Source organism: Saccharothrix sabaoui, assembly GCF_051756985.1.
Classification (GTDB): domain Bacteria; phylum Actinomycetota; class Actinomycetes; order Mycobacteriales; family Pseudonocardiaceae; genus Actinosynnema.
The window spans coordinates 1-57,313 of sequence record NZ_JBPKJK010000044.1; the positions used below are offsets into that span (position 1 = coordinate 1).

General features: G+C 73.4%; 54 protein-coding genes, 2 tRNA genes and 3 pseudogenes (1 of these 59 cut by a window edge). 38 read left to right on the plus strand and 21 right to left on the minus strand.

From position 1 onward, the window contains the following. Positions 1–21 precede the first annotated feature (21 nt). A complete protein-coding gene (locus ACR807_RS15905) occupies positions 22–777 on the minus strand; it encodes a M23 family metallopeptidase (protein ID WP_438922089.1) in 756 nt (251 codons plus the stop codon). Between the two features lie 782 nt (positions 778–1,559). Here ACR807_RS15905 and ACR807_RS15910 point away from each other — a divergent pair. From ACR807_RS15910 to purH, 7 genes are all read left to right on the plus strand, one after another. After that, the gene (locus tag ACR807_RS15910; protein ID WP_438922090.1) at positions 1,560–3,188 is read left to right on the plus strand and encodes a hypothetical protein; all 1,629 of its coding nucleotides are present in this window, start codon (positions 1,560–1,562) and stop codon (positions 3,186–3,188) included. 263 nt (positions 3,189–3,451) lie between these two features. Further along, positions 3,452–4,621, plus strand: a complete 1,170-nt coding sequence (sucC, locus tag ACR807_RS15915; protein WP_438922091.1) for an ADP-forming succinate--CoA ligase subunit beta — start codon at positions 3,452–3,454, stop codon at positions 4,619–4,621. Between the two features lie 2 nt (positions 4,622–4,623). After that, positions 4,624–5,514: a succinate--CoA ligase subunit alpha gene (gene sucD / locus ACR807_RS15920; protein WP_438922092.1), complete on the plus strand. Its 891-nt coding sequence runs from the start codon at positions 4,624–4,626 to the stop codon at positions 5,512–5,514. A gap of 186 nt (positions 5,515–5,700) precedes the next feature. Then, on the plus strand, positions 5,701–6,372 hold the full coding sequence (locus tag ACR807_RS15925; protein WP_438922093.1) for a DUF5336 domain-containing protein: 672 nt from the start codon (positions 5,701–5,703) through the stop codon (positions 6,370–6,372). 135 nt (positions 6,373–6,507) lie between these two features. Beyond that, the gene (locus ACR807_RS15930) at positions 6,508–8,115 is read left to right on the plus strand and encodes a cell division protein PerM (protein ID WP_438922094.1); all 1,608 of its coding nucleotides are present in this window, start codon (positions 6,508–6,510) and stop codon (positions 8,113–8,115) included. Positions 8,116–8,170: 55 nt separating this feature from the next. Next, positions 8,171–8,806 carry a phosphoribosylglycinamide formyltransferase gene (purN, locus tag ACR807_RS15935; RefSeq protein WP_371320613.1) on the plus strand — a complete coding sequence of 212 codons (636 nt, stop codon included), beginning with the start codon at positions 8,171–8,173 and terminating at the stop codon, positions 8,804–8,806. Beyond that, positions 8,803–10,386: a bifunctional phosphoribosylaminoimidazolecarboxamide formyltransferase/IMP cyclohydrolase gene (gene purH / locus ACR807_RS15940; RefSeq protein ID WP_438922095.1), complete on the plus strand. Its 1,584-nt coding sequence runs from the start codon at positions 8,803–8,805 to the stop codon at positions 10,384–10,386. Before purN ends, purH begins: the two co-directional genes overlap by 4 nt. Positions 10,387–10,441: 55 nt before the next feature. Here purH and ACR807_RS15945 read toward each other — a convergent pair whose 3' ends face one another. Beyond that, positions 10,442–11,056 (minus strand): hypothetical protein, encoded by a 615-nt coding sequence (locus tag ACR807_RS15945; RefSeq protein ID WP_438922096.1) that lies wholly within the window; start codon positions 11,054–11,056, stop codon positions 10,442–10,444. A gap of 138 nt (positions 11,057–11,194) precedes the next feature. On the opposite strand from ACR807_RS15945, the gene ACR807_RS15950 reads away from it, so the two are divergent. The 5 genes and pseudogenes from ACR807_RS15950 to ACR807_RS15970 form a co-directional block, all read left to right on the plus strand. Beyond that, entirely contained in the window at positions 11,195–11,374 is a 180-nt protein-coding gene (locus ACR807_RS15950) for a hypothetical protein (protein WP_438922097.1), read from the plus strand. A gap of 346 nt (positions 11,375–11,720) precedes the next feature. Continuing rightward, positions 11,721–12,434, plus strand: coding sequence for a DnaE2-dependent mutagenesis accessory factor ImuA' (gene imuA', locus ACR807_RS15955; RefSeq protein ID WP_438922098.1), 714 nt, complete (start codon positions 11,721–11,723; stop codon positions 12,432–12,434). 104 nt (positions 12,435–12,538) lie between these two features. Continuing rightward, entirely contained in the window at positions 12,539–13,915 is a 1,377-nt protein-coding gene (locus ACR807_RS15960; protein WP_438922099.1) for a Y-family DNA polymerase, read from the plus strand. A 639-nt stretch (positions 13,916–14,554) separates the two neighbouring features. Next, positions 14,555–15,052, plus strand: a pseudogene (locus tag ACR807_RS15965) (PHP domain-containing protein); the annotation flags it as partial. Between the two features lies 1 nt (position 15,053). Next, positions 15,054–15,928 (plus strand): annotated as a pseudogene (locus tag ACR807_RS15970) (helix-hairpin-helix domain-containing protein); the annotation flags it as partial. Positions 15,929–16,036: 108 nt separating this feature from the next. Here ACR807_RS15970 and ACR807_RS15975 read toward each other — a convergent pair. Next, positions 16,037–16,603 (minus strand): dihydrofolate reductase family protein, encoded by a 567-nt coding sequence (locus ACR807_RS15975; protein ID WP_438922100.1) that lies wholly within the window; start codon positions 16,601–16,603, stop codon positions 16,037–16,039. A gap of 75 nt (positions 16,604–16,678) precedes the next feature. On the opposite strand from ACR807_RS15975, the gene ACR807_RS15980 reads away from it, so the two are divergent. Continuing rightward, positions 16,679–17,242 (plus strand): TetR/AcrR family transcriptional regulator, encoded by a 564-nt coding sequence (locus ACR807_RS15980; protein ID WP_438922101.1) that lies wholly within the window; start codon positions 16,679–16,681, stop codon positions 17,240–17,242. Between the two features lie 285 nt (positions 17,243–17,527). On the opposite strand, the gene ACR807_RS15985 is transcribed toward ACR807_RS15980, so the two are convergent. From ACR807_RS15985 to ACR807_RS16000, 4 genes are read right to left on the minus strand one after another with little or no spacing between them, the layout of a single operon-like run. Continuing rightward, positions 17,528–17,821, minus strand: coding sequence for a DUF3017 domain-containing protein (locus ACR807_RS15985; protein WP_438922143.1), 294 nt, complete (start codon positions 17,819–17,821; stop codon positions 17,528–17,530). A 19-nt stretch (positions 17,822–17,840) separates the two neighbouring features. After that, a complete protein-coding gene (locus ACR807_RS15990) occupies positions 17,841–18,698 on the minus strand; it encodes a bifunctional methylenetetrahydrofolate dehydrogenase/methenyltetrahydrofolate cyclohydrolase (protein ID WP_438922102.1) in 858 nt (285 codons plus the stop codon). Positions 18,699–18,714: 16 nt separating this feature from the next. Then, a complete protein-coding gene (locus ACR807_RS15995) occupies positions 18,715–19,644 on the minus strand; it encodes a DMT family transporter (protein ID WP_438922103.1) in 930 nt (309 codons plus the stop codon). Continuing rightward, positions 19,637–20,845 carry an MFS transporter gene (locus ACR807_RS16000; protein WP_438922104.1) on the minus strand — a complete coding sequence of 403 codons (1,209 nt, stop codon included), beginning with the start codon at positions 20,843–20,845 and terminating at the stop codon, positions 19,637–19,639. The genes ACR807_RS15995 and ACR807_RS16000 overlap by 8 nt, the downstream gene beginning before the upstream one ends. Positions 20,846–21,013: 168 nt before the next feature. On the opposite strand from ACR807_RS16000, the gene ACR807_RS16005 reads away from it, so the two are divergent. The 8 genes and pseudogenes from ACR807_RS16005 (at position 21,014) to ACR807_RS16040 (ending at position 32,803) form a co-directional block, all read left to right on the plus strand. Beyond that, complete coding sequence (locus ACR807_RS16005) at positions 21,014–21,514, plus strand: YbaB/EbfC family nucleoid-associated protein (protein WP_438922105.1); 501 nt, start codon at positions 21,014–21,016, stop codon at positions 21,512–21,514. Then, complete coding sequence (locus tag ACR807_RS16010; RefSeq protein ID WP_438922106.1) at positions 21,511–21,822, plus strand: WXG100 family type VII secretion target; 312 nt, start codon at positions 21,511–21,513, stop codon at positions 21,820–21,822. The genes ACR807_RS16005 and ACR807_RS16010 overlap by 4 nt, the downstream gene beginning before the upstream one ends. Before the next feature lie 56 nt (positions 21,823–21,878). Further along, positions 21,879–22,223: pseudogene (locus ACR807_RS41680) on the plus strand (WXG100 family type VII secretion target); the annotation flags it as partial. Positions 22,224–23,595: 1,372 nt separating this feature from the next. Next, the gene (locus tag ACR807_RS16020; RefSeq protein ID WP_438922108.1) at positions 23,596–24,072 is read left to right on the plus strand and encodes a hypothetical protein; all 477 of its coding nucleotides are present in this window, start codon (positions 23,596–23,598) and stop codon (positions 24,070–24,072) included. Positions 24,073–24,377: 305 nt separating this feature from the next. Then, positions 24,378–27,875 (plus strand): TNT domain-containing protein, encoded by a 3,498-nt coding sequence (locus ACR807_RS16025; protein ID WP_438922109.1) that lies wholly within the window; start codon positions 24,378–24,380, stop codon positions 27,873–27,875. After that, on the plus strand, positions 27,838–28,314 hold the full coding sequence (locus ACR807_RS16030; RefSeq protein WP_438922110.1) for a hypothetical protein: 477 nt from the start codon (positions 27,838–27,840) through the stop codon (positions 28,312–28,314). The genes ACR807_RS16025 and ACR807_RS16030 overlap by 38 nt, the downstream gene beginning before the upstream one ends. Beyond that, positions 28,311–29,834, plus strand: a complete 1,524-nt coding sequence (locus tag ACR807_RS16035) for a TNT domain-containing protein (RefSeq protein ID WP_438922111.1) — start codon at positions 28,311–28,313, stop codon at positions 29,832–29,834. The genes ACR807_RS16030 and ACR807_RS16035 overlap by 4 nt, the downstream gene beginning before the upstream one ends. Before the next feature lie 77 nt (positions 29,835–29,911). Continuing rightward, on the plus strand, positions 29,912–32,803 hold the full coding sequence (locus ACR807_RS16040; protein ID WP_438922112.1) for a glycohydrolase toxin TNT-related protein: 2,892 nt from the start codon (positions 29,912–29,914) through the stop codon (positions 32,801–32,803). A 16-nt stretch (positions 32,804–32,819) separates the two neighbouring features. On the opposite strand, the gene ACR807_RS16045 is transcribed toward ACR807_RS16040, so the two are convergent. Next, positions 32,820–33,419 carry a pentapeptide repeat-containing protein gene (locus ACR807_RS16045; protein ID WP_438922113.1) on the minus strand — a complete coding sequence of 200 codons (600 nt, stop codon included), beginning with the start codon at positions 33,417–33,419 and terminating at the stop codon, positions 32,820–32,822. A 156-nt stretch (positions 33,420–33,575) separates the two neighbouring features. Between ACR807_RS16045 and ACR807_RS16050 the strand changes: the two genes are divergently transcribed. Continuing rightward, positions 33,576–34,565, plus strand: coding sequence for a malate dehydrogenase (locus ACR807_RS16050; RefSeq protein WP_438922114.1), 990 nt, complete (start codon positions 33,576–33,578; stop codon positions 34,563–34,565). Positions 34,566–34,665: 100 nt separating this feature from the next. After that, a complete protein-coding gene (locus ACR807_RS16055) occupies positions 34,666–35,481 on the plus strand; it encodes an inositol monophosphatase family protein (protein ID WP_438922115.1) in 816 nt (271 codons plus the stop codon). 48 nt (positions 35,482–35,529) lie between these two features. Here the strand turns inward: ACR807_RS16055 and ACR807_RS16060 are convergent, their stop codons facing one another. Further along, positions 35,530–35,874 (minus strand): Rossmann-fold NAD(P)-binding domain-containing protein, encoded by a 345-nt coding sequence (locus tag ACR807_RS16060; protein ID WP_438922116.1) that lies wholly within the window; start codon positions 35,872–35,874, stop codon positions 35,530–35,532. A gap of 65 nt (positions 35,875–35,939) precedes the next feature. Between ACR807_RS16060 and ACR807_RS16065 the strand changes: the two genes are divergently transcribed. Further along, positions 35,940–36,467, plus strand: a complete 528-nt coding sequence (locus ACR807_RS16065) for a TetR/AcrR family transcriptional regulator (RefSeq protein ID WP_438922144.1) — start codon at positions 35,940–35,942, stop codon at positions 36,465–36,467. Here ACR807_RS16065 and ACR807_RS16070 read toward each other — a convergent pair. The 8 genes from ACR807_RS16070 to ACR807_RS16105 all read right to left on the minus strand — a co-directional run bounded on the left by ACR807_RS16070 (position 36,389) and on the right by ACR807_RS16105 (position 42,293). Then, a complete protein-coding gene (locus tag ACR807_RS16070) occupies positions 36,389–36,613 on the minus strand; it encodes a DUF1918 domain-containing protein (RefSeq protein WP_438922117.1) in 225 nt (74 codons plus the stop codon). The two genes, ACR807_RS16065 and ACR807_RS16070, sit on opposite strands and share 79 nt — an antisense overlap. A 109-nt stretch (positions 36,614–36,722) precedes the next feature. After that, the gene (locus tag ACR807_RS16075; protein WP_438922118.1) at positions 36,723–37,703 is read right to left on the minus strand and encodes a bacteriophage spanin2 family protein; all 981 of its coding nucleotides are present in this window, start codon (positions 37,701–37,703) and stop codon (positions 36,723–36,725) included. After that, positions 37,700–38,401 (minus strand): ABC transporter permease, encoded by a 702-nt coding sequence (locus ACR807_RS16080; protein ID WP_438922119.1) that lies wholly within the window; start codon positions 38,399–38,401, stop codon positions 37,700–37,702. Before ACR807_RS16080 ends, ACR807_RS16075 begins: the two co-directional genes overlap by 4 nt. An 88-nt stretch (positions 38,402–38,489) precedes the next feature. Further along, entirely contained in the window at positions 38,490–39,293 is an 804-nt protein-coding gene (locus ACR807_RS16085; protein ID WP_438922120.1) for an ABC transporter permease, read from the minus strand. Between the two features lie 26 nt (positions 39,294–39,319). Further along, the gene (locus ACR807_RS16090; protein ID WP_438922121.1) at positions 39,320–39,745 is read right to left on the minus strand and encodes a hypothetical protein; all 426 of its coding nucleotides are present in this window, start codon (positions 39,743–39,745) and stop codon (positions 39,320–39,322) included. Continuing rightward, on the minus strand, positions 39,742–40,050 hold the full coding sequence (locus ACR807_RS16095) for an ArsR/SmtB family transcription factor (RefSeq protein WP_438922122.1): 309 nt from the start codon (positions 40,048–40,050) through the stop codon (positions 39,742–39,744). Before ACR807_RS16095 ends, ACR807_RS16090 begins: the two co-directional genes overlap by 4 nt. Before the next feature lie 140 nt (positions 40,051–40,190). Beyond that, positions 40,191–41,717: a serine/threonine-protein kinase gene (locus ACR807_RS16100; RefSeq protein ID WP_438922123.1), complete on the minus strand. Its 1,527-nt coding sequence runs from the start codon at positions 41,715–41,717 to the stop codon at positions 40,191–40,193. Between the two features lie 9 nt (positions 41,718–41,726). After that, positions 41,727–42,293, minus strand: coding sequence for an HhH-GPD-type base excision DNA repair protein (locus ACR807_RS16105; RefSeq protein ID WP_438922124.1), 567 nt, complete (start codon positions 42,291–42,293; stop codon positions 41,727–41,729). A 140-nt stretch (positions 42,294–42,433) separates the two neighbouring features. On the opposite strand from ACR807_RS16105, the gene ACR807_RS16110 reads away from it, so the two are divergent. Together ACR807_RS16110 and ACR807_RS16115 are read left to right on the plus strand one after the other, a co-directional pair. Further along, entirely contained in the window at positions 42,434–42,697 is a 264-nt protein-coding gene (locus ACR807_RS16110; RefSeq protein WP_438922125.1) for a hypothetical protein, read from the plus strand. Further along, complete coding sequence (locus ACR807_RS16115) at positions 42,697–43,458, plus strand: hypothetical protein (RefSeq protein WP_438922126.1); 762 nt, start codon at positions 42,697–42,699, stop codon at positions 43,456–43,458. The genes ACR807_RS16110 and ACR807_RS16115 overlap by 1 nt, the downstream gene beginning before the upstream one ends. A 327-nt stretch (positions 43,459–43,785) precedes the next feature. Here ACR807_RS16115 and ACR807_RS16120 read toward each other — a convergent pair whose 3' ends face one another. Together ACR807_RS16120 and ACR807_RS16125 are read right to left on the minus strand one after the other, a co-directional pair. Continuing rightward, positions 43,786–44,358, minus strand: a complete 573-nt coding sequence (locus ACR807_RS16120; RefSeq protein ID WP_438922127.1) for a hypothetical protein — start codon at positions 44,356–44,358, stop codon at positions 43,786–43,788. 191 nt (positions 44,359–44,549) lie between these two features. Beyond that, on the minus strand, positions 44,550–45,662 hold the full coding sequence (locus ACR807_RS16125) for a J domain-containing protein (protein ID WP_438922128.1): 1,113 nt from the start codon (positions 45,660–45,662) through the stop codon (positions 44,550–44,552). 59 nt (positions 45,663–45,721) lie between these two features. Here ACR807_RS16125 and ACR807_RS16130 point away from each other — a divergent pair. From ACR807_RS16130 to ACR807_RS16140, 3 genes are all read left to right on the plus strand, one after another. After that, a tRNA-Phe gene (locus ACR807_RS16130) sits at positions 45,722–45,795 on the plus strand. Further along, positions 45,796–45,869: transfer RNA gene (locus tag ACR807_RS16135), tRNA-Pro, on the plus strand. It abuts the tRNA gene before it with no gap. 109 nt (positions 45,870–45,978) lie between these two features. Beyond that, positions 45,979–46,236 (plus strand): metallothionein, encoded by a 258-nt coding sequence (locus ACR807_RS16140; RefSeq protein WP_438922129.1) that lies wholly within the window; start codon positions 45,979–45,981, stop codon positions 46,234–46,236. Here the strand turns inward: ACR807_RS16140 and ACR807_RS16145 are convergent. Together ACR807_RS16145 and ACR807_RS16150 are read right to left on the minus strand one after the other, a co-directional pair. Continuing rightward, the gene (locus ACR807_RS16145) at positions 46,205–46,738 is read right to left on the minus strand and encodes a hypothetical protein (protein WP_438922130.1); all 534 of its coding nucleotides are present in this window, start codon (positions 46,736–46,738) and stop codon (positions 46,205–46,207) included. The two genes, ACR807_RS16140 and ACR807_RS16145, sit on opposite strands and share 32 nt — an antisense overlap. A 137-nt stretch (positions 46,739–46,875) precedes the next feature. After that, positions 46,876–47,682, minus strand: coding sequence for a metal-dependent hydrolase (locus ACR807_RS16150; RefSeq protein WP_438922131.1), 807 nt, complete (start codon positions 47,680–47,682; stop codon positions 46,876–46,878). Positions 47,683–47,950: 268 nt separating this feature from the next. Here ACR807_RS16150 and ACR807_RS16155 point away from each other — a divergent pair, with 268 nt between their 5' ends. The 9 genes from ACR807_RS16155 to yhjD form a co-directional block, all read left to right on the plus strand. After that, entirely contained in the window at positions 47,951–49,171 is a 1,221-nt protein-coding gene (locus ACR807_RS16155; RefSeq protein WP_438922132.1) for an NADP-dependent isocitrate dehydrogenase, read from the plus strand. A 238-nt stretch (positions 49,172–49,409) separates the two neighbouring features. Next, positions 49,410–49,724, plus strand: a complete 315-nt coding sequence (locus ACR807_RS16160; RefSeq protein ID WP_438922133.1) for an SH3 domain-containing protein — start codon at positions 49,410–49,412, stop codon at positions 49,722–49,724. A 16-nt stretch (positions 49,725–49,740) separates the two neighbouring features. Then, the gene (locus ACR807_RS16165) at positions 49,741–49,959 is read left to right on the plus strand and encodes a hypothetical protein (RefSeq protein ID WP_438922134.1); all 219 of its coding nucleotides are present in this window, start codon (positions 49,741–49,743) and stop codon (positions 49,957–49,959) included. 9 nt (positions 49,960–49,968) lie between these two features. After that, the gene (locus ACR807_RS16170) at positions 49,969–50,775 is read left to right on the plus strand and encodes an exodeoxyribonuclease III (RefSeq protein ID WP_438922135.1); all 807 of its coding nucleotides are present in this window, start codon (positions 49,969–49,971) and stop codon (positions 50,773–50,775) included. A gap of 109 nt (positions 50,776–50,884) precedes the next feature. Then, positions 50,885–52,573 (plus strand): TIGR03767 family metallophosphoesterase, encoded by a 1,689-nt coding sequence (locus ACR807_RS16175; RefSeq protein ID WP_438922136.1) that lies wholly within the window; start codon positions 50,885–50,887, stop codon positions 52,571–52,573. 76 nt (positions 52,574–52,649) lie between these two features. Further along, positions 52,650–55,205: a bifunctional FO biosynthesis protein CofGH gene (locus tag ACR807_RS16180; protein ID WP_438922137.1), complete on the plus strand. Its 2,556-nt coding sequence runs from the start codon at positions 52,650–52,652 to the stop codon at positions 55,203–55,205. Between the two features lie 125 nt (positions 55,206–55,330). Next, positions 55,331–55,591, plus strand: a complete 261-nt coding sequence (locus ACR807_RS16185; protein ID WP_438922138.1) for a hypothetical protein — start codon at positions 55,331–55,333, stop codon at positions 55,589–55,591. A gap of 108 nt (positions 55,592–55,699) precedes the next feature. Next, positions 55,700–56,680, plus strand: a complete 981-nt coding sequence (gene trpS, locus ACR807_RS16190) for a tryptophan--tRNA ligase (protein ID WP_438922145.1) — start codon at positions 55,700–55,702, stop codon at positions 56,678–56,680. Positions 56,681–56,731: 51 nt separating this feature from the next. Further along, on the plus strand, positions 56,732–57,313 hold the 5' portion of the coding sequence (gene yhjD, locus ACR807_RS16195) for an inner membrane protein YhjD (RefSeq protein ID WP_438922139.1). It continues 429 nt past the right edge of the window; only the first 582 of its 1,011 coding nucleotides appear in the window; the start codon lies at positions 56,732–56,734; the stop codon falls past the right edge of the window.

The window sequence follows — 57,313 nt, forward strand, 5'->3', positions numbered from 1 at the left end:
CACGGGCCCCGCGGGGCCGGGTCAGACGCTGATGCCCTTGGAGTTCAACCAGCTCAGCGGGTTGATCTTCATGCCCTCCGCGTTCCACACCTCGAAGTGCAGGTGCGGACCGGTGGAGAAGCCGCGGTTGCCCATGCGGGCGATCTGCTCGCCCGCCGCGACCCGCTGGCCCTTGCTGACGGAGTAGGTGTCCACGTGGCCGTAGACCGTCGTGGAGCCGTCGGGGTGCTCGACCTTGACCCAGAGGCCAAAACCGCTTGCGGGACCTGCCTCGACCACGACACCATCTGCGGCGGCCAGGATCGGCGTGCCGATCGGGCCCGCGATGTCGATGCCGTAGTGCATCTCGCCCCAGCGACCGCCGTAACCGGAGGTGAAGGAGCCGGCGGCGGGACGCGCGTACTTGGGGCGCTGCGCCTCGGCCTCGGCGGCCTCGCGGTTCTCGGTGATCTGCTGGCTCTTGACGAGCTTCTGGGCCTCGGCTGCCGTGTCGACGGTCTTCGCGACGGGCAGGACCTGCGGTGACGCGGGTCCGCTGCCGCCGACGCCGAACGCGGCGGCGCCTTCGGCGGCGTTCGCGAGGGGCGTGACCTCGTCGGCGGAGGAGGGGGAGTCGGAGCCGAGCGCGTGGAGCGTCTGGCCTGCGCCGGCGGCGGCGAAAGCGCCTACGGCGACGGCTGCGACCACGATCCGGCCGCGCAGCGCCGAGGGCGGCGGCGGGAGCCGGTGGGTGCTGACCGCACGCGTCGAGGCGGATTCGACCGCTTCGTCGAGCACAGCAGAACTCGTATGGCCGCCGGGGGAGCGGTGTCGGGACAAAACCTGGCCTTCCGTCTTCGGGGAGTCCGGTCGGACACCGGGCGGGGGATCCCGGTCGAGCCGGTCGGGGTAACCGACTCGCTGTCCTGCTTGTGACCAGACCGTGACAACGGACCGGGGGAAGATAACGGGGCGAGACCCTTAAGGGCAATCCCCTGGGTCGATGTCCACCGCTTAGCGGCGCAGGGGTCCCGGAGAACTGTCAACTGTGACTATGAGTCATCGACCCGTCGGGAAACCCGGTGCGTACAGGCATGATGGGGTGGTCTACACCATCACCTGATCGTGTGGCCGGGGTCACTACTGCGCGTTGCGCGACGCGGGCAACCGATACTCAAAGGTGACCTGAATCACGTATCCGCCGGCCCCGCGCAGGCGTCCGGGACGCCCTGGACGGGCGTCGCGGACGAGCGTCGTGACGACCTCGCCGCCGCGGTGCCCCGACCGCACCGCGGAGGCGGATCGCACTCCTCCGACCCGTGAACCGGCTGTCCCGTGACCGGCTACCCCGTGGGTCGGCGCACTTCGGGTGCCCGGCGTTCCCGACCCCGAAACGGCCGGACCCCACCGACCGCCCCAGACCACCCGTACGAGTGAAGGTAGCCGGCACCCCCGACAACGGGCGGGCTCGCGCGCGTATTCCCGCATATGCGCCCTTCGACCCACCCGCCCCCGACCCCTCCACCTCCGGCCGACCGCGCGCCGCGACCACCCCTCCCGCCTTTGCTAGCGTCCGACCGGTGATCCGAACCGCGGACCCGGTCCCATCGACGCCCACGAGGCTGCGCGCGGCGGTCGGGCTGGGCCTCGCCGGCTCGCTGCTCGGCGCGACCGCACCCCTGGTCGGGGTGGTCGACGCGGGCGCGCCCCCGGCGTTCACCGCGTGGCCGCTGCTGGCCGTCCTCGCCTTCGCGCCCACCGCCCTGGCCGCGGTCCTCCTCGCGCGCGGGCACGGGGCCGGTGCCGCCGCCTCCCTCCTCGCGCCCGCCGCCTTCGCCGTCGGCCGGCTGCTCGTGGACCTCCAGGTCCTCGTCGGCCCCCTCGACGCCGCGCGCCCCGAGCTGTTCCGCCCGCCCGCCCTCGACCCGCCCGCCCCCGCCGCCGGGGCGTGGCTGCTGATCGCGGGCCACGTGCTGCTGGTCGCCGCGGGCGCGCTGGCGGCGGCGGCCCCCGCCGAGCCGGACGCGCGCGGCGGGCGCGCCGGCTTCGTCCTCCCCGCGGTCGCGGGCCTGCTGGCGGGCGCCGGCCTGGTCGCCGCCCCGTTCACCTCCTCCGACGCGCTGGTCCCGGCGGGCGGCGCGCTCGACTCGCCCGCCCTGCCGATGCTCGGCGGCCTGCTGCTCGTCGTGGCCGCGCCGGCCCTCGCCGTGCTCGCCGCCGGCGCCCCCACCCCCGAGGTCCGCCGGGGCGGCCTGCTCGGCCTGGCCGCGACCCTGGTCACCGTCGCGCTCCCGCCGATCGCCGCCGGCCTGGCCGTCGACCGCCTCGACCCCGCGCCCGGCCCGTTCCTGGTGCTCGCCGCCGCCGTGCTGCTCGCGTGGCCGGGGCGGGCCCGCGAGCGGAACGCCGACCGCGCCGACCCCGAGCTGCCCGGCCTGCGCCGCCTGCACGCCGCGGCGGGCGTCCTCGGCCTCGTCGCCGCGGCCTGCGCCGTCGGGGGCGCGCTGGCCGACCAGCTCGTGCTCCCGGCCGGCCTGCCCGCGCCCACCGCCTACGCCGCCCGGCTCCTCTGGCCCGCCGCGGTCGCCACCGCCGCCCTCGGCGCGGCCCTGCTCGTCAGGGGCGCGGTCCGCCCGGCGTTCGCCGTGGCCACCGCCGCCGTCCCGCTCGCCGCCGGGGGCGCCCTCGACGCCGTGTTCGCCGCCACGCGCGTCGATGCGGTCCAGCCCGGCCCCGGCACGTGGTTCACCGCCGCCGCCGTGGTGGCCGCGCTCGCCGCCGCCGCCACCGCCGCCCTGGCCGGCGCGGTGGAGCGGGACGAGGCGGGCGTCGAGCGCGCGGAGGCGCCGCTGCCGCTGGTCGCGGGCGCCCTCATCGCCGCCCTGCTCGCCGTCGGCGCGTTCGCGCTGCCCGTGGTGGAGGCTCCGGACCACGCGCCGATCACCGCGTTCGGCCTGCGCGTCGGCTCCTGGGGGCTCCTGGTCGCCCTGGTGGCCGTGCTCGGCGCCGCCGCCGTCGCCCTCGGGGCCCGGCCGGGCCGCGGGGCGGCGCTGCTGCTCGGCGCCGCCGCGGTCACCGGCACCAGGGCGCTGGAGTACCCGCTCACCGCCGCCCGCGCCGCCGGCGCCGAGCCCGGACCGGGTCTGTGGCTGGCGGTCGCCGCCACCGCCGCCCTCCTGCTCACCGCGGCCGTCCGGACCGCCCGCTGACCGCGCCCCGCCCGTCCCCTGGATCGGTGTGGTGATCGACCTCACCACCTCTATGACGGACTTCACGGGCGTGGGGTGCGGCGGACTCCGAGCAGGTCGATAGTGTTCTGCGCAGCCGCGTCGAGCCGGTCCCCCCACGGCTATGCCGGCGTTCCAGGTGATGCCTGGTACGTGAGGGCACCAGGCGCCAGCCTGGAGCGCCGGACCATCGAGGACCGCACGAAGAGGCGCGGTGTCCGACACCGACGTCGCAGGAGACCCGAGTGGACCTGTACGAGTACCAGGCGAAGGACCTCTTCGCCGCCCACGACGTCCCGGTACTTCCGGGCGACGTGGCGACCACCCCCGCCGAGGCCAAGGCCATCGCCGAGCGCTTCGGCCAGACCGTCGTGGTGAAGGCCCAGGTCAAGACGGGCGGCCGCGGCAAGGCGGGTGGCGTCAAGCTCGCCGAGAACCCGGACGAGACCCAGGCGAAGGCCGAGGCCATCCTCGGCCTCGACATCAAGGGCCACACCGTGCACCGCGTGCTGGTGACCCCCGCGTCCGACATCGCGGAGGAGTACTACTTCTCCTTCCTGCTCGACCGCGCCAACCGCACCTTCCTGGCCATGGCCAGCGTCGAGGGCGGCATGGACATCGAGGAGGTCGCCGCGACCAAGCCCGAGGCCCTGGCCAAGGTGCCCGTCGACGCGATCAAGGGCGTCGACCGCGCGAAGGCGGACGAGATCGTCGCCGCCGCGAAGTTCCCGGCCGAGGTGGCCGACCAGGTGGCCGACGTCATCGTGAAGCTCTGGGAGACCTTCGTCTCCGAGGACGCCACGCTGGTCGAGGTCAACCCGCTGGTCCGCGACCCCGAGGGCAGGATCGTCGCCCTCGACGGCAAGGTCACGCTCGACGAGAACGCCTCCTTCCGCCACCCCGCCCACGAGGAGCTGGTGGACAAGCAGGCGGAGGACCCGCTGGAGGCCAAGGCCAAGGCGAAGGGCCTCAACTACGTCAAGCTGGACGGCCAGGTCGGCATCATCGGCAACGGCGCCGGCCTCGTGATGTCCACCCTCGACGTGGTCGCCTACGCGGGTGAGAAGCACGGCGGCGTGAAGCCCGCCAACTTCCTCGACATCGGCGGCGGCGCGTCCGCCGAGGTCATGGCCAACGGCCTGGACATCATCCTGAACGACCCGGACGTGCGTTCGGTGTTCGTGAACGTCTTCGGCGGCATCACCGCGTGCGACGCGGTCGCCAACGGCATCGTGGCCGCGCTGGGCATCCTCGGCGACGAGGCCGCCAAGCCGCTCGTGGTCCGCCTCGACGGCAACAACGTGGAGGAGGGCCGCGCCATCCTGGCCGAGGCCAACCACCCGCTGGTCACCGTGGTGGACACTATGGACAACGCGGCCGACAAGGCCGCCGAGCTCGCGGCTGCGGGGGTCTGACGATGGCTATCTTCATCACCAAGGACAGCAAGGTCATCGTCCAGGGCATGACCGGCGCCGAGGGCACCAAGCACACCAAGCGGATGCTGGCCTCCGGCACGAACATCGTCGGCGGCGTGAACCCGCGCAAGGCCGGCGAGAAGGTCGACTTCGACGGCAACGTGCTCCCGGTGTTCGGCGGCGTCGCCGAGGCCATGGAGGCCACCGGCGCGAACGTCACCGTGATCTTCGTGCCGCCGGCGTTCGCCAAGGCCGCCGTCATCGAGGCGATCGACGCGGGCATCGAGCTGGCCGTCGTCATCACCGAGGGCATCCCGGTGCACGACACCGCCGCGTTCTGGGCGCACGCCGTCGCCACCGGCAACAAGACCCGGATCATCGGCCCGAACTGCCCCGGCCTGATCAGCCCCGGGCAGTCGAACGCGGGCATCATCCCGGCCAACATCTCCGGCGCGGGCAAGATCGGCCTGGTGTCGAAGTCCGGCACGCTGACGTACCAGATGATGTACGAGCTGCGCGACTTCGGCTTCTCCACCGCCATCGGCATCGGCGGCGACCCGATCATCGGCACCACGCACATCGACGCCCTGGCGGCCTTCGAGGCCGACCCGGAGACCGCGGCGATCGTGATGATCGGCGAGATCGGCGGCGACGCCGAGGAGCGGGCCGCGGCCTACGTGAAGGAGAACGTCACCAAGCCGGTCGTCGGCTACGTGGCGGGCTTCACCGCGCCCGAGGGCAAGACCATGGGCCACGCGGGCGCGATCGTGTCCGGCTCGGCCGGCACCGCGCAGGCGAAGAAGGAGGCCCTGGAGGCCGCCGGCGTGAAGGTCGGCAAGACGCCGTCCGAGACCGCCGCCCTCATGCGGGAGATCATGCAGTCGATCGGCTGACAATCACCCGTTCGTGGAACACACTGAAGGCCACCTCCCACCCGGAGGTGGCCTTCAGCACACCCCGACCAGGTTGATCGGGCGGCCCCGCGGGGAACCACGGGAGTCCGGTCGTCGTCGGAGAGTGCGCATCGGCTAGCGTTCTGTCGTCCCGATCAGTACCCCGCAGGTGGAGGAGACCGCACCATGTCCCAGCCGTACGGCGCCCCTCAGCAGCAGCCGGGACCGGCGCAGCCGGCGGTGGGCGTGAACCTGAACCTGATCCTGCCGCTGGTCGCGGCCGGTTTGGCGTTGATCGCGTTCCTGCTCGCGTTCGCCGACGACGTGCCGTCCTCGGGCGGTATCGAGTACCTGTACGCGGCGGGCATCCTCGCCGGCCTGTCCGTCCTGCCGAAGGCGCCCCGCGGCCTGCTCTACGCGGCCGTGCCGTTCGCGCTGATCCCCACGCTCCAGCTGCTCCAGGCCCTGATCAAGACCGAGGCCGACGTGCAGGGCATGCAGGTCGTGCTGCTGATCGTGGCGCTGCTGCTCGCCGCCGCCGTGGTGCTCAGCCTGCTCCTGGAGACCGGGGTCGTGAAGTTCACCCCGAAGCCCGCGAACCCCTACGGCCAGCAGCCCGGTGGCTGGAACCCGCAGTCCGGCGCGTTCCCGCAGCAGGGCCAGCCGCAGCAGTACGGCCCGCCGTCCGGCCAGTTCCAGCAGCAGCAGCCGCCGGTGCCGCCGCAGCCCGGCCAGCAGCCCGGCCAGCCGCAGCCGACCTCGTACATGCCGCAGCCGGGCCAGTTCGGCCAGCCCGGCCAGCAGCCCGGCCAGGGCACCCCGCCCGCCGGGTTCGGCGGTCCCCAGCAGCAGGGCTGACGCACGTCGTGGAGGGGTGGCACCGGTGCGCCGGTGCCACCCCTCTTCGCGTGCGCGGCGTGCCTCACCCGAACGGCCCATCGTGACTGGGATGGTGGACAGATGTCGGTGCTGCAAACGACTTCCCACGGTGCCGTGACGGACTCCGTGCGCCCACCCGAGTTCTCCCGCGCGGAACGCGTGCGGGTGCTCACCACGACCGCCGCCGGCTCCGTCGTCGTCGGGTACGCGGCCGTCGCGGCGCTGCTCGCGCTGATCTCGTCGACCGCCGCGCACGCGTCGTTCTCGACCACCGGCGTGCTGACCGCCGCCGCACCCGGCTGGCTGGTCGCGCACCACGTGCCGATCCGGTTCGACGGGGGGCAGCTCGGGATGCTCCCGCTGCTGCCGACGGCGCTGGTGATGCTGCTGGTGTACCGGGCCGCGGCGAGCGCGGCCGACCGGCTCGGCCTGTTCGAGCCGCTGCAGGCCAGGTCCGTGGTGTTCAGCATCTCCGGCACGCACGCCGTGGTCGGCGGCGTGATCACGTTCCTGATGGGCGACGACGGCGTGGTGCGCGCGACGCCCGCCGTGGCGTTCTTCGGGTGCGCCGCGGTGTCCGCCGTGGCGGCCGTGGCGGGGGTCGCCCAGCGCTGCGGCCTCGTGGAGGTCGTGTTCGAGCGCATCGACCCGGTGGCGCGGCGCGGTCTGCGGGCCGGCGCGCTGGCGCTGTTCGCGCTGACCGCCGCGGGGGCCCTCGTGCTGGCCCTCGGCCTGCTGTTCTCCTGGTCCACGACCGCCGTGCTGTTCGACCAGACCGGCGGCACCATCGGCACCGGCCTCGGCATCTGGCTGCTGTGCCTGGCCTACCTGCCGAACGCGGTCGTCGGCGCGCTGTCGTACGTCGTGGGTGCCGGGTTCTCCCTCGGCTCGGTCGTGGTGCGCCCGCTGGAGTTCGTCGGCGGCCCGGTGCCCGCCGTGCCGCTGCTGGCCGCCCTGCCCGAGCAGCAGGCGGGCTACCTGCCCCTGGTGCTCGTGCTGCCGGGCGCGCTCGGCGTGCTGGTCGGGTTCGCGCTGCGCAACGCCGCCGGGACGCCCCGGGCGAGGGTGCGCGCGGTGCTGGTCGCGGCGGTCACCGCGGCCGTCGGCCTGCTCGTGCTGGCCGCCGTCTCGGGGGGTGCGCTGGGCAGCGGCGCGTTCAACCCGGTCACCATCCCCGCCGGGCTGCTGGCCGTGCTCACGCTGGCGTGGATCGGCGTGCCCGGCGCGATCGTGGCCTGGTTCTCCGGCCCGCGCCCGGTCCGTGCCCCGGCGCCCGCGCCCGAACCGGTGACCGAGGCCGTCGAGGCGGAGCCCGGCACCGCCGAGGAGGCGGACGACGAGTACGACGACGAGGAATACGACGACGAGAACGAGGACGACTACGAGGAAGAGGACGACCTCGACGACGTCACCGACGATCTCGACGATCCCGAAGACCTCGACGCCGACGACCCCGAGGATGCCGCCGACTTCCAGGACGCCGAGGACGACGAGGATGCCGACGACTTCGAGGACGCCGACGACCTCGACGGCTCCGAGGACGACCCGGACGACCTGGACGACGACCTGGACGACGACCCGGACGACGACGCGGACGACCCGGACACCGAGCCGGACGACGACGCGGACACCGAGCCGGACGAGGACCTGGACGAGGACCCGGGTGACGGCCCGGACGAGGACCCGGACGCGGAGCCGGACCTGGCCGACAAGCCGAGGTGAGCACCGCCTAGGCTGCTCTTGAGCTGCTGTGACAGTCCCCAGCAAGGAGAGCACGCTGAGCGCCGCGACCACACTCCGGCTTCCCGTCCCCGCCAGGGTCGTCGTCCTCGTCTCCGGTTCCGGCACCCTGATGCAGGCGTTGCTGGACGCGGCGGCCGACCCCGGTTACCCGGTGGAGGTGGTGGCCGTCGGTGCGGACCGCGCCGGCATCGAGGGCCTGGCCCGCGCCGAGCGCGCCGGCGTCCCGACCTTCACCGCGAAGCTGCGCGACCACGCCGACCGGGCCGCGTGGGACGTCGCCCTCGCCGACGCCGTCGAGGCGCACCGGCCCGACCTCGTGGTGTCCGCCGGGTTCATGAAGATCCTCGGACCCGCCTTCCTGGCCCGCTTCGGCGGCCGGATGGTCAACACGCACCCCGCGCTGCTGCCCGCGTTCCCGGGCGCGCACGGGGTGCGTGACGCCGTCGACTACGGCGTGAAGGTCACCGGCGCCACCGTGCACCTGGTGGACGGCGGCGTGGACACCGGGCCGATCCTGGCCCAGGAAGCGGTCGTCGTCGCCGATGACGACGACGTCGAAAGCCTGCACGAGCGCATCAAGGTGGTGGAGCGGCGGTTGCTCGTCGACGTGGTCGCCCGCCTGGCCCGCGAGGGCTGCACCGTGAACGGACGAAAGGTGAGCATCCCGTGACCACTCCTGCCGAGAGGCGACCGGTTCGTCGGGCCCTGATCGGGGTGTCCGACAAGTCGGGGCTGCTGGAACTGGCCGCCGGCCTGCACGCGGCCGGGGTCGAGATCGTCTCCACCGGCGGCACGGCGCGCGCGCTGGCGGACGCCGGGGTGCCGGTGACGCCCGTGGAGAGCGTGACCGGGTTCCCCGAGGTGCTCGACGGCCGCGTCAAGACGCTGCACCCCGGCGTGCACGCGGGCCTGCTCGCCGACACCCGCCGCGAGGCCCACCTGGAGACCCTGCGCGAGCTGGGCATCGAGCCGTTCGACCTGCTCGTGGTGAACCTGTACCCGTTCGCGCGGACCGTCGCGTCGGGCGCGTCCCCGGACGAGTGCGTCGAGCAGATCGACATCGGCGGCCCCGCCATGGTGCGCGCGTCGGCGAAGAACCACGCCAGCGTCGCCGTCGTGGTCGACCCGTCCCGCTACGGGTGGGTGCTGGAGCAGGTGAACGCGGGCGGCTTCACGCTGGCCGAGCGGCAGGGGCTGGCCGTCGACGCGTTCCGGCACACCGCGTCCTACGACGTGGCCGTGGCCTCCTACCTGGGCAGCGTCGTCGCGCCCGACGACGAGGGCTCCGGCTTCCCCGGCTGGGTCGGCGCGACGTGGGACCGCAAGCAGGTGCTGCGCTACGGCGAGAACCCGCACCAGGGTGCCGCGCTCTACACGAGCGGCGACGGGCGCCCCGGCCTCGCCACCGCCGAGCAGCTGCACGGCAAGGAGATGTCCTACAACAACTTCGTGGACTCCGACGCCGCCTGGCGCGCCGCGTGGGACCACGAGCTGCCGTGCGTCGCGATCATCAAGCACGCCAACCCGTGCGGCATCGCGGTGTCCAAGGTGGACGGTCCGGGCGCCGTCGCCGAGGCCCACCGCAACGCGCACGCGTGCGACCCGGTGAGCGCGTTCGGCGGCGTGATCGCGGCCAACCGCGAGGTCACCGTGGAGATGGCCGAGCAGGTCGCCGACATCTTCACCGAGGTGATCATCGCCCCGTCGTACGCCGACGGCGCGGTCGACGTGCTGACCCGCAAGAAGAACATCCGCGTCCTGGTCGCCCCGGAGCCGCGGCGCGGCGGGGCGGAACTGCGGCCGGTCTCCGGCGGGCTGCTGCTCCAGACCGCCGACACCATCGAGGCCGACGGCGACGACCCGGCCAAGTGGGTGCTGGCGTGCGGCGAGCCGCTCTCCGAGGAGGGCCTCGCCGACCTCGCGTTCGCCTGGCGCGCGTGCCGGGCCGTGAAGTCCAACGCCATCCTGCTGGCCTCCGGCGGCGCCACCGTCGGCGTGGGCATGGGCCAGGTCAACCGGGTCGACGCGGCACGCCTCGCGGTGACCCGCGCCGGTGACCGGGCCAAGGGCGCGATGGCCGCGTCCGACGCGTTCTTCCCGTTCCCGGACGGCCTCGAAGTGCTGCTGGAGGCCGGCGTGCGCGCCGTCGTGCAGCCCGGCGGGTCGGTCCGCGACGCGGAGGTCATCGCGGCGGCCGAGGCGGCCGGCGCCACCGTGTACCTGACGGGCACCCGGCACTTCGCCCACTAGACCGGCAGCACGCGAGGGCCTGGCCGGGACGACCCGGCCGGGCCCCCGCGTGCTGTCAGCGCACCAGTTCCTCGGCCGTCCTGCGCACCACGGCCTCGGCCTCGTCCACCGGGAACGCCGAGTCGCTCAGGAACCCCTTGTCCCGGCCGAAGTAGCGGATGTTCCACACCACCGCGCCCTTGCGCACCAGCAGGTTCACCTCGGTCAGGTCCGTCGACGAGGAGGGGATCACGACCATCGCCTGGTCGCCGAGGCCGTCCACCTGCTTGGCCTGCGAGCCCGAGGCGTAGGACGTGAAGCTCGTGTAGTTGCCCTCCGCCATCTCCTCGTTCCGGTCGGACTTGTCGGAGAACTTCGCGTAGTCGTAGACCAGCACGTGGATCGTCCGCGGGTTGCGCCCGTCCTTGCCCTTCGTCTGCTCCCAGGCGCAGTGCGTCTGCTTCATCCCCTTCTCCGCGTCGGCGGGGGCCTGGATCAGCCGGAAGCTGCTCACGTGCGCCTGCTGCTTCAGCGAGTCGCTCACCGCGCACTGCGCGACCGGCTCCCCGCCGGGCCCACCCCCGGGCTCCTCGGCGTAGTCGAGGTAGAGCATCCCCACCACCCCCGCCGCCACCAGCACGACGACCGCCACCACGACCCCGACGACCACCCCGGTCCGCTTCTTCCGCACCGGCGGCGGCCCCCCGTACCCAGGCCCGCCAGGCCCACCTCCACCCGGCCCGTACCCGCCCGACCCGCCCCCACCCGGTCCATACCCGCCCTGCCCGTAGCCGCCCGGCCCGTACCCGCCGGCCGGCCCCTGCCCGGGTTGGACCCCGTACGCCCCCAACGCCCCCTGCGCTCCCTGCTGCCCCGACGCCCCCTGCGGCGGTACCGGTTGCTGCGGTACCGGTTGCTGCTGCGCCGGTTGCTGTGCCTGGTGCGGTTGCTGCCCGGCCTGAGGTTGCTGTCCAGGCTGCGGCTGCTGCCGGTGCCAGTCCTGAGGTGAGTTCACGGTTCCCCCCGTGCTGCGGTCGATGGGCCGGAAGCAGTCTGCCAGTCCAACCGGCAGCCACCCCCTCTCCCCGCCGGGCTTCCTGTCCCCGCTGCGCTCCGTGTCCCGCTGCGCTCCCCGCGCCGTGCCCGCTCTCTTCCTGCCACGCACGCGTTGCGTCCCTCGCCCTGCTCGCACAGATTCCCGATCGTGTGATCGCGTCGCCGGCCATTGACACGGACGGCATCCCTAGCGATAAGATCACCATGTCGTTCGAACAAGTGTTCGACAGACAGGTCGCCGACTTCCCACGGCGATCCGCGCACAGGGGTGCGCGCGGATCTGTGGGAGGGGAGGGCGGGTGTCGAGGTCGGCAACGGCGACGCTGACCGCGCTCGGGGTAGGCGCGGCGGGCGAGCTGACCAACGCACCGGTCCGGGCTCTGCCAGTTCGCGGGGAACTGGCAGAGCTCCTCCTGTGGGGCGGCCTGCGGCGAGGCAGCACGGTGTCGGTGCGCGGGTCGACATCGTTGCTGCTCGCGCTGATGGCCGCGGCGACGGCGGAAGGATGCTGGGCGGCTGTCGTCGGCCTGCCGCGGTGCGGGGTGCTCGCGGCGGCCGAGTCGGGGGTGGCCGTCCACCGACTCGCTCTGGTCCCTCGCCCCGGCGGGGACCGGAGCGAGATCGGGAAGACGACCGCCGCCCTGAAGACGACCGCCGCCCTCCCGGACGGTTTCGACCTGGTCGTGGTAGCCACCCAGGTGACCCACGCGGCAGCACGCACACTCTCGGCCCGAGCCAGGCAGCGCAGGTCCGTCCTGCTCCCGTTCGCCACCAGGTGGCCGGGCGCCGACGTCGAACTGACCGCCACCTTCGACCCCTGGACCGGCCTCTCCCAAGGCCACGGCCTCCTCACCGCTCGCCCCACCACGGTCCATGCCACGGGCCGTGGCGCCGCCGCGCGCCCACGCCGCACCACCTTCCCCCTGCCGGGCACCGCAGCCCCGTCCCCCTCACGCCACCGCCGCCCCCTGACACCGGTGCCGGCGAAACCCGCCAACCCCAAGGTGGTGTGACCCCTCCACCACCCCTCCCGCACGCCGCTCCGTTGCCCCCACTTCCCACTTCCCCCAAGGGGTGAATCCTGTACACGCTCGCTGTCTGGTGTCCCGACTGGCCGGTGGTCGCCGCGTCCGCCGAGGCCGCCCTGCTGCCGCACGTGCCCGCCGCCGTCATCGGTTCGGGCGAGGGGATCGCCTGCTCGGCAGTCGCACGGGCCGAAGGCGTGCGGCGAGGGATGCGCGAGCGCGCGGCACAGGCGCAGTGCCACGAACTGGTCGTCCTCGACCACGTCGAGGCCCGCGACACCCGCCTGTTCGAGCCGATCGCGGCGGCGGTCGAGGAACCCGCGCCGGACATCGAGGTGGTCCGCGCCGGACTGGTCGCGGTCGCGGCGCGAGGGCCGGTCGGCTACCACGGCTCTGCCCAACAAGCGGCCCAACAAGCGGCCCAACAAGCGGCCCAACAAGCGGCCGAACGCCTGGTCGACCACGTCGCCGCGCGCACCGGCGTCGAAGCCCAGGTCAGTTTCGCCGACGAGGTGTTCGCGTCGACCCTGGCCGCTCACCGGGGCGTCGTCGTGCCACCCGGCCGCAGCGCCGACTTCCTGGCACCGCTCGGCATCCACGAACCCGACCAGCCCGCCGACCACCGCGAGGACCTGACCCGGTTGGTCGACCTCCTGCGCCGCCTCGGCCTGCGCACGCTGGGCGCGTTCGCCGAGATCTCCGAACGCGACGTCGCCACCCGCTTCGGCAGACAGGCCGTGCCGGCCCACCGCCAGTCCGCCGGTCGGGAGGAACGCCCCAGGTCACGCCGCCGCCCACCGCCCGACCTGACGGTGACCCAGCACCTCGACCCGCCCGTGGAGCGGGTCGACGCGGCCGCGTTCGCCGCCAAGGGACTGGCCGAACGCCTGCACACCGTCCTCGCCGACCACGGCCTCGCCTGCACGCGACTGGGCATCCGGGCCACCACCGAGGACGGCGAACAACTCCGCCGGGTGTGGCACTGCGCCGACCCGCCCACCCCGCAGGGCATCGCGGACCGGGTGCGCCGGCAACTCGACGGGTGGCTCACCCGGGCCACGCTCACCTCCGGCATCGAAGTGCTCCAACTCGACCCCGAAGAGATCGTCGACTCCACCACCGCCCTGCAACCCGGCCTGTGGCCGGGCGCGGGCCAGGACCAGGGTGAGGCGACCGAACACGCGGCGAGGGCGAGGGTGCACGTCCAGGGCCTGCTCGGTCCGGACGTCGTGGTCACCGGCTACGCCGAACTCGTCGCCCACCCGCACCGCATCGTCCACGCGGGACGGGCACGACAGGTGACCGCCTGGTCGGGCCCGTGGCCGGTGGACGAACGCTGGTGGGACGGAACCACCGCCCTCCGCGCCGCCCGCCTCCAGGTCCTGGGCACCGCACCGGACGGCGAAGAACAAGCATTCCTGCTGATCCGCGCGGGCGGTAAGTGGGCCGTGGAAGGGGTGTACGACTGATGACCGATCGTCCCGAGCACAAGCACCACAAGGACAACACCACACCGGCCGCGCCGATCACCTGGCGCGAGTCGAACCGCGCCGAACCACCCGGCCCGGCAACCACCGCCGACCGGAGCCGGGCAACCCACGCCCAACCCGCCCACCCGCAGCCCATTCATCCCCGGCCCACCCACGCCCAACCCGCCGACAGCCAAGCCACCTACAGCCAGCCCGCCCACGGTCGGCCCGCCCACGACCGAGCCGCCGACGATATTCCTGCCCACGACATGCCTGCCCACGGCCGGCCCGTTCACGGACTGGCCGGCTGGTTGACCGAGTTCGACATGCCCGAACAGCGCTCCGTACCCGAACACCGCTCGGACGAACCGGCCTACCCCACGAACTTCGGCTGGACCCCACCCCCGAACCCACCGACATCGGCCGCGCCCCCACTGCCCAGGCGCGTCCCCCGGAAGCCGCCGCCACCAGCGGCCCCTCTGCCCCCGCTGGTGGCGGCCCCTCACCCGCACACGTGGCGGCCACCGCGCACGCCGTCCTCCGCCCGGCAGTTCTCCGCCTGGCAGTCGCCCGACCTCCTGTCGCTGATCCCGTCCCCCCGACGCGCCCCGGACACCCTGCCCTGACGGATGTGTGCTGATGGGCTGGAACAACCCGCCGGTCCGGTGGGCCGACCTGGAGCGGGCGCTGTCGGGCGAGCCCCAGGCGCCCGACAGCGACGACGGGCCTGGGTGGACTCGTCGCCGTGACCGGTACCAGGCACCGGCCGCCGCCGGGCTCAAGGTCGACGAGCTGGGCCTCACCCGTTCGCGCGTCCCGTACGTCGAGCCGCACTGCCACTCCAACTTCAGCTTCCTCGACGGCGCGAGCCACCCCGAGGAACTGGTCGAGGGCGCGCAGCAGCTCGACCTGGACGGCATAGCGCTGACCGACCACGACGGCATGTACGGCGTGGTGCGGTTCGCCGAGGCCGCCAGGGAGTTGGGCGTGCGCACGGTCTTCGGCACCGAGCTGAGCCTCGGCCTGTCGGCACCGCGGAACGGCGCACCCCACCCGGAGGGCGAGCACCTGCTGCTGCTCGCCACCGGCCGCGACGGCTACCACGCGCTGTGCCGCACCATCACCAGCGGCCAGCTCGCACCCGGCCGCGTTCTGCGCGGCCCTGCTGCGTTCAGCCCATGGGCTTCTACTCCTCTCAATCACTCGTGGCCGACGCCCGCCGCCACGGCGTGCGCGTACTCGGTCCCGATGTCAACGCCGGCCTCACCCACGCCACCCTCGAACCCGTCGACGGTGACCAGGCCGTCCGCATCGGCCTCGCCGGTATCCGGGGCATCGGGCGACAGGTCGCCGAAGCCGTTGTCGCGCAACGGGATGCGGCCCGTTCCGGGACGTGGCGGACTTCGGCGCCCGTGTCCGGCTCACCACCGCGCAGGTCGAGGTTCTGGCCACCGCAGGCGCCTTCGGTTGCTTCGGCCTCGACCGGCGTGCCGCGCTGTGGGCGGCGGGGCCGTGGCGAAGATCCGCCCCGGCCACCTGCCCGGCACCACCGTCGGCACCGACGCCCCCGCCCTGCCCGGGATGGACGAGGTGGAGTTGGCCGTCGCCGACGTCTGGGCGATGGGCCTGTCCCCGGACAGCTTCCCGACCGAGTTCGTCCGGGAACGGCTCACCGCCCTGGGCGCCCTGTCGACCGCCGCCCTGGCCGACGTGCCCGACGTGCCCGACGTGCCCGACGGCGCCAGGGTGCTGGTCGGGGGCGCCGTCACCCACCGCCAACGCCCCGCCACCGCGGGCGGCGTCACCTTCCTCAACAACGAGGACGAGACGGGCATGGTCAACGTCGTCTGCACCGCCGGCCCCTGGTCCCGCTGCCGTCGAGTCGCCCGGACGAGCCCGGCGCTGATCATCCGGGGCGTCGTCGAGTCGGCAGGGGGAGTTGTCAGCGTCCGCGCCGAACGCCTCCAGTGCCTGGAGCTGCGCATTCCTTCTCGTTCCCGCGACTTCCGCTGACGGCGTGGCGGAAGGGGAGGCTGCTCGACGGTCGTGCGGGTGTGGTCGTCGAGTGGGATCGCGATGGGACGCGTCGGCAGCCGTGCGGGAGCGGGTCGGTTCGATCGGTCAGGTGGGGTCCTCCCTGCTGTAGGTGGTGAACGCGACGCCCGTGTCGAAGGTCCTCGTGGACGTCACCGCGAAGCGCGCCGCCGGGAAGTCGCCCGCGAACAGAGGGATTCCCCTGCCCAACACGATCGGGTGGACCTTGAGGACCAGTTCGTCGATCTCGGGCAGCAGGGTGGCGGCCAGCCTGCCGCCGCCGCACAGCCAGATCCCCAGGCCCGGTTCGGCCTTGAGCTCGCGGACCGTCGCCAGGGGATCGGCGACCACCTGCACGTCAGGCGGGGTGGAACCGAGTCTGGAGGAGGCCACGTACTGGCGCAGGTGCGGGTACGGGCTGGGTGGCCCGCCCGGTACCTGGTAGGTGGCGCGACCCATGAGGACCGTGTCGAACTCCTTGTTCGGGGCGTCGATGCCCAGCGCCTGGCGCGCCTGGCCCGGCAGGGTGTCGGGGTACTCCTCGAAGATGGCCGTCATGTGGTCGCCCTCGAAGAGGAAGTCGCCGTACCCGCCCGTCGGGTCGGCGATGAACCCGTCGAGCGAGGTGGCGATGAAGTAGGTCAGGTTCCGCATGGCTCATTCCTCCGTGTCTGGCGTCAACCACTTCGACTGTAGTACTATGGCTGGAGTGGTTGTCAAGGAGGGATCATGACGAGTAACCCGACCAGGCGAACGGCGCTGGTCGACGCGGCGATCGAGGTGCTCGCCCGTGACGGCGCGCGCGGGTTGACCTTCCGGGCGGTCGACGTGGAGGCCGCCGTGCCGAAGGGCACGGCGTCCAACTACTTCGCCAACCGCGACGACCTGCTGAGGCAGGTGGCGGAGCACATCCACGTCCGCCTCACGCCCGACGCGGTGCGACTCGCCAAGACCATGGACTCGCCGCCGGACAAGAGTCTCGTGGTGCGGCTGCTCCAGGAGCTGCTCGGGCGGCTCCAGGTCGACCGGACCGGGTACCTCGCCCTGCTGGAGCTGCGGCTGGAGGCGACCAGGCGCCCCGAGTTGCAGGCCGCGCTGACCAAGACGATCAGCCGGACCCTGGAGGAGAACGTCCGCTTCCACCTGGACGCGGGCCTGCCCGGTGACCGCACCACGGTCGTGTCGCTCTACCTGGCGATGAGCGGACTGGTCGTGGAGCACCTGACGTTGCCCGACGTGCTGCCGGAGGAGGAGATGACGCGATTGATCACCGCGCTCGTCGAGCGCGCCTGACCGGGACCCGCTGCCGGCGGGGAGCTGGTCGCGGGGCGAGAGCTGCTCGCCGGTGGCGGATGGCTGACGGGCGGATCGGCCGCCCGGCGGGGACCGGGTGCTCAGGCGGCCCAGGCGTCCGAGTCGTCAGGCGTCCGGGCGGGCCGAGTCGCCCAAGGCCGAGTCGCCCAAGGGTGGGCGTCCGGAGGCGGGCGTCCGGGTGGGCCGAGTGCGTGGCGGCCTGACCGGCTCGGCCGGCGGGACCGAGCCAGGCGGGGGTCGGCGGCCGTCGGTCCTCCGCGGGTACTAGCGGTCCAGGGGGCCGCCGATGATGGTCATGGCGACCACTATCACGGCGAAGCCCAGGCCGGTGTAGAGCAGTGCGTCGACGCTGCGGCTGCGGATGGCGATCAGGCCCGCCTGTTCGTCGGTCACCATCACCCGCAGCAGGGCGGCGACCAGCAGCGCGAGGCCGATCAGCACGACGCCCTGCCGCCAGTGGTACTGCACGATCCGCACGAAACCGAGGAGGCTGATAGCCAGCACCAGGGCGAACGGCAGGTGTCGACCTGCCGCCGACCGCCAGCGCTGTTCCGGCAACAACTCCACCGCTTCCGCCTCAGGCCGTCGCGAGGTTGCGCTCGGCTGCCTCGACCGTGTTGGTCAGCAGCATGGCAATGGTCATCGGTCCCGCGCCACCCGGGATCGGGGCCAGGAAGCCCGCGACCTCGGCCACGTCGGGGTGGACGTCGCCGACCAGGCCGGCGTCGGTGCGGGTGATGCCGACGTCGACGACGGCCGCGCCGGGCTTGACCATGTCGGCGGTGATCAGGCCGGGGCTGCCCGCGCCCGCGACCACGATGTCCGCCCGCCGGACCTCGGCGGCGAGGTCCTTGGTGCCGGTGTGGCACAGGGTGACCGTGGCGTTCTCGGAGCGCCTGGTCAGCAGCAGGCCGATCGGGCGGCCGACGGTGACGCCGCGGCCGACGACGGTCACGTTGGCGCCGGCCAGCGGCACGTCGTAGCGGCGCAGCAGCTCGACGACGCCGCGCGGGGTGGCGGGCAGCGGGGCCTCGTCGCCGAGGACGAGCTTGCCCAGGTTGACGGGGTGCAGCCCGTCGCCGTCCTTGCGCGGGTCGATGCGCTCCAGGATCGGGTTCGGGTCGAGGTGCTTGGGCAGCGGCAGCTGCACGATGTACGCGGTGCACGCCGGGTCGGCGTTCAGCTCGTCGATGACGGCTTCGAGCTGCTCCTGCGTGGTGTCCGCGGGCAGGTCGCGGCGGAGGGAGGTGATGCCCACCTTGGCGCACGCGAGGTGCTTGCCGCGCACGTACGAGTGCGATCCCGGGTCGTCGCCGACCAGCACGGTGGCCAGGCCGGGCGTCACGCCCTGCTCGGCCAGGGCGGCGACCCGCCCGCGCAAGTCCTCGAAGATCGCGTCCCGGGTAGCCCTGCCGTTGAGGATCGTCGCAGTCACGTGCCTCATCCTCTCATCACCGGCGGGTGGGCAGCGCGGCGACCACCACGGCGATCAGCGTCAACGCCGTGCCGATCACGGTCATCGTGGACAGCTGCCCACCTGCGGCGGGGGCGACGAGGTCGAGGGTGAGGGCGCCGATGAGCTGGCCCGCCACCTGGCACAGCCCGACCAGCAGCACGCCGAGCCGGCGGACGGCGAGCACGGCCGAGCCGATGGTGAAGACGCCGAGCGCGCCGCCCGCGTAGTACCAGGGTTCGGCGGGTGCGGCGGACGGCAGGCCGCGTGCGGCCACGTCCACCGCGCAGACGACGAGCAGTACGGCCGTGCCGGTGCCGAAGTTGACCATGGTGGTGACCCGGGTGCTGTCCGCGGCCTCGCGGACCAGGCCGTTCACCGCCTGCTGCCAGCCGAGGCCGAAGCCGGCCAGGGCGGGCAGCAGGGCGAGCCACAGGCCGGCCGGGTCGCCGATCTCGTCGGACACGGCGACCGCGACCGCCACCACGGCGAGGGCCGCGCCGGCGACGCGGGGGCGGGTCAGCGGCACGCGCCCGGCGGGGCCGACGCCCGCGCGGTCGACCGCGAGGCTGCTCACGGCCTGCGCGGCGACCGCGGCCACGGTGAACACGGCGACGCCCAGCGTCGCGACCGTCAGGCCCTGAGCGGACACGAAGAACGCGCCGCACGCCCCGCCGGCGCACTGCCACCAGCGGAGGCGGCCGGCGCGCAGTGCCGCGACCAGCCGTGCCACCCCGGCCCGGCCGCTCCGGGACATCGGCACGGCCAGCAGCAACAGCGCCAGCCCACCGCCGAACGACACGAGCGCGGCCAGGAAACCGTCGCCGAAGACGTGCCCGAGTTCGCCGTTCAACCGGCCCTGGACGGCCAGGAACACCCCACCGACGACCGCGAGGAGCGCGCCGGTGAACCGACCCCCGTCACCCAACCGGCACGACCTCGCGGTCGCGCACCCGGCTCGCCAGGAACGCCCCGAACAGCGCCAACGCCGCGCTCGCGCCCGCCGCGGCGGCGGGGCCGACGTGGTCGAGCAGCGTCCCGGCCACCGGCAGCGACAACGCCGAGCCGGCCGTGGTGAACGTGCCCATCCAGCCGAACGCCTCCGCCTTCCGGTCGTCCGGGGCGAGGCCGCTGATCCGCTGGTTGTTGGCCGCGATGGCGGGTGCGATGGCCATCCCTCCCACTCCGAGCACGAGCCCGATCAGCCACGCCGACGACGGCTCCACCACCGGCGGCAGGACGAGCACCAGCGGTGCCACGCCCAGCGCCATCAACAGCATCCGCCGGGCGAACCGGACCCGCCCGGTGAGCCCGCCCGCGATCAGGCCGCCGATCACGGACCCGACGCCCCACACCGCCGTCAACACCCCGGCCATGGCCGGTTTGCCCAGGTCGCGGGCCCAGGCGATGATCACCATGTCGATCGACACCAGGGACGCGACCAGGAACAGCGCGGTCACCAGCGCGAGCGCCAGGGAACGGTCGGCCAGCAGCGTCCGCCCGCCCGCCGCCCGTTCCCGCGCCACCGGTTCGTCGAGGCCGGCCCGGCGCAGCGCGGCGGCGAACCCGAGCGCCCCGAACACCGCCAGCGCGCCGCACAGCCACAGCGCGGCCTGCGCGTTCCACACCGCCACCACGGTCGCGGCCAGCGCCGGGCCGACGATGTACATGACCTCCTGCATCGACGCCTCGACCGTGAACACGGCCGACTGCGCCGTGCCCGTCGCCAGGCGCGGGAAGCTCGCTCGGCTCATCGCCGTCACCGGCGGGGTGCTCAGCCCGGTCAGGAAGCCGACGACCACCGCCACCGGCCACGCGCCGCCGGGCAGCACCGCGGGCAGCAGTCCCAGCACCGTGATGCCCGTGCCGTAGCCCAAGGCGGTGACCAGCAACAACCGTCCCGCCGGGCTGCGGTCGGCGGCCCGTCCGCGCACCGGTCCGGCCACGCCCATGCCGAGCGTCAGGGCGCCGCCGACCACGCCCGCCACCGCGTACGACCCCGTCCACCCGGCTATCAGGAACGACACCGCCAGCGGTGTCGCGGGCAGGTGGATGCGGCCCAGCAGCGACCACAGCAGCAGCCACGGGAGGTGGGGGACACCGGCGAGCTCTCGGTAGGGGCGCAGCACGGTCACACTCTGCCCGGGAGCACCGACAGCGGGAGCACCGGCAAGGACGGCACGGGCAGGGGCGGTGTCAGCGGGGGCGGTGCCGACAGCGGGATGCCGAACATCCGCGGGAACCCGCGGGCCTCGGTTAGCGTCAGCACCTCTGACGCCGCTCACGAGGGGACAGCTGTGACCGATCCGACCGGACGACGGGCCGAGCTGGAGGCGCGGAACGCGGCCATGCGCGAGCAGGTCGACTCCCTCCTGGCCGAGCTGAACAAGAAGACCGCCGAACTGCGCGAGACCCAGGCCAAGGCCATGGCGATCACGGCCACCGCGGTGTCGAAGGACGGGTCGGTGCGCGCCACCGTCGACTCGGCGGGGGCGTTGACGTCCCTGGAGTTCTCCGCGAACGCCTTCGAGCGCACCACCCCGGACCGGCTGGCCCGCCTGACCGCCGAGACCGTCCAGCAGGCCGTCGCCAAGGCGCGGACCGAGCTGAACGAGGTGCTGGCGCCGGCGCAGCAGGGCGCGAGCGTCGACCTGTCGGAGATGCTGCCCGGCATGCCGTCGCTGTCCGACCTCATCCCGAAGCCGCCGGTCGTGCCGCAGGCGTCGACGCCGCCCAGGCGTCCCGCGCCCCGTGACGACGACGAGGGCGGCAGCTTCATGGACAGGAGTGGCTGGTGACCGGCTTCGACGTCAGTGTGTCCGGCCTGCGCCGCGGTGCGGGCCAGTTCGGCGCGGCGGGCGATTCGCTCGACGGCGTGCTCCAGGCGCTGAACTCCGCGTTGCAGGCGGAGGGCCAGTGCTGGGGCGGTGACGAGTCGGGGCAGGCGTTCGCCAAGCAGTACGTGCCCAACTCGCAGGCGACGCTGGAGGCGTTCGGGAGCCTCGCGCAGGCCCTCGACGACATCCGCACGGCCGTGGAGCAGACCGCCGACGCGTACGAGGGTTCGGACCAGGGCAACGCGACCGGGATCTCCCGGACTTACTGAGGGGCACTGCGGTGGGCATCGAGATCCCGAGCGAGGTCACCTGGCTCTTCCCGATCGTGGTCGGGCAGAGCTGGCCGGAGGGTGACGAGACGGCGTTGCGGCGCATGGCCGACGCCTACCGCACGGCCGCGCAGGGCGTGAAGTCCGTCATCGACGAGGGCAACGGCGCCGCGTCCAGCGTGTACGCCAGCCAGACCGGTGACGCGGTCAAGGCGTTCGAGGAGTACTGGAAGAAGTTCTCCGAGGGCGACGACTCGTACCTGCCGAAGCTCCAGAAGGTCTGCGACCAGCTGGCCGAGAGCTGCGACAACACCGCGCTGGAGGTGGAGTACACCAAGCTGTCGATCATCGCGTCGCTGATCGCGCTGGCGATCGAGATCGCCGCGCTGATCGCCGCGGCGTTCGGCACGTTCGGCGCGTCCACCGCGGGCATCCCGATCGCGCAGCAGGCGACGCGGTTGATCGTGCAGTTCACGTTCCGGCAGCTGATCATCGCGATCCTCAAGGAGGTCGCGATCTCCGTGGGCATCGACGCGGCCATCCAGGGCATCCAGGTGGCGCGCGGCGACCGGCAGTCGTGGGACTGGGGCAAGACGACCGAGGCCGCCGTGTCCGGTGCGGTGTCGGGCCTGGTCGGCGGCGTGTCGGGCGGTCTCAAGTTCGAGGGTGGCGGGCTGGCCGGGCAGGTGGCCGCCGGTGCCACGCGCGGTGCCGTCGAGGGCGCGGTGTCGACCGTCGGCACGGCCGCCGCGCTGGGGCAGGACATCTCGGCGCGCGACGTGCTCATGGGTGCGTCGGCGGGTGCGGTGTCCGGTGGGATCGGCGGGGCGAAGGACGGCATCTCGGTCGAGCCGCCGCGCGTCAACGCCGGTGGGCCCGACGGTGGGCCGCCCGTCGGTGGGCCGGTGCCGGGGCCGCCGACCGTGGGCGGACCGACCGCCGGTGGTCCTGCCGCGGGTGGTCCTGCCGCGGGTGGTCCTGCGGCCGGTCCGGGTGCCTCGGGTGCGCCGGGTGGGCCTTCGGTGAGCCGCGACGGGTTGAACCGGATGCCGGCGGGCACGACGGGCACGTCGTCCGTTGCCGCGCCGCCCGCTCCCGGGCCTTCGGTGGGTGCGCCGCCGTCGGTGGGCGACTCGTCGCCGGGTGGTGGGGCGTCGACCGGTGGTGGTGCGCCGTCGTCGTTCGGTGGTGCGCCCGCCGGTCAGGGTGGTGGACGGGCTTCGCTGCCGACCGCTCCCGGTGCCGGTGGGGGAGGGTCTTCGATCGGTAGCAGGCTGGGGACGTCCGGTGCCGCGCCGCCGGTGGTCGCGCCCTCGGTCGGCGGGCATTCGGCTGGTGGGCATCCGGGTGGTGGGTCCCCGATCGGCGGGCCCGCTGTCGGTGGGCCTTCCGCCGGTGGTCCTTCGGTGGGCGGACCGGCGGGCTCCGCTCCCAGTGGGTCCGGTGGTTCGACGCCCGGTGGGTCGGGCGCGCGGATGCCCGGTGGTGCGCCGGTGTCCGGTGGGTCGGCCTTCGCGGGCGGTCCTTCTCCGGTCGGTGGGTCCTCGGGTGGTGGTGCGCCGGTGGGCGGTGCCGCGCCTGGTGGGTCGGTCGGTGGGAGTCACGCCGCTGGTGGTCCCGCTGCCGGTGGGCCTGCCGCCGGCGGGTCGGCCGCTGGTGGGCCCTCTGCCGGCGGATCGGCTGCCGGCGGGGCGACTCCGGGTGGATCGACTGCGGGTGGATCGGCTGCGGGGGGTCCGTCCGGGCCTCGGGCCGGTGGGCCCCTGCCCGGGGGTGGCTCGTTCGGCGGGCCTGCTGTCGGGGGCGCTGTTCCCGGTGGTCCTGTTCCCGGTGGGCCTGTTGGTGGTGGCTCCGCTGGTGGGCCCGTGCCTTCGGGCGGGGTGCCGGCCGGTGGGCCGGTGGCCACCGGTGGGCCTGTGCCTGGTGCTCCTGCTGCGCCTGTCGCGCCTGGTGGTGGGGCTGCTCCTGCTGGTGGCGGGGTGCCGCCGGCTGCCGGTGGGCACGCGCCTGCCGGGGGTCACGCGCCTGGTGGCGGGCCTGCGCCTGCCGGGGGTGTTCCCGCTGGTGGGGCCGCTCCTCTGGGGGGTGGCGGGTTCGCGCCTCCTCCTGGTGGGGCTGCGGGTGGGGGCGGCGGTGGCGGTGGCGGGCGTGGGCCTTCCGCGCACTCCGGCGGGGAGTTCTTCACCGATGGCGGGGCCGGCGGGGGTCATGACGTTCGCGGGACGGACGCGGTCAGCGCCAGTTCGTTGACCGGGGTTCCGGTGCAGCCGGTGCAGCACGCCGGGCCGGTCGCGTTGCCGGAGCAGCGCGGAGGCGCGCCCGTGCAGCAGCCCCCGGTGAACCCGGTTGGCGGGTTCGGGCCGCAGCCCGGTGGGTTCGGGCCCCAGCCCGGGGGTTATCCGCCTCCGGCCGGTGGGTACGGGCCTGCGGGTCAGCAGCCCGGTGGTCAGCAGCCTGCCGGTCAGCAGCCTGGTGGTCCGGCTGCGCCGGCTCGTCCGGACGGTGGCGCGCCCGCGCGCTCGCCGGAACCGGCTCCTCGGCCCGTCGCGCCTAGGGTGGACGGTCCCGCCCCTGCCGCTCGTGGCGGCGACGGGACCACGCCCGGTGCGGACCGGCCTGCTCCCGCGCCGACGCCCGCGCCCACCACCGCGCCCACCACCGCGCCGATCCCGGACGGTCCGGCTCCCGGTGACAGCGCCGCGGCGCGCACCGAACCGGTCAACCCGACCGACGGCAGCGGCGACACGACCGGCGACACGGCCGGGGTGCCCGGTGACGAGCACTCGCCCGTCGCCGCGCACGAGTGGCCCGCCGACTCCGGCACCGACCCGGGCACCAACCCCACTTCAGACCCCACCGCCGACCCGTTCCCGCAGAAGAACGTCTGGAACCAGCCCGCGGGCGTGGTCGAGGGCTTCTCGCACGACGGCCCCTACCACTCGGTGCACGAGGCCACGGGCCCCGGGGACCAGTCGGTCGGCACGTACGACCAGCGCGCCGCCGCGATCGTGGAGCCCGGCTACCAGCCCTACGGCCCCTACGGCAGCTACGAGCCGTTCCGCGCGGCGCACTCGACGCCCGACGGCGGCATCGACTGGCCGCCGAACCAGGGCGCGGGCGGGCCGCGGGTGGTCGTCGAGCTGCCCGCCGGCACGGTGCTGGACCGGTTCGGCAGCCCCGGCGGGGACTTCCTGTCGCCGCTGCGCCCGGACGGTCAGGCGTACGGGTTCGGCGAGCGCGCGATCATGCCGGACAGCCTCGGCAAGGGCTACCACGTCTACGTCCTCGACGCGCCCCTCACGGTCGAGCTGGCGCCGGTCGCGCCCGCGTTCGACCAGGCCGGCGGCGCGCGCCAGCTCCAGCCCGTCCTGAGCGCGGACCTCGCCGACCCGAACACCGGGCGGATGAGCGTGCAGCGGCTGATCGACCTCGGCGTGATGCGCGAGGTGGACGTGCCGCCCGCGGACGGCCGGGTGCTGCCGCCGGACTTCGGCACGTTCGACGAGAACGGGAACGTCTCCCGGCCCGACACGGTCAGCGTCGACGAGGCCCGCAACGGCGCGTTCGACGACTACGCCCCCGCGAACCAGGCGACCGACCTCGCGCCGAACCCGGACCTCGGTCCGGTCGCGCACACCGGGCCGATCCCGGTCGGCGAGGTGTCCCAGCGCGTCGACCAGGCGATCCGCAACAGCCAGGTCACCGACGCGGGCGTCGCCCTGCACACCGAGGACCGGCTCCGCGACCTGTCGAGCCGCATCCCGGCCAGTGACGACCACGTCGTCCTCGACGTCCACACCGACGGCGACGGCGTCCGCATCGGCGACACGCGCTACTCGCGCGCCGAGCTGGTCGAGCTGATCGACAACCACCCGAACCTGGTGGACCGGCCGATCGTGCTCGTCGGCTGCGACGCGGGCGCGGGCGGTGCCGACAGCCTGGCCGCGCACGTCTCCCGGGAGACCGGGCAGCGGGTGATCGCGCCGGACGGCCTCGCGTGGTCCGACCAGCACGGCAACGTCTACTCCAGCTCGCCGAACGAGTCCGGCACCGGCCCGCGCATCCCACCGGACGGCGGCTGGCACGCGTTCGAGCCGGACGGCGCGCACGGCCCGGTCGGCGAGAACGGCATGCCGCCCGGCCACCGGCCGACCGGCGACCTGGCGAACGGGGGCCAGGGCGACGGCGACCAGGCCCACCGCGGCCGGCAGGACGTCGAGCCGCAGGTGCAGGAGCCGTGGTCGGCCCCGGGGACCCGGCACGAGCAGACCGTCCGGCTGGGCGACGACCAGTCGTTCTTCCAGGGCCAGGACCTGCCGCGCGACACCCGCATCGCGGTCGAGGGCGCGGACGGCCGGGTCCGCACGGTCGTGCACGTCGACGCGGACGGCAACGTCTTCGTGGACGCGGTCGCGCCGAACACCCGGCACGGCGACAACCCCGAGGTGCTCAACCCGGTCCCGAACGCCCACTACCGGGTGGAGGTCGGGCAGCGGAACGACGTGTTCGTGGCCAACGCCGACGGCACGCGCGCCGTCACGCAGGACACCATCCGGGTCGGTGACCGGACGGTGCAGGTCGAGCGGGCCGTACCGATCGAGCCGGTCCCGGAGCCCGCGAACGGCCGCCAGGTCGTCGGCGCGGACCACCCGCTGGCGCCGGCGCCGGGCGAGGCGTTCACCGCCCGCACGGACCTGCCCGCGGACACCCGCCTGGAGGTCCACGGCACCGACGGCGCGTACCGCGGCACGGTGCAGACCGACGCCGACGGCCGGCCGCGGTGGGTGGCGGCGCCGGACTTCCTGGCGGACGACACCCGCAACCCCGAGGTCATGCACTCCTCGCAGGGCGCGAACTACAACATCGACCGCGGCCCGCTGCACCAGGAGTACCGGACCGACGCGAACGGCCACCCGCAGGACGCCGTCGCGCGCACCGAGCCGACGACGACCCGGCAGGTCCCGGTCACCGGCCTCGGCCAGGGCGAGCCGTTCAGCCGACCGGGCCAGGTGCACGACGCGAACACCGAGTACGTGGTCAGCGACGAGCACGGCCAGCACCGCGGCCGGTTCCTCACCGACGAGTCCGGGCACGTGGTGTTCGAGGACACCCACTCGGGCCAGCGCAGCCGGGTGAACAACGAGATCACCCAGGCCCCGGCGAACGCGCAGGTCACCTCGGACGGCTTCTACGGCCTCGGCCGGGCGGAGCAGCCGACGCGGACCTGGCCCGCCCCGGCCAACGGCGAGGTGCACCTCCGGGTGGAGCGCACCAGGGTCGACGGCAGGTGGGAGTACTCGGTCGCGGTGGTCGGCGGCGACACCGGCGGCTGGACGCCGCAGCAGCGCGACGCCGTGCTCCAGCCGTACGACAACCGGAACCCGTTCTCGGCGCGGACCGACCTGCCGCCGGGCACCCGGTTCGTGCTGGACGACCACCAGGGCCAGGGCTACGGCACGTTCCAGACCGGCGGTGACGGCGCCGCGTCGCACGTCCACACGTTCCGGCCGTTCAGCGCGGACCTGAACAACCCGCTGCCGAACGCCGTGCTGGTCGCGGACAACGACACGTGGCGCGGTCGCACGAACGGCGACGGCGAGACGGTCGCCACGACCGGCAGGCCGGACCTGTCCTCGGGCGGGGCGATCCGCCGCGACAGCGCCGCCCAGCTCGACGTCGGCACGCACGGCGAAGTCGACTCGAACGGGCGAAAGTTGTCCGACGGCGGCCACCACCAGGGCAACAAGACCGGCGGTCCGGGCGAGGCGGCGAACCAGTCGAGCCAGCAGCGCGACCAGAACCAGGGCAACGAGCGGCCGGCGTTCGTCACCGAGGAGACCTGGCACCGGATGGAGCGGGACCGCGCGGCGTTCACGAGGGCCGGCGGTACGGTCGAGATCATCGACACCTTCGCCCTGCGCGACCCGCTGCAACGCCACCCGCACACGTACCAGACCCGCTGGCGCGTGACGCTCGACGACGGCACGACCGAGATCTACGTCAGGAGCTACCCGAATGAGCACAACGCAGCCCTCTGGCCGGCCGACTTCTGAGCAGCGCCACGACGAGCTGCTCCAGCACATCGGCGGCATGCTGCTGGACGCTGCTCCGGAGGGCTTCCGCCGCGTCGACCTGCTGGTGCGCATGACGGTGGCCGTGCAGGACCTGGCGCTGAAGGTCTACCTGCCGGACGGGGCCACGCCCGACGTGGTCCCGCCGGACGGCCTGAACGCCGCGTTCCAGGAGATGCGGCAGGTGATGTACCGGCAGGGCCGGGGCACGTGGTTCTCCGCGCGCTGCGTGGTCAACGCGCCGGTCCGCATCGACATCACGTACAACTTCGACCACGACCCGCTGTTCGACCCGCCGGTGCCGGCCGCCGACTTCGCCCGTGACCTCCAGGTCTTCCCCCGCGACGACGCCTACGTCCCGGACTGGCTGCGCGCCAGGCTCGTCGAGGCGGGCGCCAGCACCGAGGAGCAGAACGCATGACCGCCCCGCAGTTGGACGTCGAGGACCAGAACGCCATCCTGGGTTCGGTCACCACGCTGCTGGTGCAGCGCCTGCCGGGCGACTGGGAGCAGCTGTGGGTCGACTTCCGGATGGTCGGCTCGCACCTGGAGGCCGAGGTGTCCGGCCTGACCATGTACGGCTCGTCGTTCGAGTGGGAGCTGCCGGCGGAGGCGCTGCCGTTCTTCGTGCAGCTGCGCGACGGCATGGCCGTGCCGGGCCGGGGCACGTGGTTCTCGGTGAAGTTCCACCTGGTGCACCCGGACACGTACTCGGCGACGTTCGACCGCGACGGCGAGCCGGCCTGGAGGCACGCGCCCGAGCCCCGGCACCACGTCGAGGAGCTGGAGCTGTACCCGCGCGACGCGGACGCGGTCCCGGCGTGGCTGCGGGAGCGCGCGGGGCTCACCACCCCGTCCGGTCCGGCCCCCGCGGTCCACGAGGCTCCGGTGTTCGACGGCCTCGCCCCCGACGGCACGCCCGTGCACCACCGGCCGTCCGTGCACCCGCAGGAGCGGGACGACGTGCTCGCCTACCTGGAGGGCGCGCCCGTCGTGCTGGCCGCCCGCTCCTACGGGCAGGACGCGCTCGCGCCGGGAGCGGAGCCGTCCGTGCCGCTGTCCTTCCACACCGACGGCACCTGGGTGTGGCCGGGCGGCGTGGCCCACTACCTGCGCGAGCACCACGTGCCGCCGGTGCCGCAGCTCGTGCAGCACATCCGGGACAACGGCTACGCCGTGCCGCCCGTGACCCCCGAGCAGGAGGACGCGGCGAGCGCCGTCGCGACCGGTCGGGCTGATGGCGCGCCCCTGCCGGAGTACCGCGAACGGGTGATCAACGACGCCGACCGGCGCGCGCTGGAGCACCTCAAGGAGCGGCTGGACCACTACGGGGTCGCCGAGTCCGAGTACGGCATCGTCGACCCGAAGCCCGACGCGTTCGTCCTCGAACCCGCGCCCGGCACGTCCGGGTGGCAGGTGCAGTTCTGGGACGGCAGCCGCGGCCCGCACGGTCGGCCGCGCGTGTACGAGCACGCCGTGGACGCGGCGAAGGTGCTGCTCGCCGAGCTGCTGTGGCGGGCCGACCTCGACGGGGCGCGGACCGCGAACCAGGCGCCGGTGGTGCAGCCGGTGCCGGACATCCAGCCGCTGCCCGACGAGCCCCCGCTGTCGCTGTTCCGCGACCGCGAGCCCGTCGTGCTGCCGCCCGGCACCGAACTTGATCGGTTCGGAGCCGAGACGGGCAACCTCGTGTACGCGGCGGGCACGATGTTCGGCAACCGCTCGCTGCCACCGGATTGGCTGAACCGCCGCTACCACGTGTACCGGGTGCAGAAGCCGGTGCCCGCGCTGGTGGGCGTCGCGGTCCCGTGGTTCGGGCAGGTCGGCGGCGGCACGGGGTTCTTCCTGGCGTCGGCGGTGCGCGACCTCCTGGCCGACGGGAGCCTGGTGGAGGTGCCGGAAGCGACGACGCAGCCCCCGCCACCGAAGGTCCAGGGGTGATCGCTGGGCGTCATTAGTCCGTTCGGCCCAGCGGGGTCCCGTGCGGGCACGGGGAGTCGCGGGGGAAGATGGTCCACGTGTCCGAGCTGAAGCCGCTGAACCCGACCGAGCAGGATGCGCTGGTCAAGCAGATCGGCCTCACGCTGATGCGCGCCGCTCCCGAGGAGTGGCGCCACGTGACGGCCGAGTACCGCGCGACCGGTCGGTACTTCGAGCTGGCCGCCGAGGTGCGGTCGGCCGACGGCGCCGCGCGCGCGTGGTCCCCGCCGCCGGACGTGGCGCAGCTGTTCTCGCGGCTGCGCGCGGGCATGTACCGGGAGGGTCGCGGCAGCTGGTCCAACGCCCGCTACCAGCTCGACCACCCGTCGAGCTACAACCTGGACTTCGACCGCGCCGAGCCGTCCTGGCAGACGCCACCGCCGCCGCAGGCGTACCTCGACGAGATGCGCTTCTTCCCGCGCACGGACGACAACGTGCCGGACTGGCTGCGCCGCAGGCTCCAGCCGGCGCCGGCGGCCGGGTTCGAGGACCGGCAGCCGCCGCGCGCGTTCCGCTCGGCCCGCGTGTTCGACGGCGCGGGTCCCGGCGGGCGTCCCTCGGTGAACCGCCCGCCGGTCCCCGAGGCCGACCGCGATCTGCTGCTGAGCTACCTCGACCGCGCGCCGGTCGCCGTGGTCGGGCGCGGGTTCGACGCGGACGTGCTCAACCCGGACGCGCCGCAGGTCGTCCCGATGGCGTTCCAGACGGACGGGCAGTGGATCTGGCCCGCCGCCGTCGGCTACTACCTGCGCGCCTACGGCGTGCCGCCGGAGCCGGAGCTGGTGGAGCGGGCCCGGCAGCAGGACTTCGTGCTGCCCGAGGTGTCCGAGGAGTCACGGGTCGCCGCCGCCGCGAACCTGGGCGCGCCCGCCGCGCCGCAGGGCACCGCGCTGCCGGTCGCCGAGCCGCCCGAGGCGCCGGTCGAAGCGCCGGTGGAGGTGGGCGCGACGGTCGCCGCGCCGCTGCCCGAGCTGCTCGCCGACGACGACCGGGGACCGGTCCGCGCGGACGTCGAGCAGACCGCGAACCTCACCGACCTCAAGCCGGACGTCGTCGAGTACGCCCAGGAGGGCCCGCCCTACCGGGTGCGGTTCGAGGAGGACGGCCCGGTCATCGACGACCGGTACCGGCGCGAGTCCTACGTGGACGGCATGGACCTGTTCGCGCCGGTGCCCGCGTACGACCGCGAGGAACGCGAGGAGCCCGCCGACCGCGACGAGCGGGACGAGCGCCCCGAGCGGGAGCCGGGCGACACGCAGACGTGGAACCCGTTCGCGGACGAGGACCCCCAGCCGGCCGACGCCGACGCCGATGCCGAGGAGACCGCCGAGGTCGGGGCCGTCGCCGACGGGCCGCGGGTCGACGACCGACCGGCCGAAGTGGACGCCCGGCACGCGCCCGACGAGGTGACCGCCGAGTTCGGGGTCGGCCAGGAGCACCTCTACGCCCCGGCCGCGCACGACGACGACCGCTTCGACGCGCACGAGGCCGAACCGCACCACGAGGCGCACGACGACCGGTCCCACGAGGACCGGCTCCAGGACGACCGGTCCCAGGACGTCCGCGAGGTCGAGCACCACCACGAGGCGCACGACGACGACCGCTTCGACGAGCGGGAGGACGCGCGCTTCGACGGGCACGACGACGAGGTGCGCGACGACCGGCACGCCGAGCAGCCGTTCGCCGAGCAGCAGTTCGCGGAGCAGCCCTTCGCGGACCAGCCGTTCGCCGAGCGGCAGTTCGCCGACCAGTCGTTCGCGGAGCAGTCGTTCACCGGGCAGCCGTTCCCGGAGCGGCAGTTCGCCGAGCACCGCGACCACGGGGACCACACCGAGCACGAGGGCCACGCCGAGCACGGCGGCCACGCCGACCACGCCGGCCACCCTGATCACGGCGGCCACCCCGACCACGCCGGCCACGCCGAGCACGAGCAGCACGACGGCCACGACGGCCACGACGAGCAGCCCCGCCGGGCCGAGGAGGGGGACCGGGACGACGCGCCCGCCCCGTTCGCCGAGCAGGCGCCGTTCGCCGAGCAGGTGCCCCCGCCGTTCGCGGACCAGGCGCCGACCCAGTACACCGAGGCCGTGCAGCCCGTGCAGGTCGCGCCCGTGCCGCCGAGGGAACCGCGCCAGATCACCCCGGACGAGGAGCGCGAGCTGGCCGGCACCCGCCGAGCCCTGGACGAGCTGGACGTGCCGCCCGCCGCCTACCGGTTCGGCGAACCCGCCGACCGCACGTGGTTGCTGCGCCTCGACGACCAGGACTGGGAGGTGTCGTGGTTCGACCGCGGCCCGACCAACCCGGTCCGCTTCGAGCGCGTCGAGGACGCCACCGCCTACCTGGTGGGCAAGCTCGCCCTCACCCACCGCCGCGCGCCGCGCCCGGCCCCGCCGCTGCTCCCGCCGCCCCCGCCCCAGCAGCAGCGGCCCCGCCCGCCGATGAACAACGGGTTCGGCGGCGAGCCGCCGCGCCGTCCCGGCCCGCCCCCGCCGCCGGTCCAGCAGCCGCCCGTCCAGCAGCCGCAGCCGGGCCAGCAACAGCCGGGCCAGCAGGGCGAGGCCAAGCCCGTCCGGACGTGGCCGATCAAGCCGATGAACGGTGAGCCGCCGCTCACCCTCTTCCGCCACAAGAAGATGGTCGAGCTGCCCCCCGGCGTGGAGGTCGACCGCTTCGGCGACGGCACGGGCAACCTCGTCTACGCCGCTGGCACGCCGTTCGCCGAGCGGTCGCTCGTGCCGTCGTGGATCAACCGGCCGTACAAGGTGTACCGGCTGCGCCGGCCGGTCGAGGTGCTGACGGGCATCGCCGTGCCGTGGTTCGAGCAGCCCGGCGGCGGCACGGCGTACCTGATGCCCAAGACCATCGACGACATGCTCGCCGACGGCGTCCTGGTCGAGGTCGCCAACCAGGAGGCGCCCACCCACTGACCGGTCGGGGGCGCGGCTAGTCCACGCGCAGGCCGTGCGCGCCGGCGAACGCCACCGCGGTGCCCAGGTCCACCCGGGCACCGCGCAGCGACGCCTGCACGAGCCCGTCCGCGTCCAGCCGCGCCCCGCGCAGGTCGGCCCCGTCAAGCCGGCAGCCGAGCAGGCGGGCGCCGGTGAGGTCGGCCTCGCGCAGGTCCGCCTCGCGCAGGTCGGCCCGCTCCAGGTTCGCCTCCCGCAGCCGCAGCCCGCGCAGCGACACCTTCGGCAGCACGGCGCCGGCGAGCCCGGCGAGGGTGAGATCGGTCTCCTCCACGGTGACCGGCCGCATCGAGCAGTCCGCGAACACCGAGCCGAGCCACGTGCAGGACCGGAACACCGCGTCGCCGAGCACCGCACGGGTGAACTTGCAGGAGCGGAACGCGGACGCGGTGTGCGTCGACTCGCCCAGGTCGGTCCGGTCGAAGACGCAGTCGGTGAACGTGCAGTTCGACGTCACCAGGCCGCGCATGTCGGCCTCGGTGAAGTCGCACCGCACGAACGAGCGACCCTCCCAGCGCTGCTCGTACAGGTTCGCGTCGGAGTAGTCCTCGTCGGTGACGGCTTCGATGATGTCCACTGTCACACCTTGTCATCGTTCTCCAGTTGGTAACCTCCGACCTGCCGGGCAACCCGTCCGGCGCGCGGTCCCGGTGTAGAGACCGCCGCTGACAGGTCGTCAGCCTGCCTGGTGGTGCGTGCCCGAGGACTGAAGCCACAACATTCGGGAAGGCACATGACCCGCACGCCCGTGAATGTCACCGTCACCGGTGCGGCCGGCCAGATCGGCTACGCACTGCTGTTCCGCATCGCCTCCGGCCACCTGCTGGGCCCGGACGTCCCGGTGCGCCTGCGCCTGCTGGAGATCCCGCAGGCCGTCAAGGCCGCCGAGGGCACCGCGATGGAGCTGGACGACTGCGCGTTCCCGCTGCTGTCCGGCATCGACATCACCGACGACGCCAAGACCGCGTTCGACGGCGTGAACGTGGCGCTGCTGGTGGGCGCCCGCCCGCGCACGAAGGGCATGGAGCGCGGCGACCTGCTGGAGGCCAACGGCGGCATCTTCAAGCCGCAGGGCGAGGCGATCAACGCGGGCGCGGCGGACGACGTGCGCGTCCTGGTCGTCGGCAACCCGGCCAACACCAACGCCCTGATCGCGCAGCAGCACGCGCCGGACGTCCCGGCCGAGCGCTTCACCGCGATGACCCGCCTGGACCACAACCGGGCGCTGGCGCAGCTCGCCAAGAAGCTGAACGTGTCGGTGACCGACATCAAGAAGCTGACCATCTGGGGCAACCACTCGGCCACCCAGTACCCCGACCTGTTCCACGCCGAGGTCAACGGCCGGAACGCGGCCGAGACCGTGAACGACCAGGCGTGGCTGGAGAACGACTTCATCCCGACCGTCGCCAAGCGCGGCGCGGCGATCATCGAGGCGCGCGGCCTGTCCTCGGCGGCGTCGGCGGCGAACGCGGCGATCGACCACGTCCACGACTGGGTCAACGGCACCGCCGAGGGCGACTGGGTCTCGATGGCGATCCCGTCGGACGGCTCGTACGGCGTGCCCGAGGGCATCATCTCGTCGTTCCCGGTGACGGTGACCGACGGGAAGTACTCGATCGTGCAGGGCCTGGAGATCGACGACTTCTCCCGCGCCCGCATCGACGCCTCCGTGGCCGAGCTGGTCGAGGAGCGCGACGCGGTGAAGGCCCTCGGCCTGATCTGAGCCCGAGCGGCGGAACGCCCCCTCGTCGGACGATCGGACGGATGAACGGTCCGACGATCGGACGAGGGGGCGTTCCGCTGTCCTGTGCGAGGCTGGACGCGTGACGAAGAACCCGTGGCCGGTGCCCGAACCCCAGCTGCCCGACACCGTGCACCCGGCGCTCGCCGCGACCGTGCGCGCGGCGGCGCGCGCCTACGGCGGGGCGCGTGGTGACTTCACCCGCGCCGAGCTGCGGGAGGAGGTCGCCGACGGCGCGGACGGCACGCCCACCATGCGGGTGGACGCGGTCGTGGAGGCGGCCATCGCCGAGGCGGCGGCCGGGGCGGGCGTGAACCTGCTGTCCGAGGAGGCCGGTTTCCTCGACAACGGCTCCGCGGCCACCCTCGTGGTCGACCCCGTCGACGGGTCCGCCAACGCCGCGCTCGGCGTGCCGCTGTCGTGCTTCGCCGGTGCCCTCGTGGTGGACGAGGAGCCCGTGGAGGCGTTGACGGTCTGGTTCGACACCGGCCGCGCGTGGTCGGCGCGGGCGGGGGAGCGGACGTCCTTCCGGACCACCGGCCGCACCGCCCTCAAGGGCGCCTCGGTGTGCCTCCTGCGCCCGAAGCGCGGTACCGAGGACGCGTGGATGCGGGTCGCGAACCAGGCCGACCGCGTCCGCGTCCTGTGCACGTCGTGCCTGGAGACGATGCTGGTGGCGGAGGGCTCGGTGGACGCCTTCGCCGATCCCGGCTCGGACACCCACCGGCTGATGGACCTCATCGCCGCCCTGGTCACGCTGCCCGCCGCCGGCGGGGTCCTGCTCGACCTGCACGGCCGGCCGCTCACGTTCGGCCACGACCTGTCCCGCCGGTGGTCGGGCATCGCCGCCGCGACACCCGCCCTGGCCGACGAGCTGATCGCCACGATCCTGGGTTAGCGCACCCGGGCCGGTGTCACCGGGAACGTTCCCAGGTGGCCGTTCCGCTCACGCCGCCGCGCCGGTGGTCGCGCCGGACCGGTACCACGCGGCCGCGGTGACGGCGGACGTCGGCAGCCTCGTCGGCCTGCGCGCCGTGCCGATCACCCGCCCGGCGAGCGCCGCGAACTCCCCTGCGATCAGGGGCCGCGCGGCGGGCGCGTGCCAGACCTTCCCGTCGGCGCGCCCGTCGTCGCCCAGCACGACCTGCGCCCGCGCCGTGTCGCCGAGGAAGGCGAACGCGTGCGGCACGTCCAGCGGCCCGAACCACACCGTGGTCCCGCCCAGCGCGAGCGGCTTCAGCACCGGCTCGCCGGGCAGCGTGCCGGACCACCGCGGGTACGGCACGCTCACGGCCAGGTGCACGAGGGACGCGCCCTCCAGCGCCTCGCGCGCCGCCGCCCGGTCCGGGCGTCTCGATCAACACCATCGCCAAGCGGATGGGCGTGACGGGGCCCGCGCTCTACCGCTACTTCGCGGGGCGCGACGACCTGCCGGCCGAACCGGTGCGCGACGCGTGGCACGACCTGGCCGACGCCGTGGAGGCCGCCGCGGCGGCGGGCGAGGGCGCGGTACCAGCCGATCGGGTGCGTGCGTTCGGGGAGGCGTTCCGGACGGGGGGCGTCACCCAGCCCCACCGGTACCTGCTGCTGTCCGTGCTGCCGCGCCCGCCCTCACCACCACCGGGAGCGGCGGACGAGTCCACTCTGGACGGCCAGCTCCGGGCGTGGGCGCGGTCGCGCGGCGAGGGGGACGCGCCCCCCGCCGTGCTGCTCACCGGCCTGCGCGCCTTCACCAGGCTGCACGGCGTGCTCAGCCTGGAGGTCACGGGCCGGTTCGGACCGATGGGGCTCGACCCGGCGCTGCTCTACCGCGCCGAGGTCGAGTCCTTGATCCTGGGGGATTCCGGGGTCCGGGGCTTCACGAGGCTGTCGGGGCCGGGGTAGACCAGCCCCTCGTGGCCGTCGAGGAAGCGGACCAGGTACGGCGGCGCACCCTCCGAGCCGCGCACCTCGAGGATCTCGCCGATGTTCTCGTCGAGCCCCGCGGTGCGGCGGTGGACGTGCAACCGGTCGCCTACTGTCGCGTGCATCTGCAACACCTCCGGTGCGTCACAGCGTAGGACTGTTCCGAAGGTACCGACAGGGTGGTTTTTCCGCTCACCGGCCCAGGTCAGGCCGTGGGGCGCATACCCGCCCGGGTCAGCCGCAGGCGTTGGACAGCGCGGCCACCTGGTCCAGCTTCTCCTGCGACCAGGCCGCGATGTTCGACGGGTTCAGGTCGTCCAGGGTCACCTGGCTCATCGTGGTGGAGACCCCGGTGATGGCGTCCTTGAGCGTGGCGTCGCCCGCCTTCGCGGCCAGCTCCTCCAGCTCCTTGGCCTTCTGCTGGGTCTCCTCCACCGCCTTCTGCGGGTCGGTCGCGTCCGGCGTGAACCCGGCGATCCGGAGCGCGTCGATGCACAGCTGCGCCTTGTCCGCCGCCTGGCCGACCTGGTTCGCGGTGTTCTGCGCGTCCTGCACGGCCTCGCAGCCGGTGGCGAAGCCGACGAGCCCCAGGGCCAGCAGGATGGTGGCGACCGGACGACCTGCGCGCATGGGGTGCTCCTGGTTCATCTGAGAGTTCGGTCCACGTGACAACCCGTGACCGTTTCGTCCGACTCTACCGACGCGCGCAGAGGCGACGCACCACATCCTCGATTTCGGGCTCCTCCACCACGAGGTCGTGCACCTCCGCGCGGGCCGCGACCGCCGTGATGAGCCGGGCGGCCGTGGTGTCGGCAGCAGGTCCACGCACTCGCGCAGGCGGTCGGCGTGCTCCCCGCGCGGCACCCGGTAGATGACCCGGAGCAGGTCGAAGCTCTCCCGCAGCGGCAGGTCCCACCACAGCTGGCTGCGCTGGCCGAAGACCACGCCGATGCGCCGGGCCAGCTCGCGCCGCGACCGGGACGGGTCCACCCCGGACACCCGCACGTGCCCGGAGGTGGGCACCAGGACGCCGGTCAGCACCTTGATCGTCGTGGACTTGCCCGCGCCGTTCGGGCCGACGTAGCCGACCGCCTCGCCGCGCGCGACGTCGAAGCTCACCCCCTCGACCGCGCACACCACGCGCTTCTCGCGCCGGAACCGCCCGGTCTTCCTGGTGACGGTGAACTCGCGACGCAGCTCTCGGAGCTCGATCACGACCCAGTCCCTCGGTAGTGCCGGACGGCGAACCGCCACACCAGGCCCGCGACGACGGCGGTGGCGACGGCGACCAGCGGTGAGACCCAGCCGAGCAGCGCCGGTCCGCCGAGCGGGTCGGGGCGGCCGAGCAGCGCCAGGCTGGGGTAGTAGGCGACGAACGCGCCGGGCACGACGAACGCGAAGAACCGGCGCAGCCACGGGCCGTAGACCGTGACGGGGTAGGAGGTGAACGTGCCGCTGCCGTAGGTGACCGCGTTGGCCATCTCCTGGCCCTCGACCAGCCAGAAGCACACCGCGTTGGCCACCACCCAGATCGAGCCGAAGATCACCGCGCCGCTCAGCGGGGCCGGCACCACCAGCAGCGCGGTGGCGGGCGACCACGCGATGTCGTTGCGCGCCAGCGCCCAGACCAGCGCGACGAGGCTCGCCCCGATCCGGCCGACCTTCCGCAGGTGCAGGTCGGAGGCCATCACCTGGGCGAGCGTGCCCAGCGGGCGCAGGAGCACCACGTCGAACGCGCCGGTGCGGATCTGCGCCGGCAGCTCGTCGAGTTGGCCCGCGACCATGTCCGCGAGGCCGAACGCGACCCCGGCCAGGGCGTACACCAGCACGACCTCGTCGAGGGAGAACCCGCCGAGCGAGCTGACGCGGCCGAACAGGACGAGGATGGCGGCCAGCTCGACCAGCTGGCCCAACCCGGACGCCAGGCACTGGAGCGCGAACGACGCCCGGTAGGACGTCTGGCCGCGCAGCCGTGCGGCGATGAGCCTCGGGTAGACGCGCTCAGCCAGCCTGGACCACCACCTTGCGCACGGCGCGGCGCAGCACGACGTGACCGGCGGCGTACACCAGCACGGCCCAGCCCGCCTGGTGGGCGAGGGTCGTCCAGGCGTGGCCGTGTTCGAGGAACACGTCCACCGGCGACTGGAGGATCGACGGGAACGGGGTGAACGCCAGCGCCGTCCGCGCCCACCCGGGGAAGAAGGCCAGCGGCACCGAGAGGCCGCACAGCAGCCAGGTGGCCAGCGCGTACATGCTGAGCAGGCCCTTGTTGTCGAGCAGCCAGAACGCGGCGGTGTCGAGCAGGAAGCGCATCCCGAAGCTCACCGCGAGCGCGAGCAGCAGGCTCACCGCGAACAGCGGGAAGGTCTCCGGCCGAGGCCGGCGGAACGGGAAGAGGAGCGCGCCGAAGACGACCGGCGGGACGAACCGCACCAGCAGCGCGAACCCGCCGCGACCGAGGTCCTCGGCGAACAGCGCGGCCTGGAGGTGCCAGGGGCGGTAAAGGTCGACGACGACGTCGCCGGAGCGGACGCGGTCGGCGAGCGCCTTGTCGCCCCAGAGCAGGACGAAGGCCATGATGCCCTGCCCGAGCCACACGCAGGTGGCGGTGGCGGCGACGTCGTACCCGGCGATCGGGCCCTGCGCGACGGCCGCGACGAGCACGGCCATCCTGAGCAGCCCGAAGACGACGTTCGTCGCCAGCCCGGCGAACATCGCCTGTCGATAGGTGGAGTACCTGCGGAAACCGGCCAGCGCCAAGTGCGCGTAGGCGAGCACGCCTTCCGACCCCAGGAAGGCGGGCAACCGGTTTTCCGGATCGGCGGAACCGGTTACGCGGTCGAGGCCACCCAGTCCTCGGCGCGGGCGCGCAGCGCGTCGTCGCGGACCTGGTCCACCACCTGCCCGAGGGCGCGGGCCGCGAGGCGGCGCTGCCGGTCCGGGATGTCGAGCGCGGCCATGACCTCCTCGGCCAGCGCGTCCGGGTCGGCGGCCCGCGGTCCCAGGCTGCGGATGAGCCGGGCGCGCAGCGCGAACCGGTCGACGACGGCACGGGCCCGGCGCACGCCGCTGCGCTCGCCGCCGTGCGAGGCCGCGAGGGCGACCGCCGCCCACGCCAGCCGGTTCGCGGCCGGTCGGCCGTCGTCGTACACGCGGCCCTGCGCGGTGACGCGCACCCACTCCCAGTCGTTGGCGTCGTGCACCGCCGGCCCGCCCGCCGTTCCGCCGTTCGTCGTCCTGTCGGCCGCCGCGCTCATCGCCCGGCCGCCAGCACGCCGTCCAGCAGCCCGGGGTAGAGCGCGTCGAGGTCGTCCCGGCGCAGCGAGCTGATCCGCGACGTGCCCCGCGGGCGCACCCGCACCACGCCCGCCTCGCGCAGCGTCCGCACGTGGTGGGTGAGCGTGGACGCGGTGACGCCGAGGTCGAGCACCCCGCACGACAGGCCCTCGGCGTGCTCGGACAGCGCCCGCACGATCCGCAGGCGCACGGGGTCGGCGAGCGCGTGCAGCACCGGGACTATCCGGATCTCGTCGCGCTCCGGGTGGGCGGGCAAGGTGGTCATACCACGCACAATACGATACTCGTCGAACTTTGATGGATGTCGTAGTACGGTGCCTGTCGAACCAACTTCCCTCGACCGGGAGCACCCGTGCCCACCTGCCCGCCGCCGGAGCTCACCCGGTCCCAGCCCCGGCGTCGGCGTCAGCCGGAGCCGAAGGCGCTGGTCGCCGTCTCGCCGCCCTCCGACGGGCTCGCCAGGCAGTGGAAGTAGGTCTCCTCGCCGTCGGTGAACCCGACCGCGGTGAACTGCCAGCCGGACGTGTCCACGTTCGGGCGGGTGTTGGCCTTCATCGCCTCGGCCGTGCAGACCTCGGCGACCTGCGGCTGCCTGGCCAGCTCGTCGGAGTCCAGGTCCGGCACGGGGCCGTTCAGCCAGCCGCCCGCGAACGCCTCCCAGTAGTGGTCCTCCGAGCAGTTGCCGACGCGGCGGGCCGACGCGGGCTGGCCGCCGATCGACACGATGCCGCGGTAGCAGGTGGGTTCGGCGACGCAGTAGCCCGTGCCGCACTCCGCGAGCTGCGGCGGGGGCAGGCGCTTGCTCTCGGACGGGCTGGTGGAGCTCTGCGCGGTGCCCCCGGTGTCCCCGGTGCCGGGTGACGTGCGCTCCCGCCCCGCCCACCACCACGTGCCGATCGCGACGACCGTGGCCAGCGCCGCCGCCCCGATGACCAGCGGCCACGGCTTGCGCGTGGGCTTCGGCTGGAACTGCGGCGGCTGGTAGGGCTGCGGCTGGTGCTGCGGCGGCCCCGAGTGCAGGCCCGGCGGCGGCCCGGAGTGGGCGGGCGGTGGCGCGAAGTGCGGCTGCCGCACCGGGGGACGGGGCGGCACCGCGGGACCCGGCGGTGGTGGCGGCGCGTGCAGGATCGGCGCCGGGGTGCCGCCCAGCTCGCGCAGGAACTGGGCGGCACTGGGCGTCCGGTAGGCGATGTCGTGCTCCAGGGCGCGCACCAGCACGTCGTGCAGGTCCTGGGGCACGCCCGGCACCGGCGGCACCGGCGAGCGCAGCACCTCGCCCAGGTGGTCGAACGACTCGATGGGCCACGGCACGGGCCGCGGCGGCTTGCCCGCGAGCAGGTCGTAGAGGGTCGCGGCGAGCGAGTACACGTCGGCCGCCGGCGTCGGGTGGGCCATGGCGAACGCCTCGGGCGGCGCGTAGCTGGGGCTCAGCGAGTCCCGGGTGACCGTGCTGGAGCCCTCGGCGTCCAGCAGGGCCGCGAGGCCGAAGTCGGCGAGCTTCGCCGTGCCGTACCGGTCGAGCAGGATGTTGCCGGGCTTGATGTCGCGGTGCAGCACGCCCTCGGCGTGCGCGGCGGCCAGCGCGTCCGCGAGCTGCACCCCGAGCTGCCGCACCCGGTCGGCGGGCACCGGCCCGTCCCGGCGGACGAGGTCCGCCAACGACCCGCCCGTGCACAGCTCCATCACCAGGTAGGGCGTGCCCTGCGGGGTGAAGTTCGCGTCGTGCACGCCCACCACGTGCGGGTGGCCGGACAACCGCGCGGCCGCGTGGGCCTCCCGCAGGAACCGCCGCCTGTCCCGCTCGGTCCGGAGCACCCGGTTGTCGACCTTCACCGCCACCTCGCGGTTCAGTTGGACCTGGCGGGCGCGGTACACGGTGGCGAACCCGCCCTGCCCCAGCGGGGTGAGGTCGGTGAGTCCCGGCAGTTGCACGCCGGGACTCTAACCGTTCTTCTTGGCGGCCTTCTTGAAGTCCCGGACCTCGATCAACGAGCCGGCGTCCACCACGTCCGCCACGCTGCGCCGAGCCCCGTCCTCCCCGTAGGCGCCGGCCGCCTCGCGCCACCCGTCCGGCTGAACGTCGAACTGCTTGCCGAGCAGGGCGAGGAAGATCTTCGCCTTCTGCTCCCCGAACCCGGGCAGGGCTTTGAGCCGGTGCAGCACCTCGGGCCCGTCCGGCTCACCGCGCGTCCAGATCAACTCGGCCTGCCCGTCGTAGTTCTCCACCAGGTGCCGGGCCAGGACCTGGAGCCGCTTGGCCATCGCCCCCGGGAACCGGTGCAGGGCGGGCTTCTGCGCGACGATGGCGGCGAACTCGTCCGCATCGGCCTCGGCGACCCGGTGCACGCTGAGGCCACCCATCCGGTCAGCCAGGTCCTTCGGCCCCCGGAACGCCTTCTCCATGGCGATCTGCTGGTCCAGCAGCATGCCGAAGAGCAGGGCCAACGGGTTGGTGGACAGCAGTTCGTCGGCGTCCGGGTCCTGGGCCAGGCACAGCTTCGGGCTCATGCGCGGAAGGATGCCACGTTGGTCATGAGGTGCTGGACGATGCTGTCGTGTCGGAAGGGACTGAACGCCTTCGGGCGTTCGTGTCCAGCTGGATTGACGGACCTTGGTACCCGAGTACCCTGGGGTACCTGGAGGTGTTCATGGCTGCCCAGTCCGCTCCGGTCAAGGTCGACCAAGAGACGCATGCGCTGATTGCTCATGCCGCCACCGCGTTGCACATGTCGCAGAAGGATCTTCTCTCTGCGGCGGTTCGCGAGTACCTGCGCGGTCGTCGGGAGGAGATCAACGCCGCTCTGCGCCGCACGATGCAGGCGATCGACGGTACGGAAGCTAGTCAGGTGGCCGTCCTGACGGGTATGTCCCGTGAACGCCTCGATGAACTCGGTGGGGTCCGAGAAAGCTGATGACCGTTCGCCCCACTCTGCGGTGCCTGCGCGACGACCTGGGAATCGCGCTGCCGCCGACTGACGATCCGCTGGATGAGATCGACCATCCGCTGATCCGGAAGGCCAATGATCAGTTCGCCGTACCGGCGGGACCTCGTGAGCGCATCCGGTCTGTGGACGACGTGGTCATGTTCAAGGTCAAGGTCCAGCGGTGGCGAGGAGCCGTTGTCGAAACGGTGGAGCCGAGTTGGCTCCTGGTAGCCGGGATGAGGGAGGACGGTAGTCGGGACGACTTCTACGAAGCGCTCGCCACTGCGGCGGCAGCCGCACGTACTCGGTACAACGCCGAGCACAGTCCACCTTTGAAATCGCAGACGTTCTGTGAGCAGTGGCTTCCCACGGAGGACGACCGCGACCGGTACCGGGCGGAAGCGGGCGTTCGCATCCTGCGCATGCTGCGGGACACGGTGCGTCGACTGGTGTGCGCTTCACTGTTGGACGGGCATGAGCATGCCGGTGAAGTCGCGGGTGCGGAACTCGGAGTGCTCGTCCAGGGCTCGGAGGAACGTGGCACGTACGTAGCTCTGCGGATCACCGGTTCGGTGCCGGGCGACATGGTGGCTGTGGTCTTGAGCCTCGTGCCCGGCTGCGATCGGGGTGGCTGGTATCCCGAGTTCGTCATGCCGGATCGGCCACTCCGCCCCGGTGAGCAGGCGTATTCCAACCTCATGGACCCCGCTGAGGCGTTGCGGCTCCTCGAAGGGCGCGAAGCTGGCTAGTGGTCGACATCAGGCAGTGTGCTGGTCCAGCAGCATGCCGAAGAGCAGGGCCAACGGGTTGGTGGACAGCAGTTCGTCGGCGTCCGGGTCCTGGGCCAGGCACAGCTTCGGGCTCATGCGCGGAAGGATGCCACGGTGGCCTGGACGGTGCCGTACCCGGTGCGGGGCTCCCTGGATTTCGTTGAAGGCGTCGGTTTCACCGTGAAATCCCCTATTGGGCCGGCTCGGCGAAGAACGGCCGGCCGGTATTGAACCCGGCGGAGTCCATCCGGCTGATCGCCCGGACGGGTGGCCGTCTCGTGGAAGACGGCCACGTGCATCCGGCGCTCATGCCTGGCCGATGAAGACCGCCTTGTCCGAGCCGAAATCGGGCTGGAACGCGACCTGCAGTTCGCCCGGCTGCGCGCCGACCGAGTACGACGCCTCGTAGGTGTACGTCTTCCCCGGCAGGACCGCGGTGCTGTCCAGGCCCCCGCCGCCGCACTCGCCGTCGGAGTCGAAGACCTGCTCCGCCTTCTTGCCGTTGAACTGGGCGTCGCCGCCGATCGTCAGCACCGCCGTCTCGAACGCCTTGTCCGTGCCGTCGGTGACCGTGACGGTGATCTTGACAGCCCGCTCGACGCCCTGCGGCGACGCGTACTCGCCGGGGGTGCAGGCAACGGGCGGGAAGACGTCCACGGCCAGACCGCTCTTCCACGTGCAGCGCCGGCCCCAACCCGGCGGGGTCTTCGCCGCGTCGGCCTGGGTCGCCTGGTCGTCGCCCGCCTCGCCGTCGCTCACCCGGCCCTGGTCGGTCGTGCCGTTGATGATCTCGTCCAGCTCCGCCACGGCGGCCTGCTGCGCGATGACCGTGAAGACGATCCCGAGAACGCACAGCGCCGTGCCGATGCCCGCGAGCACCTTTGCCGTTACCGCCCTCCGTCTTCCGGCGCGCCCTCGAAGGCAAGACGGACCACTCGGCGGCCGCAGGCGCTGTCGGGAAGTCGGTTGCGCTCACGCCTCGCGTGACTCGATGTGCGCGGAACGGTCCGTCTCCTGGTCCTCGTGGGCCTTGACGTCCTCGCCGGACAACCGGACAACCGGACGACCGGTCACCAGGTGCGCACGACCGGCACGACCTGGCGCAGGAGGAGGGCCAGGGCCTCGCGGTCCACGGTGGCGGGGTCCTCGGCCAGCCAGTCGCCGACGTCCTCGACGAACTGGGTGGGCGTCATCGGCGGCACGACGGCGTCCGACGGGTCCTCCGCCGTCACGGTGCCCGCGCGGCTCGGGTAGAGGACCAGGGCGCACCTGATGTCGAGCCACGGCAGGAGCTTGCGGTACACGGCCAGGCTGCGGGGCAGCCTCGTGCCGCCGCCGCGGAACGGGTGGCCGTTGCGCCACACCACGCCGTCGTCCTCCACCTCGTAGTGGCCGGGCAGCCAGGACTTGGACTCGATCAGCACGAGCCGCCGGCCGCAGAGCACGGCGTGGTCCACGTCGGCGAACACCGAGCCCGGCCAGGCCAGGCCGTGGAAGACGCGCACGCCGGGCAGGCGGGTCAGGTAGCGGCTGAGCAGGTCGGCGGTCAGGTGTTCGGCGACCCGGTCGTCGGTGGTGCCGTGCACGACCCCGGTGTCCGTCTCGCGCGCGAACGCCCGGTCCTCGCGCACCGCCCGCAGGTAGCGGCGCACCAGCCGGAACGCGGCCGCGGCCGCCGCCGCCACGACGAGCAGCCACACGCCGAGCGCCAGCGGCGAGAAGTCGACGACGACCACCGGCAGCAGCAGGAGGAACCAGCCGCACACGGCGGCCAGGGCGGGCGCGTGCCCGGGGCCGGAGGTCGGCACGTAGCGGACGCGCTGGCCGACGTCGACCAGGTGCCACCACGCGACGCCGCCGAGGTCCACCGCCGGCTTCGGGGGTACGAAGTCGGGGTCGTCGCCGAGGGGGCGCGCCCGGCCGGTGCGCGCGGACCGCGGCGGCCGGGTCGGCGAGGACGGCCGGGCACCCGGTCGGGTGTGCGTCCAGCCCCGGTCGTAGTCACGCCTGCGCACGGGATCGCGCAGCGTGTCATATGCCTCCTGGAGCATCCGGAACGTCCCGGAGGACCCACCCGCGTCGGGGTGCATGACCTTGGCCAGGGAGCGGTACGCGGACTTGATCTCCGCCTCGGACGCGTCGCGACCGACCCCGAGGAGTTCGTAGTAGTCGACCCCGCGCACGCGGCAGACCTTAGCGGCACTGTCTCCCGGGGTGGGGGAATGGTTAGGGTTGTCGCCTGGAGCCTGGTAGCGCAGTGGTTGTCGCGCCCCCTCGAACAGGGGGAGGACGTCGGTTCGAATCCGGCCCGGCTCGGGACCATGTAGCGCAGTGGTTGACGCGCCCTCCCCCTGGGAGGGAGGACGCCGGTTCGAGTCCGGCCTGGTCCGCTTCTCCCCGTTGGAGTGGCGTACACCCCTCCAACGGGTGATATCCGCTGGTCACCGGGTCGGTGCGCGTCGAGTTGCCGGGTCGGTGCGGCCGGCGCAGGCTGCGGCCATGGCGACTTGCGACGTGTGCGGCAACGACTACTGGATGGCCTTCGAGGTGCGGACGGTCGGCGGTGGCGTGCACACCTTCGACAGCTTCGAGTGCGCGGCCCAGCGCCTCGCGCCGCGCTGCGAGCACTGCGACTGCCGCATCCTCGGCCACGGCGTCGAGGTCGAGGGCCGGTTCTTCTGCTGCGCCCACTGCGCCCGCAGCGCCGCCGACCTGGGCTCCCAGATCAAGGACGCGGTGGGCGCCCGACCGCAGTAGGGGGAGGACCGGGCGGGGACGAGTCGGCGTGCAGGACCAGGCGGCCGTTGACGAACGACGGCCGGAGCTCGCCGCGCGCGTCGACGCTCTTGGTGCCGTGCGGCAGGACCTCCTCGATCGCGCTGAACGCGATGATGTCCGAGACGCCGTAGCGACCGCGCAGGCTGCGCTGGCCGGGGAACCGCAGGGCGCGCCCCTCGCGCCGGTCGCGGTGGGCCAGGGCGGCCCGCAGCGCGCCGCGCGTCAGCTCCTCGGGCCCGGCCAGGCGCTGGAGCCTGCCGTTGTGCACGGCGACGCCGTACCCGCGCTCGATGAGCGTCGACACGGTGTTCTCCGACGGCTCCTCGGCCAGCTTGAACGACATCGCGTGCCGCCGGTCGTCCACGGCGTGCACGCACACGACCTGCGCGTGGAACAGCAGCGCCTCGTACAGCGAGACGGCGGTCGAGTCGGCGGTGGCCGGGTCGTCGTGACCGGCGTTCAGGCCGAGCCAGGTCGTCATCCGGCCGCTCCGGCGACGGTGTCGCGCGTGGGGTGTGGCACGAGTCCTCCTCGGCGCGGTCGGCGCGGGTCGGGATTCGTGGAGACTAGTCCGATCGGGTGATGTAGTGGTAGCCGCCGAATGGCCGGTAGCCGAACTCAGAGGGGGAGCAGGTCGATGCCGTCGAGGAACGGCAGGGCACCCGCCTGCTGGAGCGCGGCGGCGGACAGCCAGGCGCTCGCGGCCGTGATGACCGGGCCGACGACCGCCATCTCGACCTTGCCGCCGGTCTTCATCCGCATGATCTTCGGCGGGGCGACCGGGAACCACGTCTTGCCCGCCAGCGGGATGGGCCACAGCATCGGGCAGCCCTGTTCGGTGATCGCGTCGCCGAGGTAGTGGGCCACGCAGCCGACGCCCACGGCCACCCCGCACGCCGCCGCGCTGGCCGGCGTCTGCGCCGTCCAGGCCACGCAGGCGAACGTGATGGCGGCCGACACCCCCGTGATGAGCAGGGCGTCCTTCTGCGGGCACCAGTCGTTCATGATCCCGCGCACGGCGAGGCCCGCGAACACGAACATCAGCACGGGCAGCGCCCACTTCTGGGACTGCTGCACCACGGCCGTCGTGCCGACGGCGGCGGCGACCGCGAACACGACGGTGTGCGTGAGCCCGCGGTGGCCGCCGTCGCGGTTGGAGTCCTTGCGGGTGCGGGTCGTGCGGTAGACGAACGAGCTGATCGTGTTGATCAGGGCCGACGCGCCCGCGCTGACCGGCCCGAACGTGCGCGAGATCGTCGACGACGGGTGGTCCAGGTCGGGCAGCAGGGCCGCGCCCGTGGCGAGCACCGCGCCGACCGCCCAGCTCTGCGGCGAGAGCTGGCCGATGGCGTGGCCCGGTGCCAGCGCGGTCACCGCCGCCCAGGCCAGCAGACCGCTCATGGCGTGGGTAGGACCCGTCGACAACACTGCCCCCTTGATCACTCTTCCGGGTCCGAGGTTAGCGCCCGGGCGGCGCGGTCGGCGGGATTCGGCGAACGCGTGTTCGACCCGCGCCCCGATCGCGCCCCCTCGGGCGGGCCGGCCGGGCGACTGGTTGTATTGGCCCGGACCACACGTGCCGCCCCGCCCGGCGGTGTGACGCCGTTCCCTTTTCGGCCGGGGTGGACGCAAGCAACCCGACATAGCAGTACGCTTGTCTTGCTTGCATTGTCGCGAGAGGAGCGCCCTGAGTATGGGCAAGATCAAGGTTCAGGGGACCGTCGTCGAGCTCGACGGCGACGAGATGACCCGGATCATCTGGCAGTTCATCAAGGACAAGTTGATCCACCCGTACCTGGACGTCGACCTCGAGTACTACGACCTGGGCATCGAGCACCGGGACGCCACCGACGACCAGGTCACCATCGAGTCGGCCCACGCCATCAAGAAGCACGGCGTCGGCGTGAAGTGCGCCACCATCACGCCCGACGAGGCGCGGGTGGAGGAGTTCGGCCTGAAGAAGATGTGGGTCTCGCCGAACGGCACGATCCGCAACATCCTCGGCGGCGTGGTCTTCCGCGAGCCGATCATCATCTCGAACATCCCGCGGTTGGTGCCGGGCTGGACCAAGCCGATCATCATCGGCCGCCACGCCCACGGCGACCAGTACAAGGCCACCAACTTCAAGGTGCCCGGCGCCGGTGAGCTGACCATCACCTTCACGCCCGAGGACGGCTCCGAGCCGATCAAGCACGTCGTCGCCAACTACGGCGCCGACGGTGGCGTGGCGATGGGCATGTACAACTTCAACAAGTCGATCGAGGACTTCGCGCGGGCGTCGTTCGCGTACGGCCTCCAGCGCAACTACCCGGTCTACATGTCGACCAAGAACACCATCCTCAAGGCGTACGACGGCGCCTTCAAGGACATCTTCCAGAAGGTGTTCGAGGAGGAGTTCAAGGGCCAGTTCGACGCCGCGGGCCTGACCTACGAGCACCGCCTGATCGACGACATGGTCGCCGCCGCGATGAAGTGGGAGGGCGGCTACGTCTGGGCGTGCAAGAACTACGACGGTGACGTGCAGTCCGACACGGTCGCGCAGGGCTTCGGCTCGCTGGGCCTGATGACGTCGGTGCTGATGACGCCGGACGGCAAGACCGTCGAGGCGGAGGCGGCGCACGGCACCGTGACCCGCCACTACCGCCAGCACCAGGCCGGCAAGCCGACCTCCACCAACCCGATCGCGTCGATCTTCGCGTGGACCGGTGGCCTGAAGCACCGCGGCAAGCTGGACAGCACCCCCGAGGTCACCGGCTTCGCCGAGACCCTGGAGAAGGTCGTCGTCGAGACCGTCGAGAGCGGTCGGATGACCAAGGACCTGGCCCTGCTGGTGGGCCCGGACCAGGAGTGGCTGACCACCGAGGACTTCCTCGGCACGCTGGACGAGAACCTCCAGAAGCGGATGGCCGGCTGAGCCGACCCCCGTTCCGCCGAGGGCCCGATCGCGTTCGCGCGGTCGGGCCCTCCGGCGTTCCGGGCCGTCCCGCCCGTCCGCGCCCGTCCGCGCCCGGACTCCTCCGTGCTCGGCGGGTGCTCGCCGGGTGACGGTGTCACCCGGTCGGTTCGACGGTCGGGTGGATCGGGCGCGGTGCGGGTGTGGGGACCGCCGCAGGCGCTATATCTGCACTTCGGGAGAGGTGCGGGGAGGCGTTGTGTTCGGGATTCCTACGCGTGGGCTCGTGGTCGCCGGGGTGCTGGCGACGGCCGGGGTCATGTACGTCGCCAACGGCGGGCAGAAGATGGGCGTGGAGGAGACGGCCGGCGGCACGTGCCGGGTCACGGTGGTCGCCGACGTCCTCAACGTGCGGTCCGGGCCGGCGGACACCCAGCCGGTCGTGGCCACCCTCCGGCGCGACGCGGTGGTCGACGCCGCGCCGCGGGTGGAGAACGGGTTCCGGCTGCTGGCCGACGGCAGGTGGGTGAAGGAGGAGTTCGTGACGCCCACGTCGGACAGCTCGTGCGCCTGAGTGGTGTCATGGGCGCATGTTCTTCAGGTGGCGGCGGTTCGGCCGGGACGTGGTGACGTGCGCCTGCGAGCCCGAGTGGCCGGGGCTGCGGTCGTCGCTCGACGGGCACGAGCTGGCGGGCGTGCCGTCGCCGGGCGGCAGCAGCCCGCTGGTGCTCGTGCTGGGGCTGGAGGCGTCGTGCACGGGGTGCGGCGCGACTTACCCGCACGGCTGGGCGACCACCGGGCGCGGCTAGGCTGACCGGGTGCTGACCGTCTCCACCGTCAACGTCAACGGGCTCCGCGCGGCCGCCAAGAAGGGCTACGTGGAGTGGCTCGCCGCCACCTCCGCGGACGTGGTGTGCCTCCAGGAGGTGCGGGCCGAGCCGGGGCAGCTGCCCGACGAGGTGCGCTCGCCGGAGGGCTGGCACGTGGCGCGGGCCCACTGCGAGGTCAAGGGCCGCAACGGCGTGGCCGTGCTGACGCGCGAGGAGCCCCGGTCGGTGCGGGTCGGGTTCGGCGCGGCGGAGTTCGAGAACTCGGGCCGGTACGTCGAGGTCGAGCTGGCGGACGTGGTGGTCGCGTCGCTGTACCTGCCCAGCGGTGACGTCGGCACGCCGCGCCAGGACGAGAAGGAGCGGTTCACCGCGGCGTTCCTGCCGTACCTGGTGGACCTGCGTGACAAGGCGGCGGCGGACGGGCGCGAGGTGCTGGTGTGCGGCGACTGGAACATCGCCCACCGGCCCGAGGACCTCAAGGCGTGGCGGGCCAACCAGAAGTCGGCCGGGTTCCTGCCGGAGGAGCGGGCCTGGCTGGACCGCGTGTACGGCGAGGCGCGGTACGTCGACGTGATGCGCTCCCTGCACCCGGACGTGGCGGGCCCGTACACGTGGTGGTCGTACCGGGGCCAGGCGTTCGACAACGACTCGGGCTGGCGGATCGACCTGGTCGTCGCCACCGAGGGCATCGCGGCCACGGCCACGAGCGCGGTGGTGGAGCGGGCCGCGACCTACGCCGAGCGCTGGTCGGACCACGCGCCGGTCACGGTGGGCTTCGACTGGCCGAGGGCCTGAGACCGGACCTCCGACTTCGTCCGTTCGTACCCACTTCACGTCGGGTTGGTGACCTCCTCACGGGATCGTGAGAAGTTTTCACGACAACCGGAACGTGGGGAGCGGGTCGATGGGGATCAGCCGACGGCGGTTCTTGCAGGCGGGCGGGGTGGCCGGGGGCTCCCTCCTCTGGGGCGGGCCCGCGTGGGCCGCCACCACGGGCACCACGCTGGACGTCGCCGCCCAGGCGGTGGGCACGACGGGCTACCGGCGCCTCCAGGCCGGACCCGGGTGGCCGCTGGTGGTGCGGCCCGACCTGGCGCCGCCGCAGGGCGGGCGCGAGGACCGGCGCGTGCCGCTCGCCTGCTTCGTGCAGTTCAGCGACATGCACGTGGTGGACGCGCAGAGCCCCGCCCGGTTCGAGTACACGCACCCGCTGCTGGGTGCCGGGGCGTTCCGGGCGCACGAGACGCTCGCCCAGCACACCTCGGCGGCGCTCGTGCGCAAGGTCGGCGACATCCGCACCGGGCCGTTCAGCGGTCGCCCGATCGACCTCGTGATGACCACCGGCGACAACACCGACAACCACGAGCTGATCGAGCTGGAGTGGTACCTGACGCTCCTCAACGGCGGTCGGATCACCGCCGACACCGGGGACCCCGGCCGGTACGAGGGGGTGCAGGACTCCGGCGCCACCGCCTACTGGAACCCCGGCCGCGGCACGCCGGACGACTACAAGGCCAAGGGGTTCCCGCTGGTACCCGGCCTGCTCGACGCGGCGCGCCGGCCGTTCGACAGCCCCGGCCTGCGCGTCCCGTGGTACTCGACGTTCGGCAACCACGACGACAGCGTGGTCGGCTCGCTGCCCGACGGCATCCCGTTCGTCGACGCCCTCTACACCGGCGACCGCAAGGTCTTCGGGTTCGACCCGGCCGCGGCCGACGTCGTCGGGCGGGCGCTGCGCGACCCCGCGTACGTGCCGGACGCGCTGGCGCTGCTGGCGAGCGGGGCGGGGCTGGTGCGGACCGTCACGCCCGACGCGCGGCGCAGGCCGTTCACCACCGGCGAGTTCGTCCGCGCCCACCTCGACCCGCGCAACACCGGGCCCGGTCCGGTCGGGCACGGGTTCACCCAGGACAACGCGGACGGCGTGGACGTCTTCTACACCTTCCGCATCGCCCCCGGCGTGACCGGCGTCAGCCTCGACACCACGACCGACGCCGGGTTCGCCGACGGCTCGATCGGGCTGCACCAGTACCTGTGGCTGGAGAGGGTGCTCAAGCGCAACAGCTCGCGGTACTACGACGCGTTCGGCTTCCAGCACCGCCAGGGCGTGACCGACGAGCTGTTCGTGCTGTTCAGCCACCACACGAGCTGGACCATGACCAACCTCCTGCCGGACCGCCGCCGCCCGCTCGACCCCCGGTTGAACGGCGACGCGCTGGTGGACCTGCTCCAGCGGTTCCCGAACGTGGTGGCCTGGGTCAACGGCCACACGCACGAGAACCGGATCGTGCCCCACGGCACGGGCGACCGGGCGTTCTGGGAGATCAACACCGCCGCGCACGTCGACCACCCGCAGCACGCGCGGGTCGTCGAGCTGGTCGACAACGCCGACGGCACGCTGTCGCTGTTCACCGCGCTGGTCGAGGGCGACGCCCCCTACCGGACCGGGTACGACGACGTCACGGCCCCGGGACTCGCCTCGCTGGCCCGCGAGTTCGCGTTCAACGACCCGCACGCCGACCCGGCCGCCGTGGGGGCGCCCACCGACCGGAACACCGAACTGGTGGTCGCGGGACGGGCACCGGTGAGGTGAACGCGGGCGGGTGACCCGGCGTGCCGGACGTCACTCCGGGGGTGATCAGGAATTTTCCGCACCTAAGGTCGTTGTCGTGGCCGTGGACATCTCGATCACCCCGCCCGAACCGACGCCGAGCCCGTCGGCGATGCGGCGCGCCCTGCGCCGCGCCGCCGACGGCGCCGTCCTGGACCTCACCGAGGCAGCGGTCCTCCTGCACGCCCGCGGCGACGACCTGGACGCCCTGCTCGACGCGGCGGGACGGGTGCGCGACGCCCACCTGCTCGCCGAGGGGCGACCGGGCACCGTCACCTACAGCCGCAACGCGTTCATCCCGCTGACGCGGCTGTGCCGGGACCGGTGCCACTACTGCACGTTCGCCACCGTCCCGCACAAGCTGCCCGCCGCGTTCCTGGAGCGCGACGAGGTGCTGGACATCGCCCGCCGCGCGGCGGCGCAGGGCTGCAAGGAGGCCCTGTTCACGCTGGGCGACCGCCCCGAGGAGCGGTGGCCGCAGGCCCGGGAGTGGCTGGAGGCGCGCGGCTACTCCTCGACGCTCGACTACGTGCGGGCCAGCGCCATCGCGGTGCTGGAGGAGACCGGCCTGCTGCCGCACCTCAACCCGGGCGTGCTGAGCTGGGAGGAGCTCCAGCGGCTGCGGCCGGTCGCGGCCAGCATGGGGATGATGCTGGAGACGACCGCCGAGCGGCTGTGGAGCGAGAAGGGCGGCCCGCACTTCGGCAGCCCCGACAAGGAGCCCGCCGTCCGGCTGCGCGTGCTCACCGACGCGGGCCGGGTGAACGTGCCGTTCACGACCGGCGTCCTGATCGGCATCGGCGAGACGGTCACCGAGCGCGCCGAGTCGCTGCTGGCGATGCGGGCCGTCGCCCGGCAGTACGGGCACGTGCAGGAGGTGATCATCCAGAACTTCCGGGCCAAGCCGGACACCGCCATGCGCGGGATGCCCGACGCCGACCTGCGCGAACTCGCCGCCACGATCGCGGTGGCCCGCCTGGTCATGCCGTCGTCGACGAGCGTGCAGGCGCCGCCGAACCTGGTCGGCGACGAGTTCGGCCTGATGCTGCGCGCCGGGGTCGACGACTGGGGCGGCGTGTCCCCGGTGACGCCCGACCACGTGAACCCGGAGCGGCCGTGGCCGCAGGTCGACGCGCTGGCGGAGCGCACCCGCGAGGCCGGGTACGAGCTGCGCGAGCGGCTCGCCGTCTACCCGAGGTACGTGACCGCGACCGCCGGGCAGTGGATCGACACCCGGCTGGCGGCGCACGTCGCCGCGCTCGCCGGCCCGGACGGCCTGGCCGAGCCGGGCGCGCCGGTCGTCGGCCGCGAGTGGCAGGAGCCCGACGGCGGCCTCGACACCTACGGCCGGGCCGACCTGAACACCGCGATCGACACCGAGGGCCGCACCGGCGACCGGCGGGGCGACTTCGACAGCGTCTACGGCGACTGGTCGTCGTTGACGGTGCCGGTGGCCGCGGAGCGGCTGCCCGAGGACGCCAAGCGCGCCCTGCGGCTGGCCGAGAGCGACCCGGCGAAGCTGCTCGACGACACCGGGGCGTCGATGGCCCTGCTCACGGCGGACGGCGAGGCGCTGGAGACCATGGCCCGGCTCGCCGACGAGCTGCGGGCCGAGGTGGTCGGCGACGACGTCACCTACGTGGTCAACCGCAACATCAACTTCTCCAACGTCTGCTACGTCGGCTGCCGGTTCTGCGCGTTCGCGCAGCGGGAGCGGGACGCCGACGCGTTCCGGCTGTCCGTGGACGAGGTCGCGCAGCGCGCGCGGGAGGCGTGGGACGAGGGCGCCACCGAGGTGTGCATGCAGGGCGGCATCGACCCGAAGCTGCCGGTCACCTACTACGCGGACGTCGTGCGGGCGATCAAGGCGCGGGTGCCCGGGATGCACGTCCACGCGTTCAGCCCCATGGAGGTCGTCAGCGCCGCCGCCAAGGCGGGCGTGAGCGTCCGCGAGTGGCTGACCGAGCTGCGCGACGCGGGCCTCGACACCATCCCCGGCACGGCCGCCGAGATCCTCGACGACGACGTGCGGTGGGTGCTCACCAAGGGCAAGCTGCCCGCCGCGACCTGGCTGGAGGTCGTCGGCACGGCGCACGAGCTGGGCATCCGGTCGTCGTCCACGATGATGTACGGCCACGTCGACCACCCCGGGCACTGGCTCGGGCACTTCCGGGCGCTCGCGGCGCTCCAGGACCGCACGGGCGGGCTGACCGAGTTCGTCGGGCTGCCGTTCGTGCACCGCAACGCGCCCATCTACCTGGCGGGCGTCGCCCGGCCGGGGCCGACCCGGCGGGACAACCGCGCGGTGCACGCGTTCGCCCGGCTCGCGCTGCACGGGCGGGTGGACAACGTCCAGTGCTCGTGGGTGAAGCTCGGTGACGAGGGCACGGCCGAGGTGCTCCGCGGCGGCGCCAACGACCTGGGCGGCACGCTCATGGAGGAGACCATCAGCCGGATGGCCGGCTCGGAGCACGGGTCGGCGCGGACCGCGCGGGAGCTGGCCGCGACGGCGGCGCTCGCCGGGCGGCCGGCCAGGCAGCGGACCACCACGTACGGGCGCGTCGACGCCGTTGTGCGTACCCCGGTTGCCGAGGGGTCAAACAGGGGCGGTTAGTCTGCCGCCGGCCGCTTTACCCGAACCGAACACCACAGCCCCACAGCTTCGGTAGGTTCGCGGCCGTCCGTCAACAAGGTTCACCCTTCAGTGGTGCACACGGTGTTGGTGAGGAGGCTGGGCGCGTGCGCGGTCGTGGTGCGGTCCTGGGTCTTGTGGTGGGTGCGGCGTCGACGCTGGTCCTGCCGGGTGTCGCGACGGCGGCCGACGCCGTCGCCGCCGCCCCGGTGTCGGTCGACGCCCCCGTCGGCATCGTCGCCGTGGCGTTCGGCGTGGTCGGGATGGTGACCGGCTTCGTGCGCCACCGCCGGGCCGCCTCGGTGCGCGCGGCGGCCGTCGCGGCCGAGCGGCCCGCCGAGGTGCAGCCCGCCACCACCGGGGTCTGATCCGCCTGGGAGGATCGTCCCGTGGCACCTGAGACCCCCGCCGGGAACACCGAGAGCACCCAGAACGCCGGGAACGACCGGAGCGCGGCCCCCGCGAGCCGCCCCAGGGTGCTGTCCGGCATCCAGCCCACCGCGGGCTCGTTCCACCTCGGCAACTACCTCGGCGCGCTGCGCCAGTGGGTGGCCCTCCAGGAGACGCACGACGCGTTCTACTGCGTCGTCGACCTGCACGCCATCACCGTCGAGCAGGACCCGAAGGTGCTGCGGCAGAACACCCGCGTCTCGGCCGCGCAGCTGCTCGCGCTGGGCATCGACCCCGAGCGGTCCGCGCTGTTCGTGCAGTCGCACGTGCCCGAGCACGCCCAGCTGGGGTGGGTCATGCAGTGCCTGACCGGCTTCGGCGAGGCCGGCCGGATGACCCAGTTCAAGGACAAGTCCGCGCGGCAGGAGGCGGGCGTCGGCGTCGGCCTGTTCACCTACCCGATCCTCCAGGCCGCGGACATCCTGCTCTACCAGGCGCACCACGTGCCGGTCGGCGAGGACCAGCGGCAGCACCTGGAGCTGACCCGCGACCTCGCGCACCGGTTCAACACCCGGTACGGCAAGACGTTCCGGCTGCCCGAGCCGTACATCGTCAAGGACACCGCGAAGATCTACGACCTCCAGGACCCGACGGCGAAGATGTCGAAGTCCGTGCCGGCGGGCGTGGTCGAGCTGCTGGAGGACACCAAGCGGTCGGCCAAGAAGATCCGGTCGGCGGTGACCGACACCGGCCGCGAGATCGCCTACGACCCGGAGAACAAGGCCGGCGTCAGCAACCTGCTGGTGATCTACTCCGCGCTCACCGGCGAGTCGGTCGACTCGCTGGTCGCCCGGTACGACGGCAAGGGCTACGGCGACCTGAAGAAGGACCTCGGCGAGGTGTTCACCGAGTTCGCCACGCCGGTGCAGGAGCGGGTGAACGCCTACCTGGCCGACCTGCCCGAGCTGGACAAGGTGCTGGCGCGGGGCGCCGAGCGGGCGCGCGAGGTGGCCTCCCGGACGCTGGCGCGGGCCTACGAGCGGATCGGGTTCCTGTCCGCGGGCTGACCTGCCCCGTTCGAGTGGCGGGTGATCACCCGCTCGCTTAGCGTTCCCCGTGTGGCGGAAGAGGCGAAGGCCGAGTCGAAGATCCAGCGGCTCCGGCGCGAGAAGCCGTGGCTGGACCACCTGGTCCGCGCCGTCGACCGCTACCAGACGCAGTACGGGGTGCACTACGCCGCGGCGGTGACGTACTTCAGCGTGCTGTCGCTGGTGCCCATGCTGATGATCGGGTTCGCGGTCGCCGGTTTCGTGCTGGCGTCGCAGCCCCAGCTGCTCGACGAGATGAAGGTGAGCATCGCCGAGGCGGTGCCCGGCGCGCTCGGCGACACCATCAACAAGGTGGTCGAGCAGGCCATCGACAGCAAGGGCACGGTCGGCGTGCTGGGCCTGCTGACCGCCGTCTACTCCGGCTTCGGCTGGATGCAGAACCTGCGCGACGCGCTCACCGCGCAGTGGGGGCACGCCAAGGAGGACCTGCCGTTCCTGAAGACGGCGTTCAAGGACCTGCTGGCCCTGGTCAGCCTCGGCCTGGCGCTGGTGGTGTCGTTCGGCCTCACGGCCCTGGGCAGCGGGCTCGCCGAGCTGGTGCTGCGCTGGGTCGGCCTGGAGGGCGTCTGGTGGGCGCAGGCGCTGCTGAAG

What these genes read in the sequence shown, in the direction of transcription:
- ACR807_RS16115 (WP_438922126.1), top strand. Translation starts at nt 42,697, where the DNA reads ATGACCGTTCGCCCCACTCTGCGGTGCCTGCGCGACGACCTGGGAATC.
- ACR807_RS16140 (WP_438922129.1), top strand. Translation starts at nt 45,979, where the DNA reads ATGGCGACTTGCGACGTGTGCGGCAACGACTACTGGATGGCCTTCGAG.
- ACR807_RS16070 (WP_438922117.1), bottom strand. Translation starts at nt 36,613, where the DNA reads ATGCACGCGACAGTAGGCGACCGGTTGCACGTCCACCGCCGCACCGCG.
- sucD (WP_438922092.1), top strand. Translation starts at nt 4,624, where the DNA reads ATGGCTATCTTCATCACCAAGGACAGCAAGGTCATCGTCCAGGGCATG.
- ACR807_RS16090 (WP_438922121.1), bottom strand. Translation starts at nt 39,745, where the DNA reads ATGAGCGCGGCGGCCGACAGGACGACGAACGGCGGAACGGCGGGCGGG.
- ACR807_RS16105 (WP_438922124.1), bottom strand. Translation starts at nt 42,293, where the DNA reads ATGAGCCCGAAGCTGTGCCTGGCCCAGGACCCGGACGCCGACGAACTG.
- ACR807_RS16030 (WP_438922110.1), top strand. Translation starts at nt 27,838, where the DNA reads ATGAGCACAACGCAGCCCTCTGGCCGGCCGACTTCTGAGCAGCGCCAC.
- ACR807_RS16095 (WP_438922122.1), bottom strand. Translation starts at nt 40,050, where the DNA reads ATGACCACCTTGCCCGCCCACCCGGAGCGCGACGAGATCCGGATAGTC.
- ACR807_RS16050 (WP_438922114.1), top strand. Translation starts at nt 33,576, where the DNA reads ATGACCCGCACGCCCGTGAATGTCACCGTCACCGGTGCGGCCGGCCAG.
- ACR807_RS16035 (WP_438922111.1), top strand. Translation starts at nt 28,311, where the DNA reads ATGACCGCCCCGCAGTTGGACGTCGAGGACCAGAACGCCATCCTGGGT.
- ACR807_RS16165 (WP_438922134.1), top strand. Translation starts at nt 49,741, where the DNA reads ATGTTCTTCAGGTGGCGGCGGTTCGGCCGGGACGTGGTGACGTGCGCC.
- ACR807_RS16175 (WP_438922136.1), top strand. Translation starts at nt 50,885, where the DNA reads ATGGGGATCAGCCGACGGCGGTTCTTGCAGGCGGGCGGGGTGGCCGGG.
- ACR807_RS16155 (WP_438922132.1), top strand. Translation starts at nt 47,951, where the DNA reads ATGGGCAAGATCAAGGTTCAGGGGACCGTCGTCGAGCTCGACGGCGAC.
- ACR807_RS15980 (WP_438922101.1), top strand. Translation starts at nt 16,679, where the DNA reads ATGACGAGTAACCCGACCAGGCGAACGGCGCTGGTCGACGCGGCGATC.
- ACR807_RS15925 (WP_438922093.1), top strand. Translation starts at nt 5,701, where the DNA reads ATGTCCCAGCCGTACGGCGCCCCTCAGCAGCAGCCGGGACCGGCGCAG.
- ACR807_RS15975 (WP_438922100.1), bottom strand. Translation starts at nt 16,603, where the DNA reads ATGCGGAACCTGACCTACTTCATCGCCACCTCGCTCGACGGGTTCATC.
- ACR807_RS16145 (WP_438922130.1), bottom strand. Translation starts at nt 46,738, where the DNA reads ATGACGACCTGGCTCGGCCTGAACGCCGGTCACGACGACCCGGCCACC.
- ACR807_RS16110 (WP_438922125.1), top strand. Translation starts at nt 42,434, where the DNA reads ATGGCTGCCCAGTCCGCTCCGGTCAAGGTCGACCAAGAGACGCATGCG.